This window comes from Idiomarina baltica OS145 (assembly GCF_000152885.1).
Taxonomy (GTDB): Bacteria; Pseudomonadota; Gammaproteobacteria; order Enterobacterales; family Alteromonadaceae; genus Idiomarina; species Idiomarina baltica.
This window is the reverse complement of sequence record NZ_CH672408.1, coordinates 24,572-82,242: the sequence shown is the minus strand read 5'-3', so window position 1 is coordinate 82,242 and position 57,671 is coordinate 24,572. Positions and strand designations below refer to the sequence as shown.

At 47.6% G+C, this 57,671-nt stretch carries 53 protein-coding genes, 1 tRNA gene, 1 rRNA gene, 1 other RNA gene and 2 other annotated features (1 of these 58 cut by a window edge); of the genes, 18 read left to right on the top strand and 38 right to left on the bottom strand.

All coding sequences use genetic code 11. The features are described 5' to 3' along the window. The 6 genes in view from hisC to hisIE are tightly spaced (at most 1 nt apart) and all read left to right on the top strand, a layout consistent with a single transcriptional unit that may run on beyond the window. Positions 1–820 carry the 3' portion of a histidinol-phosphate transaminase gene (gene hisC / locus OS145_RS10940; RefSeq protein ID WP_006956513.1) on the top strand. Its footprint begins 248 nt before the window's first position, so 820 of the gene's 1,068 nt are visible here — the last part of the coding sequence; its start codon lies beyond the left edge, outside the window; the stop codon is at positions 818–820. Further along, positions 817–1,893, top strand: coding sequence for a bifunctional histidinol-phosphatase/imidazoleglycerol-phosphate dehydratase HisB (hisB, locus tag OS145_RS10935; protein WP_006956512.1), 1,077 nt, complete (start codon positions 817–819; stop codon positions 1,891–1,893). The genes hisC and hisB overlap by 4 nt, the downstream gene beginning before the upstream one ends. Next, a complete protein-coding gene (hisH, locus tag OS145_RS10930; RefSeq protein ID WP_006956511.1) occupies positions 1,890–2,480 on the top strand; it encodes an imidazole glycerol phosphate synthase subunit HisH in 591 nt (196 codons plus the stop codon). The genes hisB and hisH overlap by 4 nt, the downstream gene beginning before the upstream one ends. After that, positions 2,477–3,226 carry a 1-(5-phosphoribosyl)-5-[(5-phosphoribosylamino)methylideneamino]imidazole-4-carboxamide isomerase gene (hisA, locus tag OS145_RS10925; protein ID WP_006956510.1) on the top strand — a complete coding sequence of 250 codons (750 nt, stop codon included), beginning with the start codon at positions 2,477–2,479 and terminating at the stop codon, positions 3,224–3,226. Before hisH ends, hisA begins: the two co-directional genes overlap by 4 nt. Continuing rightward, positions 3,196–3,987 (top strand): imidazole glycerol phosphate synthase subunit HisF, encoded by a 792-nt coding sequence (gene hisF, locus OS145_RS10920; protein ID WP_006956509.1) that lies wholly within the window; start codon positions 3,196–3,198, stop codon positions 3,985–3,987. Before hisA ends, hisF begins: the two co-directional genes overlap by 31 nt. A 1-nt stretch (position 3,988) precedes the next feature. Continuing rightward, a complete protein-coding gene (gene hisIE, locus OS145_RS10915) occupies positions 3,989–4,597 on the top strand; it encodes a bifunctional phosphoribosyl-AMP cyclohydrolase/phosphoribosyl-ATP diphosphatase HisIE (RefSeq protein WP_006956508.1) in 609 nt (202 codons plus the stop codon). Here the strand turns inward: hisIE and OS145_RS10910 are convergent. From OS145_RS10910 to OS145_RS10835, 16 genes are all read right to left on the bottom strand, one after another. Then, the gene (locus OS145_RS10910) at positions 4,594–5,973 is read right to left on the bottom strand and encodes an MATE family efflux transporter (RefSeq protein ID WP_006956507.1); all 1,380 of its coding nucleotides are present in this window, start codon (positions 5,971–5,973) and stop codon (positions 4,594–4,596) included. The genes hisIE and OS145_RS10910 overlap by 4 nt on opposite strands. Before the next feature lie 13 nt (positions 5,974–5,986). After that, complete coding sequence (locus OS145_RS10905; protein ID WP_006956506.1) at positions 5,987–6,769, bottom strand: alpha/beta fold hydrolase; 783 nt, start codon at positions 6,767–6,769, stop codon at positions 5,987–5,989. An 11-nt stretch (positions 6,770–6,780) separates the two neighbouring features. Further along, a complete protein-coding gene (locus OS145_RS10900) occupies positions 6,781–7,179 on the bottom strand; it encodes an MAPEG family protein (RefSeq protein ID WP_006956505.1) in 399 nt (132 codons plus the stop codon). Between the two features lie 87 nt (positions 7,180–7,266). After that, complete coding sequence (gene adk / locus OS145_RS10895) at positions 7,267–7,911, bottom strand: adenylate kinase (protein WP_006956504.1); 645 nt, start codon at positions 7,909–7,911, stop codon at positions 7,267–7,269. Between the two features lie 117 nt (positions 7,912–8,028). Continuing rightward, a complete protein-coding gene (gene htpG / locus OS145_RS10890; protein ID WP_006956503.1) occupies positions 8,029–9,945 on the bottom strand; it encodes a molecular chaperone HtpG in 1,917 nt (638 codons plus the stop codon). 68 nt (positions 9,946–10,013) lie between these two features. Further along, a complete protein-coding gene (gene recR, locus OS145_RS10885) occupies positions 10,014–10,622 on the bottom strand; it encodes a recombination mediator RecR (RefSeq protein ID WP_006956502.1) in 609 nt (202 codons plus the stop codon). Positions 10,623–10,631: 9 nt separating this feature from the next. Beyond that, positions 10,632–10,958, bottom strand: coding sequence for a YbaB/EbfC family nucleoid-associated protein (locus OS145_RS10880; RefSeq protein WP_006956501.1), 327 nt, complete (start codon positions 10,956–10,958; stop codon positions 10,632–10,634). A 24-nt stretch (positions 10,959–10,982) separates the two neighbouring features. After that, positions 10,983–12,905 carry a DNA polymerase III subunit gamma/tau gene (dnaX, locus tag OS145_RS10875; RefSeq protein ID WP_006956500.1) on the bottom strand — a complete coding sequence of 641 codons (1,923 nt, stop codon included), beginning with the start codon at positions 12,903–12,905 and terminating at the stop codon, positions 10,983–10,985. Positions 12,906–12,923: 18 nt separating this feature from the next. Next, positions 12,924–13,454, bottom strand: coding sequence for an adenine phosphoribosyltransferase (locus OS145_RS10870; RefSeq protein WP_006956499.1), 531 nt, complete (start codon positions 13,452–13,454; stop codon positions 12,924–12,926). A gap of 8 nt (positions 13,455–13,462) precedes the next feature. Beyond that, the gene (locus OS145_RS10865) at positions 13,463–13,840 is read right to left on the bottom strand and encodes a response regulator (protein WP_006956498.1); all 378 of its coding nucleotides are present in this window, start codon (positions 13,838–13,840) and stop codon (positions 13,463–13,465) included. A 283-nt stretch (positions 13,841–14,123) separates the two neighbouring features. Further along, positions 14,124–15,404 (bottom strand): tetratricopeptide repeat protein, encoded by a 1,281-nt coding sequence (locus tag OS145_RS10860; RefSeq protein WP_006956496.1) that lies wholly within the window; start codon positions 15,402–15,404, stop codon positions 14,124–14,126. A 15-nt stretch (positions 15,405–15,419) separates the two neighbouring features. Continuing rightward, positions 15,420–16,034, bottom strand: coding sequence for an energy transducer TonB (locus OS145_RS10855; RefSeq protein WP_006956495.1), 615 nt, complete (start codon positions 16,032–16,034; stop codon positions 15,420–15,422). A 1-nt stretch (position 16,035) separates the two neighbouring features. Continuing rightward, entirely contained in the window at positions 16,036–16,437 is a 402-nt protein-coding gene (locus OS145_RS10850; protein ID WP_006956494.1) for an ExbD/TolR family protein, read from the bottom strand. A gap of 12 nt (positions 16,438–16,449) precedes the next feature. After that, positions 16,450–16,974 (bottom strand): MotA/TolQ/ExbB proton channel family protein, encoded by a 525-nt coding sequence (locus tag OS145_RS10845; RefSeq protein WP_006956493.1) that lies wholly within the window; start codon positions 16,972–16,974, stop codon positions 16,450–16,452. A 4-nt stretch (positions 16,975–16,978) separates the two neighbouring features. Continuing rightward, positions 16,979–18,349 carry a MotA/TolQ/ExbB proton channel family protein gene (locus OS145_RS10840; protein ID WP_006956492.1) on the bottom strand — a complete coding sequence of 457 codons (1,371 nt, stop codon included), beginning with the start codon at positions 18,347–18,349 and terminating at the stop codon, positions 16,979–16,981. After that, complete coding sequence (locus tag OS145_RS10835; RefSeq protein ID WP_006956491.1) at positions 18,346–19,134, bottom strand: DUF3450 domain-containing protein; 789 nt, start codon at positions 19,132–19,134, stop codon at positions 18,346–18,348. Before OS145_RS10835 ends, OS145_RS10840 begins: the two co-directional genes overlap by 4 nt. A gap of 470 nt (positions 19,135–19,604) precedes the next feature. Between OS145_RS10835 and priC the strand changes: the two genes are divergently transcribed. Beyond that, positions 19,605–20,117 carry a primosomal replication protein PriC gene (gene priC / locus OS145_RS10830; protein WP_006956490.1) on the top strand — a complete coding sequence of 171 codons (513 nt, stop codon included), beginning with the start codon at positions 19,605–19,607 and terminating at the stop codon, positions 20,115–20,117. Further along, the gene (locus tag OS145_RS10825) at positions 20,117–21,025 is read left to right on the top strand and encodes a histone deacetylase family protein (protein WP_006956489.1); all 909 of its coding nucleotides are present in this window, start codon (positions 20,117–20,119) and stop codon (positions 21,023–21,025) included. Before priC ends, OS145_RS10825 begins: the two co-directional genes overlap by 1 nt. Before the next feature lie 22 nt (positions 21,026–21,047). On the opposite strand, the gene ffs is transcribed toward OS145_RS10825, so the two are convergent. From ffs to OS145_RS10815, 3 genes are all read right to left on the bottom strand, one after another. Continuing rightward, positions 21,048–21,144, bottom strand: an RNA gene (gene ffs / locus OS145_RS13245) — signal recognition particle sRNA small type. Between the two features lie 73 nt (positions 21,145–21,217). Further along, positions 21,218–21,967 (bottom strand): enoyl-CoA hydratase-related protein, encoded by a 750-nt coding sequence (locus tag OS145_RS10820; protein ID WP_006956488.1) that lies wholly within the window; start codon positions 21,965–21,967, stop codon positions 21,218–21,220. Between the two features lie 90 nt (positions 21,968–22,057). Continuing rightward, positions 22,058–23,146 (bottom strand): ketoacyl-ACP synthase III, encoded by a 1,089-nt coding sequence (locus OS145_RS10815; RefSeq protein WP_040488151.1) that lies wholly within the window; start codon positions 23,144–23,146, stop codon positions 22,058–22,060. A 144-nt stretch (positions 23,147–23,290) separates the two neighbouring features. On the opposite strand from OS145_RS10815, the gene OS145_RS10810 reads away from it, so the two are divergent. From OS145_RS10810 to OS145_RS13050, 4 genes are read left to right on the top strand one after another with little or no spacing between them, the layout of a single operon-like run. Beyond that, entirely contained in the window at positions 23,291–23,851 is a 561-nt protein-coding gene (locus OS145_RS10810) for a YajG family lipoprotein (protein ID WP_006956486.1), read from the top strand. 1 nt (position 23,852) lies between these two features. Further along, on the top strand, positions 23,853–24,440 hold the full coding sequence (locus OS145_RS10805; RefSeq protein ID WP_006956485.1) for a peptidylprolyl isomerase: 588 nt from the start codon (positions 23,853–23,855) through the stop codon (positions 24,438–24,440). Then, a complete protein-coding gene (locus OS145_RS10800; protein WP_006956484.1) occupies positions 24,437–25,759 on the top strand; it encodes an AmpG family muropeptide MFS transporter in 1,323 nt (440 codons plus the stop codon). Before OS145_RS10805 ends, OS145_RS10800 begins: the two co-directional genes overlap by 4 nt. Beyond that, on the top strand, positions 25,752–26,642 hold the full coding sequence (locus OS145_RS13050; protein ID WP_006956483.1) for a ketopantoate reductase family protein: 891 nt from the start codon (positions 25,752–25,754) through the stop codon (positions 26,640–26,642). Before OS145_RS10800 ends, OS145_RS13050 begins: the two co-directional genes overlap by 8 nt. Here OS145_RS13050 and ribBA read toward each other — a convergent pair. The 4 genes from ribBA to glyA are packed head-to-tail and all read right to left on the bottom strand — an operon-like array spanning position 26,620 to position 30,587. After that, positions 26,620–27,738: a bifunctional 3,4-dihydroxy-2-butanone-4-phosphate synthase/GTP cyclohydrolase II gene (gene ribBA / locus OS145_RS10790; RefSeq protein WP_006956482.1), complete on the bottom strand. Its 1,119-nt coding sequence runs from the start codon at positions 27,736–27,738 to the stop codon at positions 26,620–26,622. The two genes, OS145_RS13050 and ribBA, sit on opposite strands and share 23 nt — an antisense overlap. Before the next feature lie 8 nt (positions 27,739–27,746). Further along, positions 27,747–28,868: a bifunctional diaminohydroxyphosphoribosylaminopyrimidine deaminase/5-amino-6-(5-phosphoribosylamino)uracil reductase RibD gene (ribD, locus tag OS145_RS10785; RefSeq protein WP_006956481.1), complete on the bottom strand. Its 1,122-nt coding sequence runs from the start codon at positions 28,866–28,868 to the stop codon at positions 27,747–27,749. Then, a complete protein-coding gene (nrdR, locus tag OS145_RS10780; RefSeq protein WP_006956480.1) occupies positions 28,861–29,310 on the bottom strand; it encodes a transcriptional regulator NrdR in 450 nt (149 codons plus the stop codon). The genes ribD and nrdR overlap by 8 nt, the downstream gene beginning before the upstream one ends. A 20-nt stretch (positions 29,311–29,330) precedes the next feature. Beyond that, positions 29,331–30,587: a serine hydroxymethyltransferase gene (gene glyA, locus OS145_RS10775; protein ID WP_006956479.1), complete on the bottom strand. Its 1,257-nt coding sequence runs from the start codon at positions 30,585–30,587 to the stop codon at positions 29,331–29,333. 183 nt (positions 30,588–30,770) lie between these two features. On the opposite strand from glyA, the gene ettA reads away from it, so the two are divergent. Beyond that, positions 30,771–32,435, top strand: a complete 1,665-nt coding sequence (ettA, locus tag OS145_RS10770) for an energy-dependent translational throttle protein EttA (RefSeq protein WP_006956478.1) — start codon at positions 30,771–30,773, stop codon at positions 32,433–32,435. Here the strand turns inward: ettA and OS145_RS10765 are convergent. Genes OS145_RS10765 through radA form a run of 4 tightly spaced genes read right to left on the bottom strand, consistent with a single transcriptional unit; the run spans position 32,432 to position 36,260 of the window. Further along, positions 32,432–33,178, bottom strand: coding sequence for an ABC transporter ATP-binding protein (locus OS145_RS10765; RefSeq protein ID WP_006956477.1), 747 nt, complete (start codon positions 33,176–33,178; stop codon positions 32,432–32,434). The two genes, ettA and OS145_RS10765, sit on opposite strands and share 4 nt — an antisense overlap. Beyond that, entirely contained in the window at positions 33,171–34,142 is a 972-nt protein-coding gene (locus tag OS145_RS10760) for a FecCD family ABC transporter permease (protein WP_006956476.1), read from the bottom strand. Before OS145_RS10760 ends, OS145_RS10765 begins: the two co-directional genes overlap by 8 nt. Next, on the bottom strand, positions 34,139–34,906 hold the full coding sequence (locus OS145_RS10755) for an ABC transporter substrate-binding protein (protein ID WP_006956475.1): 768 nt from the start codon (positions 34,904–34,906) through the stop codon (positions 34,139–34,141). The genes OS145_RS10760 and OS145_RS10755 overlap by 4 nt, the downstream gene beginning before the upstream one ends. Continuing rightward, entirely contained in the window at positions 34,896–36,260 is a 1,365-nt protein-coding gene (radA, locus tag OS145_RS10750; protein ID WP_006956474.1) for a DNA repair protein RadA, read from the bottom strand. The genes OS145_RS10755 and radA overlap by 11 nt, the downstream gene beginning before the upstream one ends. A gap of 63 nt (positions 36,261–36,323) precedes the next feature. Between radA and OS145_RS10745 the strand changes: the two genes are divergently transcribed. Further along, positions 36,324–38,798 (top strand): PilZ domain-containing protein, encoded by a 2,475-nt coding sequence (locus tag OS145_RS10745; protein ID WP_006956473.1) that lies wholly within the window; start codon positions 36,324–36,326, stop codon positions 38,796–38,798. Here the strand turns inward: OS145_RS10745 and serB are convergent. Next, a complete protein-coding gene (gene serB / locus OS145_RS10740) occupies positions 38,795–39,436 on the bottom strand; it encodes a phosphoserine phosphatase SerB (RefSeq protein ID WP_006956472.1) in 642 nt (213 codons plus the stop codon). The genes OS145_RS10745 and serB overlap by 4 nt on opposite strands. Before the next feature lie 35 nt (positions 39,437–39,471). On the opposite strand from serB, the gene OS145_RS10735 reads away from it, so the two are divergent. After that, on the top strand, positions 39,472–40,119 hold the full coding sequence (locus OS145_RS10735) for a hypothetical protein (RefSeq protein WP_006956471.1): 648 nt from the start codon (positions 39,472–39,474) through the stop codon (positions 40,117–40,119). On the opposite strand, the gene OS145_RS10730 is transcribed toward OS145_RS10735, so the two are convergent. After that, the gene (locus tag OS145_RS10730; RefSeq protein ID WP_006956470.1) at positions 40,112–40,885 is read right to left on the bottom strand and encodes a TatD family hydrolase; all 774 of its coding nucleotides are present in this window, start codon (positions 40,883–40,885) and stop codon (positions 40,112–40,114) included. The genes OS145_RS10735 and OS145_RS10730 overlap by 8 nt on opposite strands. 5 nt (positions 40,886–40,890) lie before the next feature. Further along, on the bottom strand, positions 40,891–42,489 hold the full coding sequence (gene prfC / locus OS145_RS10725; protein ID WP_006956469.1) for a peptide chain release factor 3: 1,599 nt from the start codon (positions 42,487–42,489) through the stop codon (positions 40,891–40,893). 184 nt (positions 42,490–42,673) lie between these two features. Here prfC and OS145_RS10720 point away from each other — a divergent pair, with 184 nt between their 5' ends. After that, on the top strand, positions 42,674–44,365 hold the full coding sequence (locus OS145_RS10720; protein WP_006956468.1) for a methyl-accepting chemotaxis protein: 1,692 nt from the start codon (positions 42,674–42,676) through the stop codon (positions 44,363–44,365). Here the strand turns inward: OS145_RS10720 and OS145_RS10715 are convergent. The 7 genes from OS145_RS10715 to OS145_RS10685 form a co-directional block, all read right to left on the bottom strand. Then, positions 44,362–45,558 (bottom strand): phosphopentomutase, encoded by a 1,197-nt coding sequence (locus OS145_RS10715; protein ID WP_006956467.1) that lies wholly within the window; start codon positions 45,556–45,558, stop codon positions 44,362–44,364. The genes OS145_RS10720 and OS145_RS10715 overlap by 4 nt on opposite strands. A gap of 5 nt (positions 45,559–45,563) precedes the next feature. Continuing rightward, the gene (gene deoA, locus OS145_RS10710) at positions 45,564–46,886 is read right to left on the bottom strand and encodes a thymidine phosphorylase (RefSeq protein WP_006956466.1); all 1,323 of its coding nucleotides are present in this window, start codon (positions 46,884–46,886) and stop codon (positions 45,564–45,566) included. Between the two features lie 9 nt (positions 46,887–46,895). Further along, on the bottom strand, positions 46,896–47,624 hold the full coding sequence (gene deoC, locus OS145_RS10705) for a deoxyribose-phosphate aldolase (protein ID WP_006956465.1): 729 nt from the start codon (positions 47,622–47,624) through the stop codon (positions 46,896–46,898). Positions 47,625–47,633: 9 nt separating this feature from the next. Continuing rightward, positions 47,634–48,074 (bottom strand): ribosomal protein S18-alanine N-acetyltransferase, encoded by a 441-nt coding sequence (rimI, locus tag OS145_RS10700; RefSeq protein ID WP_006956464.1) that lies wholly within the window; start codon positions 48,072–48,074, stop codon positions 47,634–47,636. After that, the gene (locus OS145_RS10695) at positions 48,062–48,391 is read right to left on the bottom strand and encodes a hypothetical protein (protein WP_006956463.1); all 330 of its coding nucleotides are present in this window, start codon (positions 48,389–48,391) and stop codon (positions 48,062–48,064) included. Before OS145_RS10695 ends, rimI begins: the two co-directional genes overlap by 13 nt. 75 nt (positions 48,392–48,466) lie before the next feature. Continuing rightward, a tRNA-Trp gene (locus OS145_RS10690) sits at positions 48,467–48,543 on the bottom strand. Between the two features lie 78 nt (positions 48,544–48,621). Then, complete coding sequence (locus tag OS145_RS10685) at positions 48,622–49,479, bottom strand: HDOD domain-containing protein (protein ID WP_006956462.1); 858 nt, start codon at positions 49,477–49,479, stop codon at positions 48,622–48,624. 70 nt (positions 49,480–49,549) lie between these two features. Here OS145_RS10685 and OS145_RS10680 point away from each other — a divergent pair, with 70 nt between their 5' ends. After that, entirely contained in the window at positions 49,550–51,307 is a 1,758-nt protein-coding gene (locus OS145_RS10680) for an autotransporter assembly complex protein TamA (RefSeq protein WP_006956461.1), read from the top strand. A gap of 2 nt (positions 51,308–51,309) precedes the next feature. Continuing rightward, positions 51,310–54,858 (top strand): translocation/assembly module TamB domain-containing protein, encoded by a 3,549-nt coding sequence (locus tag OS145_RS10675; RefSeq protein WP_006956460.1) that lies wholly within the window; start codon positions 51,310–51,312, stop codon positions 54,856–54,858. A gap of 864 nt (positions 54,859–55,722) precedes the next feature. On the opposite strand, the gene rrf is transcribed toward OS145_RS10675, so the two are convergent. Then, positions 55,723–55,838 (bottom strand): 5S ribosomal RNA (gene rrf, locus OS145_RS10670). 116 nt (positions 55,839–55,954) lie between these two features. Continuing rightward, positions 55,955–56,827, bottom strand: a sequence feature (23S ribosomal RNA rRNA prediction is too short). A gap of 1 nt (position 56,828) precedes the next feature. Next, positions 56,829–57,580: a sequence feature (23S ribosomal RNA rRNA prediction is too short), on the bottom strand. Between the last annotated feature and the right edge of the window lie 91 nt (positions 57,581–57,671).

The following is a 57,671-nucleotide window of genomic DNA, read 5'->3' as shown; positions in this document are numbered from 1 at the left end:
CGAAGCAATCGAACTGCTTATCAAAGCGTTTTGCGAACCTAAACAAGACCGTGTGCTTATCTGCCCACCGACCTACGGTATGTATGCAATTTCTGCGCAGACGCATGGAGCTGACGTGGTCTCGGTACCCTTAACTTCGTCTTATCAACTCGATTTAGACGCTATCAAGGCGCGTAGCGCAGACGCTCGTCTCATTTTCTTGTGTTCTCCTTCCAACCCTGTCGGTAATCGGCTTGCACAAGAAGATATCGAGGCAGTGCTTAAGTTCGCGACGACCAGTCTCGTGGTCGTTGATGAGGCTTACATCGAGTTTTGTGCCGAGGCGAGTGTCGTCGATTGGTTAGCGAAATATCCTAACTTGGTGGTGTTGCGTACTTTATCAAAAGCGTTTGCGCTCGCCGGCGCACGCTGTGGTTTTGCGCTCGCCAACGAGGACGTCATTACCGTATTGCAGAAAGTACTGGCGCCTTATCCGCTGCCAGACTTGACCATTCAAATTGCTAGCCAGGCGTTATCGCCTGTGGGCATCGAACGCGTTCAAGCCGACGTAACACGCACCGTCAAACAGCGCCAGCGCATCCGCGATGAATTAGCGGAACTACCAATGGCGTTGGTTGCCGAGAGTGAAACGAACTTTTTACTGTATCGTGTTGCCGATGCCGATAGCCTCATGCAGACCATGCAGCAGAACGGTATATTAATACGTAATCAATCAGCCCAGGTTGGACTCGACAACACAGTACGCATCAGCGTCGGTAATGAACGAGAAAACACACTTGTTATTGATGCACTGAAATGCTTTTTTGGAGATACTCAATGAATCAGCAACGTTGGCTATTTATCGATCGTGACGGCACACTGGTGCTCGAACCGCCTGTCGACAAACAATTAGACAGCGTCAGTAAGCTCGAATTTGAGCCGAATGTGATCCCTGCCCTGCTTAAGTTACAGCAGGCGGGTTATCGCCTCGTCATGGTGTCCAACCAAGACGGACTGGGGACAGACAGTTTTCCACAAGCCGACTTCGACGCGCCCCATGACTTAATGATGGCTGTCTTTGCAAGTCAAGGCGTGCGCTTTGACGACGTACTGATTTGCCCACATTTTGAGGAAGACAACTGTAGTTGCCGGAAGCCAAAACTCGGCTTGGTGCAGGATTACCTACAAAAAGGCCTTATCGACTTCACCGATAGTTATGTGATTGGCGATCGCGAAACGGACATTAAACTTGCAGAGAGTATGGGTATACGCGGTATTCGATATGACCGTGCCAACCTAGATTGGAACGCTATCGTGCGCGACCTGACCCAACGCTCACGTTCTGCTAAGGTGATCCGTACCACCCATGAGACCGATATTCGTATTGCAGTTGACCTCGATAATGCAACACCGCGCTCATTTTCGACGGGTATTGGCTTCTTTGATCACATGCTAGAGCAAATTGCCACACACGCTGGCATCAGCTTAACCGTCAATGTGACAGGTGATTTACACATTGACGACCACCACACTATTGAAGATACGGCGCTGGCACTAGGTCAGGCACTACGCCAAGCCTTAGGTGACAAACGCGGTATTGGCCGTTTTGGTTTTGCATTGCCGATGGATGAGTGTCGTGCTGAGTGTCTTATCGATCTTTCAGGTCGACCTCACCTCAAGTGGCAGGCGGATTTCACGCGCGACAAAGTGGGCGAATTATCAACCGAAATGGTTGAGCACTTCTTCCGCTCGCTCACCGATGCAATGGCGATTAGCTTGCACTTGTCAACGACTGAGGGCAACACGCACCACCAGGTTGAAAGCTTGTTTAAAGTCTTTGGTCGCGCGCTGCGTCAAGCGGTAGCAAAAACGGGCGACCAACAGTTACCTTCAAGTAAAGGAATGCTCGCGTGAAAATTGTAATTGTCGATACCGAGTGTGCGAATCTCACCTCGGTAAAGTTTGCCATTGAGCGCTTAGGCTATCAGCCTGTAATTACTGACGATGAGGCGATCATCGGCGCCGCTGATCGCGTCATCTTGCCGGGTGTGGGAACAGCAGCTGCAGCGATGCGCAATCTGCACCGTAAACAGTTAATTGAACCTATTAAAGCGCTCACCCAACCCACATTGGGGATTTGTCTTGGTATGCAACTGATGACAGCGCACTCTGAGGAAGGTGACGTGGAATGCTTAGGCTTAATCCCTGCGCAAACCAAACGTATGCAGGTCGGTGACAGACCTTTGCCACATATGGGCTGGAACAACGTCCGTGCGACCAACGCCAATCCATTGCTCGATAATGACACCGATCCTTACTGTTATTTTGTGCACAGTTATGCCGTTGCAAAAGATGACTACACCATCGCCACCTGTGATTACGGTGATACGTTCGCGGCCATGATCCGCAAAGATAATTTTATCGGTGCTCAATTTCATCCTGAGCGCTCGGGTGCGGTCGGCCGTGCCATGCTTAAACGTTTCTTGGAGAACGCGTTATGATGATTCCTGCATTAGACTTGATTGAAGGCCGGGTTGTGCGCCTCTATCAAGGTGACTTTAGTCAACAAACAACGTTCGACATTGATGCTGTTGAGCAAGCGCAAAGCTACCAAGCCGCGGGGGCACAATGGCTGCACTTGGTCGATTTAGATGGTGCGAAGAATCCGCAAAATCGCCAACTCGAAACACTGCGCACAATTTGCGCGGCGACCAATTTAAACTGTCAGGCCGGCGGTGGTATTCGTAGCACTGAGGATATCGAAGAAATTCTTGCCTGTGGTATTAAACGAGTCGTCATTGGCTCAAAAGCCGTTACCGATCCGGAACAGGTCGAGACTTGGTTTAAACAATTTGGCGCTGAAAAAATCGTGCTCGCACTTGATGTCAACATTGACGCGGATGGCATTGCGCGTGTTGCGACTCATGGTTGGCAGTCATCCAGTGACGTGACGTTAGACGACATACTCAAACGTTTCTCCGCATTGGGTTGCGCCCATGTATTGTGTACCGACATCAGCCGTGACGGCACTATGCAAGGTAGTAATGTGGGACTATACGAAGCTTATAAAAAGCGTTTCCCAGCCATTCAATGGCAGGCGTCGGGCGGTGTTAATAGTCTTGAAGATATACAACGCTTGAAAGCAGCGAACTGTGACCACGTTATCTTAGGTAAGTCATTACTGACCGGTGCATTTAGTTTAGAGGAGGCGATCCAATGCTGGCAAAACGCATCATCCCCTGCTTAGATGTTCGTGACGGTCAAGTCGTCAAGGGCGTTCAATTTCGTAATCACGAACTGATCGGCGACATCTTGCCCCTAGCAAAACGCTATGCGGAAATAGGCGCTGATGAATTGGTTTTCTACGATATTACGGCATCCTCTGATGGCCGCACGGTAGACAAGAGTTGGGTTGAACGCGTCGCGCGCGAAATCGATATTCCGTTTACCGTCGCAGGTGGTATTCGTACCCTGGCTCATGGTCGTGAGCTCCTTTCCATGGGCGCCGATAAGTTATCAATTAACTCGCCTGCGCTGATGAATCCTGAGCTGATCAATGAGATGGTGGATGAGTTCGGTCAGCAATGTGTCGTCATCGGTATTGATAGCTATTTTAATGCAGACAGCGGTGAATACGAGGTGCATCAGTTTACCGGTGACGAGAGCAAATCACGTCGCTCGCAGTGGCAGACCAAAGATTGGGTCAACGAGGTCATCGCGCGAGGTGCCGGTGAGATCGTTCTCAACTGTATGAATCAAGATGGTGTAAGAAAAGGCTATGATGTCGAACAACTGGCATCAATACGCCGTCACTGTTCAGTGCCGCTGATCGCGTCTGGTGGTGCAGGTGCCATTAACCATTTTACCAATGTATTTAAACAAGCCGATGTTGATGGTGCCTTAGCCGCTTCGGTGTTTCATAAGAATATCATCGCCATGGCGGAGCTGAAGCAACAACTGATTGACGAAGGCATCGCTATTCGTCCAATCGAACAAGGAGTTTTGTAACATGCTAATTACTGAAAGCACGGTAGACCAACTTGCTTGGGAGAAAATGAATCAGCTTGTTCCCTGTATTGTACAGCATGTCCTAACCGGCGAAGTACTTATGCAAGGTTACATGAACCGCGATGCATTGCTACAAACTTTGCAAACCAAAGCAGTGACTTTTTACAGCCGCAGCAAACAGCGGCTTTGGCAAAAAGGTGAGCAGTCGGGTCATGTTTTACAGTTCACTGGCGCTTACCGCGACTGTGACAATGATTCGATTCTTGTCCAAGCAATACCGCAAGGACCGACTTGCCACTTAGGTACGCGCTCATGTTTTGCCGAAGCGCCTGCACCCTTTTTAGTGCAGTTAAACAACATCATTAAAGCGCGTCGCAGCGCCTCACCTGACGAAAGCTACACCGCAAAACTATTAAGCCAACCCATTAAGCGTATCGCTCAGAAGGTGGGTGAGGAAGGTGTAGAGGTTGCGCTTGCCGCCACTGTGCAGGATAAAGATGAATTACTTAATGAAAGTGCCGATTTACTTTATCACCTACTGGTGACTTTAGAAGCGAGTGATTTGAGCCTCGAACAAGTGCTTGAGGTACTACACCAACGCCACCGTTAAGTGGCGTTGTTCACTGTTTGCTCGAACTGCTTGCGCTCGTAATGCTTAGATACGAAGCGCAAGCGGATGGTGAGCATCACCGCGGCGACTGTTAAGCCACTAATAAAGCCAATCCAAAAGCCCGCGGCTCCCATGCGAGGCACCCACCAGTCAGTGCGTCCAAGAATGTAGCCGACTGTTAAGCCGAATGGCCAATACGAGATAAACGCCATGATCATCGGCCATTTGGTGTCTTTGTATCCCCGTAAGGTTCCCATAGCAACGGCTTGAAACGTATCCGACATCGTAAAAATCGCCGCCAATCCCATCAGCGTTGCGGCAAGATTAATAATCGCGGTATCAGGCGTATACAAGCTTGCCAGCCAAGCACCACCTAAATACATGATGATACCGTTAACCGCGGCGAATACCATGCCGAATACCATCGCAATTTTAAAACTCAGCATGGCATTTTTGGGCTCACCAGCGCCTAAAGCAAAACCCACTCGAAGTGTCACGGCCATCGAAATGCTCAATGGCACCATATATACCAACGAGCTGATGTTCAATGCAATTTGGTGAGCAGATACCACTGTTGGACCTAGTGGTGCAATCAATAACGCCACTGCGGCAAATAGGCTGACTTCAAAAAACAGTGACATCGCTATCGGAAAGCCTATTTTTATAATATACGCCACGTCATCGAACTTAGGTGGATACCAGCGTCTGAGTAGGTGAAGCTTCTTATAACGACGACTGGTGAATACATAGATCGCCATCGAAATAGCCATGCCCCAAAACACCAAAGCCGATGCTAAACCACACCCTGCACCACCGAGTTCGGGCGCGCCAAAGTGACCGTAAATAAAGATATAGTTTGCCGGAATATTAATGAGTAACCCAATAAAGCCAATCACTAAGGATGGCATAGTATTGGATAATCCCTCACAGAAGTTTCTTAAAATCACATAAATAACAAAACCGGGTACACCCCACGCAATGTAATTAACGTAATCTAGCGTCACTTGCCGGAAGCGATCCTCCACCTCCATCCAGTCAAGAATGTAGGGCGAAAACTGCAAGACCACCAAAGCTAACACGCCAAAAATAGCACACGCATACAACCCTTGCTGTAGCATGTTCGCCATGCGGCGATACTTCTTTGAGCCGTCAAAGTGCGAAACGATAGGCGCCAACGCGAGTGCAATACCAAACATCAACAAAGTGACCGGTACAAAAATACTGCCACCCACCGAAACGGCTGCCAAATCCACCGCATCTTTACGCCCTGCCATCACTGTATCGACTACGCTCATGAGCATCTGCGTCAGTTGCGCGACTAATATCGGGCCGGTCAGTTTAGCGAGCTTTCTAATTTCGTGCGTGTGTTTGGCCATGACTTACAACATCCTAAATAAAGTCAAGAATAAGTGGGTTAACCTCAGCCGGATGCGTAAGAGGTCCCATGTGTCCAGCTAGGACGGATTTTACAGTCACTGATGTCAGCGCCGTGGATAATGCTTTAACCACCGCTCGCGCACTGCGACGTGTGTATTCACCTTGTAAAATCAATACAGGCGCTTCAACCTGCTGATAATCTTTAAGCGTTAGTTCATCATTTAATAGTGCGTCGAAATCCAGCGCAACTTTTGCCGCTTGCGCAACCATACCTTGTTGAACACGCTCTGGCAGAGCATCGAAATAACCGGGTTGGTTCCAGTAATCAATAAAGGTGCGCGTGCATTCTACCTCATCTTTCCCGTGCATCGCATCACTCACCTGCCGAATTTCTTGCATGCCAGGAGAATCTTCCTCCAACACATGAAAACTGACTGGCTCATACACAACCACGCGCTCAATATTAAAATGTTTTTGTTGCGCCATTTTTAGCGCAACCGCCCCACCGTAAGAATGACCAATCAAAATTAGCGACTGATTACCCAAGGTTGGCTTGAGTGCTCTTTCGATGCGCGTAATTTCTTGCTGCAAGCGAAAATGCGGCGCAGACTCTACGTCAGGCGCACGTCCGTAGCCCAATAAATCGATCCCTACAACGTTATAGTCATTGCTTAACGTTTGTTGCAGTATTTTCCATTGCGCGTTAGAACTTTGCGAACTGTGAAGCAATACACAGGTGCCTTTGACTTCGCCCTGCGAGGGCAGATAAGAAATTCCGGGTGCTAACTCCTGCACGTCAATGTCTCCTATAGCTGGCCAACAAAGATGCCGATTAAAATGCCCGCTTGCAGTAACAACACGCTGAATGTGCCGAGGACACCGACCGTACGAGGCCAGGACACACCTGCGTTAGAGGATAGACCCGCAGCGTGAGCAATACGGGCGATGGTCAACGCACCACCTAAGCTATAGATCCATGCACTGCCAACCCCACTAAACTCGATAAGAGCAAGCATCAACAACATCAACGGAACGTATTCTATAAAGTTACCGTGCGCGCGCACAGCGCGTTGTAATTCTTCAACTTTATTGGTCCCAATACCTACACGATGACGCCAACGGAGCTGAATAATGCGAACCGAAAGTACAACGTAGATCAATGCCAGAATGCCTGCAAATAAACTCGTTATGGTGAGGGTGGCCATGATGTTCTCCGATAAAGTGGTAACACATAAAATTAAAAAGGCTCACCAGTGGGGTGAGCCTCTATCAAAACCTTTCAGTGCAACTCTTTACTTAAGCAGTGCACCGAGTTCCTTACTTACAGCTTCGACTGGCTGAGTTCCATCAATACGATGATACTCGGTGTCCGTTTCTTTTGCGAGTGATTGATAATATTCAACCAAAGGCTCTGTTTGTTCATGGTAGACCGCTAAGCGTTTGCGTACGGTCTGCTCTTGGTCGTCTGGACGAATAACCAGCTCTTCACCGGTCTCATCGTCCTTGCCCTCTTCTTTAGGTGGGTTGTGTTTAATATGATAAACACGACCTGAACCTGGGTGTACACGACGTCCACTCATACGCTCAACAATCACGTCGTCAGGTACCGCAAACTCAAGTACGTAGTCAACTTCGATACCGTTTTCACGCATGGCGTCAGCTTGTGGAATCGTGCGCGGGAAGCCGTCGAGCAAGAAACCGTTTTGGCAGTCCGGTTCGGCGATACGTTCTTTGACTAGTTCGATGATGATTTCATCAGAAACCAGTTGTCCTGCATCCATCACTTGCTTTGCTTTCTTACCAAGCTCTGAGCCGGACTTGATTGCGGCTCGTAGCATATCACCCGTTGAAATCTGTGGGATACCAAAGGTATTCATCAAAAATTGAGCTTGAGTGCCCTTTCCCGCACCCGGAGCGCCGAGCAAAATAATGCGCATAAACAGCCTCGTTTATATTTGTATTCAAGTGTCTGAGGGGAACTTTACCCCGATGAGGGCGTTTTTACAAGAAAAGAGGCGCACAGCAAGCGTTTGTTGCTGTGCGCTATAGCGTGATTATGCGTTAAGCATTAACTTATTAAGACGAGTCACGAAAGACGCTGGATCCTTAAGGTTTCCGCGCTCTGCGAGCGTAGCTTGATCAAGCAGTACTTGAGCCCACTCGGCAAATTCCTCATCGTTCTTGCCTTGCATTTTTACGACTAAAGGATGATCCGGGTTAACCTCAAAAATGTATTTTGTTTCAGGTACTTTCTGACCCGCAGCTTCCATCAGCTTAGCCATCTGCGTGCTCATATCATTGTCATCGGTAATGATACACGCAGGCGAATTAGTCAAACGGTGCGTTACACGCACTTTTTTAACGCGCTCACCGAGTGCTTTCTCAAAGCGTTCTAACTGTTCTTTAAACGCTTCTTCTGACTTTTCTTGCTCGGCCTTGTCATTTTCATCATCTAAGTCGCCTAAGTCTAAATCGCCGCGCGTTACCGACTGCAACGACTTCTCTTTAAACTCAGTTAAATGGCTCATCAACCACTCGTCAATGCGTTCAGAGAGCAATAGTACTTCGATGCCTTTCTTACGGAAGATCTCAAGGGCAGGATTATTCTTCGCAGCCTCAAAACTGTCGGCGACGATATAGAAAATCTTGTCTTGGCCTTCTTTCATGCGTTCAACGTAATCATCTAAACTGACATTTTGAGTTTGCTCATCAGTATGTGTCGACGCAAAACGCAACAGCTCAGCGATGCGTTCCCGATTACCACTGTCTTCCGCAGGACCCTCTTTTAACACATTACCAAAAGTATCCCAGAAGCCTTGATATTGCTCGGCGTCGTCTTTTGCCAATTTCTTGAGCATCTGCAACACTTTCTTAGTACTACCATTACGCATTGAGCGAGTAATCTTGTTATCTTGCAAGATTTCACGGGATACGTTCAATGGGAGGTCATTAGTATCAATAAGACCTTTAACAAAGCGTAAGTAGGTCGGCATTAATTGCTCAGCGTCATCCATAATAAAGACACGCTTCACATAGAGTTTTACCCCCTGCTGTTGCTCACGATTCCAAAGGTCCCAAGGAGCTCGTTTTGGAATATAAAGAAGGCTGGTGTATTCGTGTGTACCCTCAACCTTGTTATGGCTCCATAACAGCGGATCGTCAAAGTCATGCGCTACAGTCTTATAAAACTCTTTATATTCTTCGTCGCTGATGTCGGCTTTATCGCGCGTCCATAAGGCTTGACCCGAGTTCACAGTTTCCCATTGAGCCTCTTGGGCAGGCGTAATAACTTCGCCGTCATCATTTTTTTGTTCTTCAACCGCTTCTTTCCACATTTGGACGGGGATACTCAAGTGTTCTGAGTATTTGTTAATCACCCCACGAATACGGAAGTCATCTAAAAACTCATCTGCATCTTCTTTCAAATGCAAAATAATATCTGTTCCGCGCTGCGACTTTTGGGTGTCTGCGACTTCAAATTCTCCTTCACCCTTAGAGTGCCACTCGACACCATGTTCAGGTGACTCATAGGCAGAACGCGTACGCACAGTGACTTCGTCGGCGACGATAAATGCTGAGTAAAAACCAACACCGAACTGACCGATTAACTTACTATCTTTCGCCTCATCACCCGATAACTGACCGAAGAACTCGGCCGTACCCGACTTAGCAATGGTGCCTAAGTTAGTCATCACTTCGTCACGCGTCATGCCAATACCGTTGTCGCTTATTGTTAGCGTACGGTTGTCTTTGTCGATCGCGATTCGCACACGAAGCTCGCCATCTTCACCATACAGCGAGTTATCGCTAAGTGCTTTGAAACGCAACTTATCGGCCGCGTCAGACGCATTCGATACCAGCTCACGTAAGAAGATTTCTTTATTTGAATATAGAGAATGGATCATCAGGTTAAGCAATTGCTTAACTTCTGTCTGAAATCCATGTTTTTCGGTTTGAGCGGCTTCCGCCATAATTGTGTTCTCCTACTTCAACCACCTTTTCATGTAAGAAATGGGGGCGATGTAGGCAATTTCAAGCGTCAACCAAATTTTTTACGTCCAGTGAATGCATGTCCAAGGGTAGCCTGATCAACATAGCCTAATTCGCCGCCAACGGGCACACCATGAGCTATTCGAGACGTGTTTACATTCAAGGATTCGGCAATATCGGCGATATAGTGAGCTGTTGCATCGCCTTCTACGGTAGGATTAGTCGCCAAAATAATCTCTTCAATCACAGCGCTCTTAAGCTGTGCTTCGAGCTCATCAAGACCAATGTCCTCTGGGCCTATACCGTCAAGGGGAGATAGGTGACCCATTAAAACAAAATAACGACCTTTAAATTGCGATGTTTGTTCAATAGCCAATACGTCAGCAGGTGTCTCTACTACACATAACGTACCTTGCTCACTGCGCGCGGGGTTCGCGCAAATACGACATAAAGGCTCTTCGGTCAGTGTGCGGCACTGTTGGCAGTGACCTACGCGCTCAACTGCGTTGTGCAAGGAATCAGCCAAACGTTGCGCCCCCTCTCGGTCACGTTCCAATAAATGGAACGCCATACGTTGCGCCGTTTTTTTACCCACACCTGGTAGACGCTTTAAATCGTCAACCAAGCGATCAATCGCGGGACTGATTCCTTCACTCATAGAATGAACCTAGAACGGCATCTTAAAACCAGGCGGTAGACCCATACCACCAGTGATTTCCGACATGCGTTCTTTGCTCGTCTCCTCTACGCGACGGACTGCATCATTAGTTGCCGCTGCAATCAGATCCTCAAGCATCTCTTTATCATCGTCCATCAGGCTTTCATCAATTTCAACGCGCTTGATGTTGTGGTTGCCTAACATGGTTACTTTAACAAGACCTGCACCGGACTCGCCGGTCACTTCCATTTCAGCGATCTCTTGCTGGGCTTGCTGCATGCGCTCTTGCATTTGCTGCGCCTGTTTCATCATATTTCCCATACCACCTTTAAACATGGTCAAATCCTCTATTGCTAAATTTTATCGTGCGCTGATAGACGTTTCGTCAGTCACCGCGTCAAATGAATTCAATAACTCATTAAATCCCGAGTCATTCTGCAACCATAACTTCGCCTGCTCCAACCGGTAATGATCAATCGCCTGCTGAATCAGCAACGGAGTGCTCATTTGTTGAGAGCCAACCAAAAAGCGATACTCCCCTTGTGCCGACAACACTTCGCATAAGGCCTCTCTGGCAAGGGCTACCGTTTTTTCACTTAATAAACTTTGCTGTTCTTCAGTCACCCAAATACACCACTGCTGATGACCTACTTTTTCCAACACCGAATTTAGCAAGAGTTGTCGAGTCAAGCCTTGTACCGCTGTCGCATCGACCAGCGCAGCCCAGCTGTCTACATCGGCTGCGCGTCGTGTCGACGAATCAAACCGCTGTTGTATGTGACTCAGACTAACTGGAGTCGTTTGCACAGGCTCAGCATGCTGTTTATCGGGCTGTCTACTTGGTAAATGAGGCTGTTCGGACGGCGTTTCAATATCTATTTCAGAATTTTTTTTTTCCGGCTCTTGATGACCAGACAAGTCCTGTCGCATGTTCAACAGTGATGCTAGTCCTTCATCAGGCGCAACCGAGTTATCTTCAGCAACACCCTCTGCTGGTCTCGACATTCTATGTTGAGCGGCTTGCGCTTCAATATCGCGCTGCTGAGCCTCCAGTGCGGACGTATCATCAGCTTCGCTCTGTATCGAAGTATCGCCACTGTGCTGACCTGCGTGAGCTGCTTCTTCAGCCTGCTCCGACTGCGTTATTGTGTCTAAATTCGATTCAGGCGGACGTGTTAAAGCCTCCTCGCCTGATTCGGGATTCTCGAACGTAAAAGATAGCAGTCGCAACAATGTCATTTCGACAGCGCTCTGCGGGTCCACCGCATAAGGCGCCTCTTTTTTGCCCTCTATTACGATCCGATAATATAACTGCAGTACTTCTGCGGGTAACTTTCGCAGTAATGCTTCAGTCGTGTTGGTTTTGTCCTCAGCGCCCATCATGGCAGGAATTTGCTGTATTAACGCGATCCGGTGTATAACACGCTGTAATTCGTTAAGAATCATTAACGGATCAGGTACCAAACTTTTTAATTCATCAAATTTTTCGAACACTGAACCGCTATCACCGCTCGCGAGCGCATCCAAAAGGGGATGTACATGCGCATCAGCGAGGTGTCCAAGCATACGCTGCACAGATTCAACTTGAACTTTACCCTGCCCTTGCGCTATCGCTTGATCAGTGAGGCTTAATGCGTCACGCATACTACCTTTGGCTGATTGCGCCAATAAGGTTAAGGCTTGGGCATCATGAGGTACGTTTTCATTTTCTAGAACATATTCAAGTTGCCCTACAATTTGCTCACGATCGAGCGCACGTAAATTAAATTGCAAACAGCGTGACACCACCGTCACTGGTAGTTTTTGCGGGTCCGTCGTAGCTAAAAGGAACTTAACGTGCTCAGGAGGCTCTTCTAAGGTTTTTAGGAGTGCATTAAAACTATGGCGAGAAAGCATATGTACTTCGTCTATTAAATAGACCTTATACCTTCCACGCGTTGGACGGTATTGTACGTTATCAAGCAACTCTCGCGTATCTTCAACTTTAGTACGCGAAGCTGCATCGACCTCGATAAGATCAACAAACCGACCTTGCTCTATCTCTTCACAACTTGGGCATTCTCCACACGGTCGAGCACTCACCCCACGTTCACAATTCAGGGCCTTCGCTAAAATACGCGCGATGGTGGTTTTACCCACACCACGTGTGCCGGTGAACAGATAGGCGTGATGCAGTCGTTGCTGTTCAAGTGCATGGAATAAGGGCTCGAGCACGTGCTGTTGACCCACTACTTGATCAAACTGCATCGGGCGCCATTTACGAGCAAGCACTTGATAAGCCATTAACCGCCTCTTAATTAATTAGAATCGACACAAGGTATAGCACGATATGCCAAGATCCTGCAATTTTTGTTCGCCTGGAAGATCATCTAATGTTATGACGAATGCAGCCTCTAACAATTCCGCTTGAGTCCGAGATAAAAGCTTTGCCGCGGCCGCGACTGTCCCGCCAGTAGCGAGTAAGTCATCCATCAAAAGAACTCGTTGGGGCTCTTTAAATGCACATTCTTGTATCTCGAGTGCATCCTCGCCATACTCCAACGCATAGGTCTCTTTGACCACAGGCCCAGGTAACTTTCCTGGCTTACGCAACAAAGTCAGCCCACAACCGAGCCGTTGCGCAAGTGCTGCACCAAAAATAAAGCCTCGCGCTTCTACCGCCGCAATTTGGTCAATACCTAGCTCTTGATAGCGTTGTGCAAAAGCCTCGATGGTCGATTTGAACGCATCTTTAGACTGCAACAACGGTGAAATGTCCCTAAAGGTAATTCCTGGCTTAGGGTAATCTGGGATTGCTCGAATACTATCCCGGATAGACTTGATCAAATCCATAGTTATCCTTAAGCAACCGAACGTTTTGTGTAATAGCTCACCACATCACACAAAAACTGTGCCTGTAACGGTTTACTCAAACAGCGCGTAGCACCATGTTTAAGCGCTAAAGGCTCTACCTCTGTCACGTCTTGCGTGGTAACAAACAAAATCGGCGTATGGTGGTATTGGCCAAGCTGACGTAAGTTTTTAAGTAACGTGAGGCCGTCCATTAATGGCATTTTATGATCAATGATCAAGAGGTCAAAACAGCCCTCTTTGGCTTGTTTTAATCCGTCTAAACCATCGTTCGCAAACACCAGGTTGATATCCAAGCTAGACAAACTGCTTCCAATATCAGCTCGTGTATTGGCGTTATCGTCGACCACGAGCGTAGAAATCGTCATAACATTAAGGTCCTTTTCAGGAACGCACGTAGTCTTTACGCACCGATCAATTGAAAAAAGCGCAAAACTAGTGGGAGACATCCTGCGAAAACGAAAAGTAAGACGGCAATCAACAAAAATTTACCGCTTGAAGGATCTTTATAATTGTTACTACCCATGAAAATTCCTCCGAATAAAGTCGGCGCTGATCATACTCTAAATCTAATCGTTATAAAAGTGGCTGACATAGGTGAATATAGGCAAAAAAAACCCCGCGAATGCGGGGTTTCTATCAACTTAAGCTTTATAAATCGACGCCTTTGCGTTTCGCTGTGGATTGGATATAACCTTTCCAACTGCGCGCACTACGACGCTGATTGCTAAACTTAGCCGCTTCGTTCACATAAGTCAGTGCCTGACGATAATCGCCACCATAGAAGAATGCTTCTGCTAGTGACATGTAGATACGACCTTTATCATCACCCTGTGCATAATCTAATGCATTTTTGAGCGGAGTCGTCGCAGCTACATACTGCTCGTTTTGCACTAGCAGGTTACCCTGCTTACGCAAATACTCGCCTTTGTTATCACCGTCATCTGCCAACTCAGCGGCTTTACCGTACCATTTTGCTGCTTGTGCAAGCTCTTTAGCGCGGTGAAAGCTATTCGCTGCGGTAGAGTAGTTCTTAGCTGTACCCTCAATATCGCCTGACTGGATGTGTTTTATCATCGTCGTCGCAGCTTTATAAGGGACGCCCTCGTTATCATAGAGTTGAACCAATAACTTAAATTGGTTTTCCTCTTTCAGATAACCCGCTAAATACGCAATTTCCATTGTCTGCAATGCTTTTGCAAGGTTTTCCTTGAGCATATACATTTGTGCAAGTTGCGGCCACCACGAGATCGTCTCAGGCAACACATTTAAGCCTTCCTCGACCGTCGAAATAGCTTTGTCGTACATCTTACGTTCAAAGTAAGAGGCCATCAGTAGCGTATAATAGTCTTTCTTCGGCTCATCCGCATACTTCAGTGCCGCTTCTGCATAAGGTACGATCTTAGCGAATTCCTTTTGTTGATAATAAGCATTAGCAACATAGAACAAGGACTGAGGATCCATCTCACCAGTGAATTCGAACCATTTCTGTAAGTAAGTCACTGACTGCTCGAATTTTTCCTCTTGCAGACTCAGTTGTCCCACTAACTTCAAAACAGCCGCTTGGTCACTCCATCCGAGTACATCTTCGTCAGCCGCGTTTTTCAACATTGGCAATGCTTCATCGGTACGCTCTGCTTGCGCATAGAGAGTACCTAAGAAACGACTTAGATAAGCTCGATCGTAACCCTCTGTATCTGGCAATTCTTCCTCAAGCATAGTGATAGCTGCTTGTAACTGCTCTTGCTCGTACAACTCGAACGCATCCATGATCGCCCGACCAACGCGCTGTGAGGCGACTTGGTTTTTACGAGCTTTCTTCTGCGCTTCAACGGTTTCTTTACTTGGCAAATCAAGACCGAGGTCTTGAGCGGCTACCGGAGCGGTAGCCACAACCAAGCCAAAAGCAAGGGCAGTAACAAATGTCTTCATTACAGTTTTCATTTCTTATTGCCCATCCATGTTGAAGTCGAGCTGAACAGTCATACCTTCTTGACGAACAGGCTTACCGTCTACGACCTTAGGCTTGTACTTCCAACGCAATAACGCGCGGCGTGCCTCTCGGTCGAACACTCGACGAGGTTCTGAGTCAATTACTTCAACGTCGGTAACACCACCTTGTTCGTCGATAGTGAATCTCAACTGTACCCAACCTTCGGTGCCATTACGCGCCGCAGAAGGTGGATAACGAGGTTCAATTCGAACGATTGGCGTAGCATCACCATCTTGGTTCAACAAGTTGCCGGGGCCTGACAAACCAGTGTCAGCGCCACCCACATCGACGTCGAAGCCCATACTCATGTTCATACCACCCGAATCTGAAGTATCTGGTTCAGACTGCGGTGTCTCAGGCGGAGCCTGAGGCGGCGGTGGTGGCGGCGGAGGTGTTCTCCGGCGCTCTTGAACGTCGGACTCTGGCGGCGACGTTACGATGTCAATGACCGGAGTGGGAGGCGGAGCTTCATTACTCTTAGCCCCCCCACCGATTAAGTAAGCCATAAAAGCAAACAGAGCAAACGTAACGGCCGCACCTAGTATTAAAGATACTAAAAAGCGCACCATATTAGTTAGTCTCCGCTGCTATGGATATCTTATCGATACCCGCTTCCTTAACCTGGTCCATGACTTCTACAACACGACCATGCTCAGCTTTCTTGTCTGCCTGAATAACCACTAAGTCAGTAGGTTGCTCAGCAAGCATACGCTCAAGGTTTGCTGCCACGCGTTCTACGTCAACTTGACGCTTATCCATCCAGACTTCACCTGTGTCGCGAATCGCGATAAAGATGTTAGCTGAAGGCTCCTTGTTGGCCTGGTTTGCTTCAGGTTTATTCACCTGAATACCAGCCTCTTTAACGAAAGAGGTTGTTACGATGAAGAAGATCAACATGATGAATACGATGTCCAGCATCGGCGTCATGTCAATCGCTGCATCTTCCTCTTCACGAATACGATTTCTTGCCATAGTAATACTCTCTTAGTGATGTGGCAGACTGTCGACCAAGTTCTGCTTAGCGCGACGAACACGACTCTCGAGTCGGGTCGCAAAGAACATACCGGATAACGCTGCAACCATACCCGCCATAGTAGGGATAGTTGCCATCGAGATACCCGACGCCATTAGACGAGGGTTACCGGTACCTTGCACTGCCATGATCTCGAATACGGTAATCATACCGGTTACTGTACCGAGCAGCCCCACTAAAGGACAAAGTGCAACACAAGTTTTAATCAACAGAATACGTGCATTCAATTTATCGTTCGCTTCGGAAATCCATGCTTCGCGGATTCTATGTGCGTACCATGAGGTGGTATCTTTACGAGCATCCCAACGTGCGATGATATCTTTTCGCAATTTAGGGAAAGCACTCGTTAAGTACCAATAACGCTCAATCATCAGTACCCACATTAGAAAGAGTACCCCCATGACGACGTACAATACGTCGCCACCGGTCGCAATAAAATCCCTGATAGATTCCCATAGTTCCATCAGGTAAAGCATGAACTTACTCCTTCTCCGAGTGAGCGGCTACGATGCCCGCAGCTTGCTCATCCAACAAGTGAATAATTGATTTACTACGTGATGCCACAATACTGTGAGCCAAAATCAATGGAATCGCTGCGATAAGACCCATAGCTGTTGTTACCAACGCCATAGAGATATCACCCGCCATGATTTTCGGGTCACCTGTACCGAACAATGTGATTGATTGGAACGTACCAATCATACCCACAACGGTACCCAAGAGACCAAGTAATGGTGCGATAGCTGCGAAGATTTTCACTACGTTGATGCCGCTTTCGATCTTCGGCGTTTCACGCATGATTGCTTCGTCAAGTTTTAACTCAAGGTTCTCAGCATCAGCATTTTTGTTCTCATGGTAAACCTTCAATACACGACCCAATGGGTTTTTGTCTGAAGGATTCTCGATGTTTTTAAGCTGCGAACGCATCTTGCCACCTACGACTGTAAGCGTCACAAGCTTGAACAAAGAGATAATCAAACCGATGATTAATACCACGGTGATTACATAACCTACTGTGCCACCTTGGTGATAGCGTTCCATCAACGTCGCTTTCTGAGTCAATAGACCCAAGATTTGGCCTTTTGATGGATCCAAGTAAACACCTGCATAGCCACTGTCAGTGCTAGTGAAGGTATCAGCTTGGCTTGTTACATAACCATCTGGCTGACGACCCAACGGCTGAATTTGTTCAGTCGTGTCGTTATACGTCAGGTATTGGTCATCAGAAATCAGGTTGAAAACACCCACACGAGTTACCGTGCGCTGCTCAGAACCACCCGCTAAGCTGAATACTTCCGCGTCAAACTGAACAACTTTACCTGATTGAACCATTTCGGTTAACAATGCAGTCCAAAGGTCTTCAAGTTCAGACAAAGTAGGAAGCTCTTTAGCTTCAGAAAGGCTCTGAAGAACATCTTCACGACCTGGGTATTGAGCGCTTACGATTGAAGTCGCGATACGACCGATAGTTTCAGTTGCCGCACCACGTACAACACCGAACATCTCACCCAACGTACCTTTAGCATTTTCGAGCTCTTGCTCTTTGTTCGCCAAAGTGATTTCGTTTTCTGAGAATTGGTTTTGTAAACGTTTACCGCGTGCCTGTTCGTCTTTCAGCTGCTGCTTAGCTTTGTTCAACAACGCCTGCTTATCGGCACGCGCTGACATGAACTCTTGCTCACGCTCTTCGCTGATTTGACGAGAAGAAATACGATTTTTTTCAACCAATTGAAGCAATTCGTCTAAGCTCTTTGCTTCTGGCTGATTGTCTTGTGCTTGCGCAGCGAGCGTCGTACCTGCAGAAAGGCTGACTGCTGCTGCAATCATTAACGAACTAACTAATTTTTTCATTCTGCACTCTCCGCTGCGAATACTGGAAGTTTCACCAGATCGTAAGCAGTTTGCTTACGTGACATACGAATCGCTGTGGTAAGAGGATTCAAGAACTCGTCTTCCAACTTAGTCCACTCATTGGTGTCTTTGTTGTATAACCACGCATTTTTCAAGTCTAGTGACTGTGCAGCGAATACAACGCGACCCATGTGGAAAAAGTCTACAGCAACTTCTTCGCCGTCGACGTTCAGGTTACCCTGATAAGCGTTAAGCATTTGACCGTAATCCATCTCCGCTTGGTACGCTTCAATGATTTGACGGAATTGCTCAGAGGTAGATACGTTCGCGTTACCCATGATATCGCGAAGACGTTCAACACGCTCTAGACGCTTCTCTTTGTGGATTGGAATGTCGAGTTTAACGAACTCTTCCAACGCGTCGATCATTTCATACATCAATGGAACCACGCCTTGCTTGGTTTCTTCGATGGTGTCGATCTGACGCTGAAGTGAATCGATGTTGGACTGCTGGTCAGCAACCAAACGAGCCACGTGGTCGTTGTAGACCTTGAGGTTCTCGTATTCAGCAACAACAGAGCGATACTCAATCAACAAATCTTGGCTTTGCTCATACAAAGAATCAATCTTCTTTTGAGATTGCTCTTGCGCATTCAAGATTTGCTGCTCTTCTTTCTGTAGCTTAGCTACATCAACTTGCTGTGCAGCAGCAACGCTGGTGCCAGCAACCGCCATTGCGCCCATTAAGGCTGCGGCGAGTTTGGTTCTCTTGATTACTTTGGTCATAGTTCCCAACCAATTTGAATTAACTTCCGCTCCAACGTTTTACAACGTGAAACACCAGTTTTATTGAGTGACGAAAAGATTAAATTCTATCCGCGTACGCGCCTTAAAAAGTGCGCACATTCACAGGAATAGTCCCACGATGACCATACGCTGTCAACCTGCTGAAACAGCGTTAACTGCGTTATGATAGCCGTGCGACATCAATCCATGTTACCAACGGAATTCATTTCCAACCGCTATTCGCGGTAACTTCCTGTCAATCAAGTGTCCAGTTCTAACTCAACTGCCGAGCAGTTTTGCATAGCTGAACCCTATTTCGCATAGTATCACTTTTTGATCGACGAACAACACTCCGTTACAAATTTCAACGTTATTTAAACAACTGATAACTTAACTATTATCGATTGTTAAAAGGCAAGCTGCTTTTAATTTAGGTAGAATACTCTAAATCCGCAAATTTACGGCAAGCCATGACCCCAACATATTTACAACAATTTAGTCGAGCATTGGCAGTGTTACGTGAGAAAGCGCAGGTTTTCGACCAACAAAAAGCCAATAAACGCTTTGCCGAGCAATGGTTTGCGGAGAATCTGTTTACTACGCGGTCCCAATTTGCGGTTGCTTACGTAAATGAAACTGAGCAGCTTATTAATAAATTAATAACAAGCGATGATAACGAGAGAAAGCAATATCTTGCCGAAAAAATCAGCGAGCAAGTTCTTTCTCTAAGCGCGTTACTGCAAAACAGTCGTCCGCCCGACGCTGATTTCGATCTGCGCGCCCAGCTCCAAGCGCAGCATGGGCAGCTTCATCAAACGCTAGCCAAGTATCGCCAATATGAAATAAGACTCAGAAATAAAGCGGAACTGTTTCAGCAGTCAGGAGATCTTGTTCAGGCGCAGGCTTATCAAAAGCGTCTCAACCGATGCCAACAGGCAATCAGTCAGGTTGAGCGGCAAATTCAAATAATGGACGAAGGCTGATGAAGGTTCCATTTATTTACCATCCAATCTATAGCGAGCTACAGCTACCAGAGCGGCACCGTTATCCAATACATAAATATAAGATGCTATATCAATGGGCATTAGCGCACGGCGCGCGGCCCGATCAGTTTATTCAACCGACACCAATGAACTGGTCCCAAGTAGCGTTAGCTCACAGTTCAAACTACATCAATAAGCTCATCACGAATCAGTTTGACAAAAAGGAATGGCGCAAAGTGGGCTTTCCATGGTCAACGCAACTACTGACCCGCACCCTGACATCGGCTGGAGGTACGTTCGAGACGGTGAAGACAGCACTCGATAAGCGCATTGCTATTCATTTCTCGGGTGGCTACCACCATGCACACCATGATTGGGGCAGCGGTTTCTGCTTGATCAATGACCTCGCGATGAGTGCGGTTTTAGCCACAAAAGCAAAACCCAATTTAAAAATTCTGATATTCGACACCGACGTTCACCAGGGTGACGGTACAGCGACGCTTTTAAGAGACCACGAGAATATCTTCACCTGCTCTATTCATGGTGAACGAAACTTCCCTTTTACTAAAGTGGACTCTGACCTCGATGTCGCCTTACCCAAGGGTACCACCGATGGCGCGTACCTCGATGCCGTGAAACATACATTGCACAAGGTAACCAAAGACTTTAAACCCGACTTGATTTTATATGACGCAGGGGTGGACATATATCGTCGCGACGATCTCGGACATCTTGATGTATCTATCGAGGGCATTTTTTCACGTGACTATTTTGTGCTGGACTACGCGAAGCAAAATAATATTAGTTTAGCTGCGGTAATCGGGGGTGGTTATCAACGCAACCTATCGCGCCTAATTCTTGCTCACGCTCAACTACTGCGTGCAAGTCATCAAGTATGGAGTGATTAGGATATAAAGAGACGGGTGGCGACCCTACCAGCCACACCTCGGCGCCCACATCCCCGACTACGGCTGCTCCCTTCCGGGCCTGACCGGGTTTGCCAGTTAGTGTCGCGAGGGGACCCGCAGGGTCACCATAACTCGTGAAAGCGCATTATCGCGCACTCAGCTAAGGTAAACAAGCCCCAGTGCGCTGACTGCCTAGTTTTTCTTCAGTTTGGCCGCTATTGCTTGCTTAGCAGTATCAGAGCTGAGCGCTTTGGCAAAGTAGCCAGCCTCTAGACTAATGCGTTCAGATACAGTATCCGACTCTGTTTTGATCAATTTCTTCGAGGTTCTTAAAGCACCGCGCGACTGTTTAACCAGATGTTCGACTACCTCATCAACACGGGTATTAAGTTTATCGGCCTCCACCACGTCATTTACCAACCCATACTGCTGTGCCTTGTTCGCAGAGAACGAATCACCTAGTAGCAATAATTCGGATGCACGTTGGTGCCCCATGATGCGCGGTAGCAATAAACTTGAGCCCGCCTCTGGAAGTAACCCTAACTGCACAAAAGGTAAGGCGAATACTGCATTATCAGCCGCATAGACAAGATCGCAATGCAACAGCAAGGTTGTACCAATGCCGATAGCTAAGCCATTGACCTTCGCGACCAACGTCACTTTCACTTTATTGAGTAAATGAAGAAACTTAAAAGGAGGAGCCGTTTCATCCAGTGACTCGATGGATAGGAAGTCGTTAAGATCATTACCCGCAGAAAAACTATCACCGCTCCCTTCGAAAACGACCACTTTAATCGTCTCGTCCTCGTCAGCGGCTTTCAGCGCGGCAGTTGCTTCCGAATACATTTGTTGCGTAAAAGCATTCTTCTTAGCACGCCGATTAAGTCGGATAGTGACTACACTGGCGTTCTTATCAATAATAATGTGCTGTTGTTCTGTCATAAAAAAATCTCGTGAAACTGGTTGTACCACTCTCACGAGATTATCAGCTTTTCACCACAATATCAGTGCTATTTGTACTTTAAAGACGAATTATTTATCTCGCTTTGCCCAAGCCGCGGCCGTCTTCTCGTGCATCGGCACAATCATATCTAAAGCGGTTAAGTCGGTGGGTTCCAATTCATAGATCGGAGGGTTAACCGGTGTGACGCGCTGACCCCAACGGATCAAGCCGGCGCCGCAGGTTAGTCCGCCGCCAAACACTGCCGAGACAATGGTATCTCCTGGCTTAACAGTGCCGTTTTCTACCGCTTCACAAAAAGCGATCGGTAAGGTTGCAGAAGATGTATTACCGTAATTCTGAATATTTATCACGGTTTTCTCAGAAGGCACCTTACATAACTTCGCGAGATAATCGATTAAACGTTTATTCGCTTGATGCGGAATAAGCGCATCAACATCTTCGGTACTTAAGCCAGTTTGCTGAAATACTTTCTCAACCGCTGCGTTCATGCCTTTGACCGCACGCTTAAAAATTTCTTGTCCAACAAAATCAAACTGCATAATGCCATCAAAGCCAAAGCGGTCGAAGCTCAAACCAAAATCAAGACTCAACACGTCACGCGCATCAGCATCACAGCTAATATGACTGGCAAGTAGACCTACCTCTTCATCACTCGCTTCCAAAACCATTGCTCCTGCGCCATCGCCAAATAGCACTGCACTCTCACGTTTGGTCCAGTCGAGAATACGCGTCAGGCGCTCGGCACCAATCAACAACACTTTTTTATGAGCGCCTGTTTGAATAGCTTGGGTTGCAACATGCATGGCGTAAAGAAAGCTACTACACGCCGCATTGAGGTCAAACGCTGCTGCATTCGGTGCGCCAATGTTTTGTTGCACTGCTGAAGCGACATTAGGAATGATCTCATCGGCAGTACAGGTACCGACAATAATCAGGTCGATATCATCTGGGTTCAATCCAGCGGCCGCGAGCGCATTCTGTGCGGCAACCGTCGCAAGTTTAGACGTCCCTACATGACTGACTCGTCGCTCTGAAATTCCGGTTCGCGATACAATCCATTCATCCGAGGTATCTAGAAATGTTGCCAAATCATCATTGGTCATGACTGCTGGCGGTAAGCACTTTCCCCATCCTGTAATTTCTGCGTATTTTTTCACGACAAAACCTTTAACTTCATTGACAACGCGTTGCCTTATCACCGTATCGCTTTGCTAGATATCAGTAAAGCATTTTTGCAAGGCACAATTTTACCGTATGATAGCATGAAACTGTGTTACGTGAATGACTAAAACGAGGAAGCCATGCGTCAACTAGTAAAGCTCACAGCCCTCTCCGCCCTGGCACTGCTGTCAATTAGCAGTTGCTCGACAATTGATTCTGATCTGATCGTCGAACCGCCGACGGTAACATCACAACTTTCAGGCAGTGTTTCTCGCTTGATGGTGCAAGATAAACGACCTCACAGCTACCTCTATCGCCACATCGATACAGAGACCCAAAAAGCTAATCAGTTTTCCGCACCATCACAGCCGCTGACAGCGATCGTCAAACAAGCGTTTCAACAGTCAGGGATTGTCAGCGGTCAGGGCGACCTCAATTGGTATGTGTCTATCAACAAGGCGGTGGTCGAGCACACCGAGACAGCATTAAAATATCAACTCGACTATCAATTAAACATTCGCGTCGAAGCACAAAGAATGAACCGGTCGTATGCACGGACATTCACGGGAACCAGTAAGTCGGAGGGAGTTTCTAACCCCGATGAAGCAACTATCGAGCGTGAGTTTAAGCGTCTGCTACAGCAGGTACTCAACGATATTGCTAACGATCCCCAGCTACGTCTGACGGAAACGCGAGGTTAAAATGAAAACAATTATCGCACTATTAACATGTTTTATTGTCTTAGCAAGCCCATATTCGCAAGCACAAGTGCAGCCCGACAATCCCTTTCCAACCGTCGTTTTTGTCACCTCTGAAGGCAATTTGACTGTCGAGCTTAACCGCGAAGCAGCGCCTATCACCGTCGCTAACTTTCTCCGCTACGTTGCTAAGGCGCAATACAACAACACTATCTTCCATCGTCTAGTACCTGGCTTTGTTATTCAGGGCGGCGGCTACGATGCTGAATTCTCCGATAAGCCGAGCTATGAAACGATCGTAAACGAATCGGGCAACGGCCTGTTAAACACCTACGGCACCATCGCTATGGCTCGGGAACGTGAGCCTCACACAGCGACTCGTCAGTTCTTTTTTAATTTAAACGACAATACCTCACTCAACCCCGACGACGGTGACTGGGGCTACGCCGTATTTGGACGTATCACTAAAGGTTTAGACGTGCTCGAAAAATTAGCAGCGCTTGAATCCTTGCCATTTGACGAAAAAACCGGTTGGCGTGATGTTCCTGCCAACCCGCCCGTGCTTAAACGAATTGAAATCGTGCCGCAATGACAGCGCAGCACACGTTAAAGACCGATCTTAACGTTTACCGTCAACCACGTGTGATAGCGCTCTTTTTCTTAGCGCTTTCCAGCGGTTTTCCTTGGGTGATGATTGGCTCAGCATTGTCGGCATGGTTGCAAGAAGAAGGCTTGAGCCGATCAGTTATCGGTTATTTCGGTGCCGTATTCGCGGTCTACTCAATCAACTTTCTTTGGTCTCCTCTTGTCGATAGCGTTAAACTTCCAGTATTGAATCGCTGGTTGGGACAACGTCGTAGTTGGATCTTACTCTGTCAACTTCTTATAGCCGCGCTCTGTATCTTTATATCGACTTTAACCATCGCTGATAATTTACATCTAGTCGGTATCGCCGCCCTGCTCATTGCCATTAGCTCTGCGACCCAGGATATTGCCATTGACGCTTATCGCATTGAGACATTCTCTGAATCGGAAGGACGCATGCAAAGTGCTGGGGCCGCCATGGCCACATCAGGTTGGTGGAGCGGCTACGCCGGTCTCGGAGCAATTCCGTTTCTGTTAGTCGACGGTACCCATTGGCAATGGCAGGATGCCTATATCGTGCTCGCCGCGCTTATGCTTTCGTTGGCTTTGGTCACTCTATTTATAAAGCCTGCACGTTACACACAGGTCAAAGCAAATACCATAGCGACCCTATCCTTATTAAAACGGATCAGTACTGTCGTCATTGAACCCATTAGTTCTTTCTTCTCACGCAACGGTGCGAAACTGGCAATACAAATTTTGCTGTTTGTGTTTCTTTTTAAAATAGGCGAAGCCTTTTTAGGTCGAATGTCGATTGTATTTTATAAAGAGATCGGCTTTTCAAATGAGCAAATCGGCACTTACTCTAAACTCGTGACTTGGTGGATAACTATCTTCTTTTCACTAGTAGGAGGCGTGGTAACTCTGCGTATTGGTCAATTCAAAGGTCTTCTGATTGCCGGCATCGCTATGGCGGGCTCAAACCTTATGTTCGCTTGGATTGCTAACGTTGGACCCAGTGAGAACCTGTTTCTTGCGGCAGTGCTAGTCGATGGCTTTACGAGTGCTTGGTCAACTGTAGCTTTTGTAGGTTTTATCAGCTTTTTATGTGACCGGACCTTTACCGCGACTCAGTATGCGTTACTCGCGTCACTGAGCACCTTTGGCCGAACCACTTTATCGGCCTACAGCGGTGTGCTGGTTGATAAGCTCGATGGCAATTGGAGTCTGTTCTTTGTGCTTACCAGTTTAGCAATCCTGCCAAGCTTACTATTACTCGGCTATCTAAAACGAAGCTATCAGGCACACTGGGGTTCAAATGAGTGAACATCCTAAACAGTTATTACTCGTCGGCGCGGGTGCAATAGGTCAGCTTATTGCCCATCAATGGCAGTGTGCCAAGCTGCCTATCGTTACATTGCCTCGCTCACCTGGTCGACACGCAGATTTTTTTGATTATCACTTTAGAGATTATCAGTCAGCACGTACTGAGCTTTGCCGAATTCCTATCATCAACGATAGCGACTTCAGCTCAATACAAGCGGTTTTTATAGCCGTTAAGGCCTATGATCTTGAGAGTGTATTTCGACGTCTAGATACACTGGGTGTACCTCACGATCGACCTATTATCTGCGCGCATAACGGCCTTGTAGACTTAACCACATCACGCCCCTGTTATACATGGATAACCACTCATGGCGTGACGCGCAGTAACCGAGTGACCGAGCACAAAGGATTGGGTTCAGACTGGATCGATGCGCGCATACAGCATCATCAACAACTAACCGAACAGTTGCATACCGCCTTTCCAAAACTGCACTTTGATGCAGACATCAAAGCACGACAATGGCAAAAATTTTGCCTTAATTGTGTAATTAATCCATTAACAGCGGTGAACCAGTGTCTCAATGGTGAACTGCTCAAAGAACAATACCATGAACAGCGACGTATGCTGGTTTCTGAGTTGGTCAGTCTGAGTCAAGCGCTTGGCTATCGTTTAAATACTGCGGATTTGCTCGTATTAGTCGAACAGGTATGCGAGGCGACCGCCGAAAACCAGTCTTCAATGCTGTCGGATATAAAAGCTAACCGAAAAACAGAAATTAAGGCCCTGACTGGCTACGCGCTAAAAAAGGCCGCTGAGTTAGGCGTTAATCTACCTACTCATGCGGCTCTATATCATCAATTCAATCAGCTTTATCTTCGATGAAGTCAACAACTTCAAGCCCGAATCCCGACAATGCCGAATAACGCTTCGGTGAACTGAGCAGATGCATTTGGTGAATGCCTAAATCAGCAAGGATTTGCGAACCAACCCCCACATTTCGTGAAGCATTAGATGCCGACGCAGTCGGTTTGTGCTGTCCTTGATCCTGTGCCTCAAATTCTTTCACTTGTGCAATGATATCCTCAGGCGTTTGCTGACGACCAATAAGCACTAGAACACCATCGTTTTCGGCAATATATTGCATCGCCTTGGCAATCGGCCAGCTACGCTTCGCCGCGCGTTCAGTTGATAAAGTATCGTGCAAACTGTCTTGCAAATGCACGCGCACGTTAGTTACCTTTTCGGCATTAATTTCGCCATGCACTAACGCATGATGAACTTGTTGATCGATTGAGTCTTGATACGTGATCATATTGAATTTGCCAAAACTGGTCGGCAACTGACACTGGGCTACACGGCGAATGGTTTTCTCGCGCACTGAGCGATACTCGATCAAGTCAGCAATAGTACCCACTTTAATATCGTGTGCTTCGGCAAACTTTTCTAGGTCCGCCCGGCGCGCCATGGTGCCGTCTTCATTAAGCACTTCGACAATCACTGCAGCAGGTTCATAGCCGGCTAGGCGCGCGAGATCACAACCGGCTTCCGTGTGCCCCGCACGGTTGAGTACACCGCCCTGCTTAGCTTTCAGTGGAAATATATGACCCGGCATTACCAAGTCTTCCGGCTGAGCATTACGTGCTACGGCTGCTTTCACTGTTTGTGCGCGGTCAGCTGCCGAAATACCTGTAGTCACACCCTCGGCGGCCTCAATGGATACCGTAAACGCAGTCGAGTATGGCGCATTGTTGCGATCAACCATCAGCGGCAGGTTAAGTTGCTTACAACGTTCCTCGCTGAGGGTCAGGCAGATCAGTCCCCGACCATAGCGAGCCATGAAATTTATCGCTTCAGGGGTCACGCAGTCTGCTGCAAGAATAAGATCGCCCTCATTCTCGCGGTCCTCGTCATCCATTAGAATGACCATCTTACCTTGCTTGATATCTTCAATAATCTCTTCTGTCGAATGCAATGACATAATAGTTCCTACTTCATTGGCTGAGCGATCACGCGAATATCCTCGCCGACCATTCTGCGCTCAAGCACGTTAAATGAGAGCGCATCATCGAGTTGAGTCAGTTCCTGCAACGCAATCATACTGCGTGCGTCACTGCCTAATACTTTGTTGGCTTGATAATAGACCAGTTCATTCACCACCTGAGCGTTAAAAAGAGCACCCGCTAACTGAGCTCCACACTCGGTCCATACCAAATTAATCTCACGCAATGCGAGTTCTTTCAGTGCGTCATGTAAGTCTACGCGACCCTGGCTATCTGCTTTAGCAATAATCTCGTGGCAATGGCGATGTCGAGAAGCAGGAGCTTCCGTAGTGCGGACGACAAATACAGGCGTTTCAACCTCAAATAGTCGCAAATCATCATGAATGCGGTTTTTCCCGTCAATAATCACACGCACGGGCTGCTTGAAAAATAATGGTTTTTCGATCCCGTTAGGCCACTGTTCAGGGCGTACATTCAGTCTCGGGTTATCCACCAGCACCGTATCCGCGCCAGTTAATATTGCGTCGGCTTGTGCACGCCATACCTGAACGTCAGCACGCGCTGCAGCACCGGTAATCCATTGACTCACTCCATTACTCAACGCCGTACGCCCATCAAGCGAGCTCGCGAGCTTGACGCGCACATAGGGTAATTGAGTCTGCATACGATGAATAAAACCAGGATTAAGCGCTCGCGCTGCAGTTTCAAATAAACCAACACGAACTTCGATATCAGCATCGTGTAATTTATGAATGCCACGACCTGATACAACGGGATTGGGATCTTGCATCGCGATAACGACACGAGCCACTTCCGCATTAATCAATGCATCAACACAGGGCGGTGTGCGACCTTGGTGACTGCATGGCTCAAGCGTAACATAGGCGGTTGCATGTTTGGCTTGTGTGCCAGCCTGGCGTAACGCAAAGACCTCGGCGTGGGGTTCGCCCGCCTTCTGATGCCAACCTTCACCAACGATACTGGCGTCTTTTACGATGACACAACCGACGGCAGGATTAGGTCCAGTCGTAAAGCGCCCTTTTCTTGCCAATTCCAAGGCGCGATGCATATAAAGATGGTCGTGCTTATCTTGTGCCAAACTAATCATTGAGCCGCGCGATCTCCTCGCCGAACTCTTTGATATCCTCAAAAGAGCGATAGACCGAAGCAAAACGAACGTAGGCGACTTTATCGATTTGCTTAAGGTTATCCATCACCAGGTTGCCAATAAAGTTAGAGGTAATCTCTCGCTCGCCGGTTGCACGGATACTGGATTTGATTTTATTGACCGCTTGTTCCATTTTTTCGAGACTGACCGGACGTTTTTCAAGCGCACGTAATAGCCCACTGCGAAGCTTATCTTCATTAAAAGGTTCACGCCCACCGTCTGTTTTAATTACACGGGGCATTACCAGTTCAGCAGTCTCAAATGTTGTAAAGCGCTCGCGACAATGGCTACATTCTCGGCGCCTGCGCACCGATGCACCGTCCCCTACTAACCGCGAATCGATGACCTTGGTATCTTGTGTTCCGCAGAATGGACAGTGCATAGCGCGCTCCTTTTCAAACGTTATTTATAAACTGGAAACTCGGCACATAACGTTTTGACATCGTTACGAACGCGATCAATCGTCTCTTCGTTATTAATGTCATCTAATACATCGCAAATCCAATTAGCTACTTGCTCAGCTTCTGCTTCCTTGAAGCCGCGACGCGTAATTGCAGGTGTACCTAGACGAAGACCGGAAGTAACGAACGGCGAACGCGGGTCATTCGGTACCGCATTTTTGTTGACCGTAATGTATGCACGACCTAATGCAGCATCGGCATCTTTACCCGTGATGTCTTTGTCGATTAAATCAACGAGGAACAAATGGTTCTGCGTGCCATTCGATACGATTTTATAACCACGTGCTTGCAGAGCTTTAACCATCGCATTAGCGTTCTTTAGCACTTGTTCTTGATACGCTTTAAATTCAGGCTCAAGGGCTTCTTTAAACGCCACCGCTTTCGCTGCGATAACGTGCATCAACGGACCACCTTGATTACCTGGGAATACCGCACTATTTAATTTCTTGTGCAGTTTCTCATCATCTTTGCCAGACAAGATCAGACCACTACGCGGACCTGCGAGGGTTTTATGTGTTGTCGTTGTTACTACGTCTGCGTAAGGAATTGGACTTGGGTATACACCTGCAGCAACCAGACCCGCTACGTGCGCCATATCTACCAACAAATAAGCACCCACTTCGTCAGCAATTTGTCTGAAACGCTGCCAATCAACAATACCCGAGTATGCAGAGAAACCAGCAACGATAACCTTCGGCTGATGCTCTTTAGCTAACTCTTCAACTTGGTTGTAATCGATTTCACCGGTTTCTTCTGAAATACCATATTGTACGGCATTGTAAAGCTTGCCCGAGAAGTTAACACCCGCACCGTGAGTCAGATGGCCACCGTGTGCCAAACTCATTCCCAAGAAGGTATCACCGGCTTCCATAAGTGCCATGAATGCAGCGGTGTTGGCTTGTGAGCCTGAATGCGGTTGTACGTTCGCGTATTTAGCACCAAACAATTCTTTAGCACGTGCAATCGCGAGGTCTTCAACTACGTCCACATATTCACAGCCGCCATAGTAACGCTTATGAGGATAACCCTCGGCGTATTTATTAGTTAACTGTGAGCCTTGTGCCTCTAGCACACGTGGGCTGGTATAGTTTTCTGAAGCAATCAGCTCAATGTGTTGTTCTTGACGCTCAACTTCCTGATTCATTGCTTGCCATAACTCCGCGTCAAACGCGGCAATTGTCTGATCTTTTTTCTGCATCTCGGACATCCATCAATTTCATTAGCCAAATTATGACGTGCAGTTTACCGCAAAATACCCCAAACTGCCTAGCAAACCGTCACATGCCGTTAAGAAAAAATTCGGCAACAAATTTGGGCATTTGCTGTATTTACCAGTAAACTAGGTCCTATTTTCAATCCAACAGTAGGAATGTTCGTCGCTATGGCGCAATATATCTATTCAATGTCGCGGGTGAGCAAAGTTGTTCCACCCAAAAAAACTATCTTAAAAGATATCTCATTATCGTTTTTCCCAGGCGCTAAGATCGGTGTTTTAGGTCTTAATGGTGCCGGTAAATCGACCTTGCTTCGCATTATGGCGGGTGTTGATACTGAATATGAGGGAGAAGCGCGTCCCTTAGCAGGAATTAACATTGGCTACCTTCCGCAGGAGCCACAGCTCGATGAAGAAAAGACCGTTAAGGAAACGGTGGAAGAAGCCGTCGCTGACGTTAAAGAGGCCTTTACTCGCTTAGATGAAGTCTATGCGGCCTACGCCGATGAGAATGCTGATTTTGATGCGTTGGCAAAAGAACAAGCTCAACTCGAGGCGCTGATTCAGGCCAAAGATGGTCACAACATCGAAAATATCCTTGACCGCGCCGCTGATGCACTGCGTTTGCCACAGTGGGACGCTAAAATCGGTAACCTATCAGGCGGTGAACGTCGCCGTGTTGCTATTTGTCGTCTGTTACTTTCCAAGCCCGACATGTTGCTGCTCGATGAGCCCACCAACCACTTGGATGCAGAGTCAGTCGCATGGCTAGAGCGCTTCTTACATGATTACACAGGCACCGTCGTTGCTATTACCCACGACCGTTATTTCTTAGACAACGTAGCAGGCTGGATCCTTGAACTTGACCGTGGTTATGGTATTCCATGGGAAGGCAACTACTCTTCTTGGTTGGAGCAAAAAGAGAAGCGTCTTGCACAAGAAGAACGTCAAGAGAAAGCTCGTCAACGCACCATCAAACAAGAACTTGAGTGGGTACGTACTAATCCGAAAGGTCGTCAGGCGAAAAGCAAAGCGCGTATGGCTCGCTTTGAAGAATTACAAAGTAGCGACTATCAAAAACGTAATGAAACCAATGAGCTATTTATTCCACCAGGTCCGCGCTTGGGTGATAAGGTCATTGAGGTTAACGGGATTAGCAAAGCCTACGAAGGGCGCCAGCTTATTGATAACTTGAGCTTTAGTGTCCCTAAAGGTGCTATCGTCGGTATCATTGGTCCGAACGGCGCGGGTAAATCCACCTTATTCCGTATGATCAGTGGCCAAGAACAGCCCGACAGTGGCTCAATTGAACTCGGTGATACCGTTGAATTAGCGAGCGTTGATCAGTTCCGCGACAGCATGGATGATAGCAAAACCGTATTCCAAGAAATTACCGATGGTAACGATATCCTGCGCATTGGTAACTTTGAGGTTCAAGGGCGCGCTTACGTCGGTCGCTTTAACTTTAAAGGCACCGACCAACAAAAACGTATCGGTGAGCTGTCGGGCGGTGAACGCAACCGCGTGCACCTTGCGAAACTGCTTAAAGCGGGCGGCAACGTCTTATTATTAGATGAACCCACCAACGATCTCGATGTTGAGACGTTACGAGCACTGGAAGAAGCCATCCTCGAGTTCCCAGGTTCAGCTTTGGTTATCTCGCACGACCGTTGGTTCTTAGACCGGATCGCCACCCATATTCTTGATTATCGCGATGAAGCTGAAGTGGTCTTCTACGAAGGTAACTACAGCGATTACGAAGCTTATATGAAAGAGAAGTTTGGCGAACAGGCAATGGAGCCACACCGCATTAAATATAAACCGATCGGTTAATCTTTTACTGCTTGCAACGGCGTTGGTATCCAACCAACGCCGTTATCTTTACAAAACCACTCGGCTTGTACACCAAAACAGTGAGCTAAGTTTTTTTCAGTCAACACCTCAAACGGCTCCCCGCTCTGCACTAATTCCCCATTGTGCATTAACAGTAAACTGTCACAAAAACGTGCTGCTAGCGCTAGATCGTGAATCGCCGCCAAAACCAGACCGTGCGTGCGAGCGTGATTATGCAACTGCTGCATAATGGTTAATTGATGCGCCACATCGAGACCACTGACGGGTTCATCACAAATAAGCAATTGTGGCTCCGACAACGTTGCCCGAGCTAGTAATGCGCGCTGTCGTTCCCCTCCCGATACTTGTGAAACTCGACGTTCCTTTAAAGTCAGTAGCGCATACTTTTCTAAATGCTTCATTAATTGTGAATGCGTGACCTGCGCCGACAGATTGACCAGCTCATCAATACGAATATCCCATTCAGGCGCTTCTGTCTGAGGCAAATACCCCAAGTACTTTTGTCGCTGACGATGCGATAAGCGCAACCAGTCCTGATGTTTTAATCGAATATGGCCCTTTAGTTGAGGTTCAACTGCGGCTATTCCGCGCAATAATGAGCTTTTTCCCGCACCATTAGCGCCAATAACACCAATCAGCTGATTGCTTGTTAGCTTCAGATTGATATGTTGCAAGCGTGGCCGAGAAATCCCGGCAAGATAAAGATCGTCAAGCTCAAGCATGGCTGTTTCGCTCTCGAACCAGTAGCACAATAAGCAGTGGCGCGCCGACTAACGCCGCTAATATGCCCACGGGTAATTCACGCGCGGTGCTCATTAGCTGTACTAGCGTATCAAAACTAATGAGTAAAAGAATTGCGGTCACTGGAGACAGCCACAGTACGTACTTCGGATGGTTAAATCCTAACAATCGTACTGCATGAGGTGCTAATAAACCAACAAATCCAATCACACCAACGGCTACGACCGATGCGGTCGTCAGTAGCGCCACAGCTAACAACATCCAATTGCGGTAGCGCGCCACATTGAACCCCATCGTCGCGACGGTCTCTTCAGACAATGTTAGCGCGTATAAAAAGCGACGTCCCAACCATACGATAGGAAACGCGAGCACAATGCCCGGTAGCGCCAGCATCACTGAGTGCCAACTTTTATTTGCCAAGCTTCCCATATGCCAAAAGGCCCATTCTTGGAATGCAAACGGATTCGGTGCGAGATAAAGCAACAATCCCATCGCTGCGCTACTCATGGTTGCAATCGCAACCCCTGCTAAAATCACTCGCGTAGGCGAGGCCCGTCGTCCAGCAAGCACCATCAGCAACGAGACACCGAGCAAACCGCCAACTAAAGCCAATGCCGGCAGCCCAAAGGAAAAGGCGGGTAACCAGCCAAAGTAAAGACACGCAATAGTCACTAAAGCAGCGCACCCGGATACACCCGTGATGCCCGGCTCAGCCAATGGGTTTCTAAGTAATAGCTGCATCACTGCGCCAGCAAGCCCAAGAGCACTAGCAATCAACCAGGTTAACAACATTCGTGGAACACGGATATCCCAGATGATATCTTTCTCTAGTGCATTCGGCATCCACCAATTAATTGAGCTTCCCCCCACGGTGAGCTGTAGAGCGCTAAGTAAAATAACAATGGCAAACAGGATAATAAAACACTGTCTCTGATTCAGTTTCATAATTTTCCTTGAATAGCCTTCAAATAATCATCAGCAAACACCACTGGGCACGAGGAAAGTCGTGGAGGAATTTGTTGAGTCGGTGTTTTTTCTAAGTGTTCTTGCAGTAAGGGGTGGTAGAGCCACTCATTTGCAAGAGCGTAATGAGCCCGGCTAAACCCCTCTAGCAAATAACGATCCGGCGTAAGCTTTATCACTTCTTCTAGGGTTAAGGAGACCAGGTTGTCTCCAAAAGGCGCGGCTAAGTTTTTCCAGTGCATCGCACTAATTAATTCATCAGCCCAACTCGCCGTTCCCCAACTAAACTGATTGGGCATCAATATAATAACCTTCTGTGCAACCTGTTGTGCTTGCTTAATCGCTTGTTCTAACTGCTGTTGATGAGCACGTGCATGAGGGGCTAACTGAGCATATTGGCTCAGTTGTGTCACCCACTCATCATATCGCGCAAGACTGGAAGGCTGGGGCAAAACCTCGACTTCAGTATACTGACGTAATAACCGAATCAATTTAGGATTATTGTACTCTGTTGCAAACACGCGATCGGGCTGTAACCTTAAAATATTCTCTAAACGCCCAAAGTGGGCACGGTGCTTCTCATTGATTAATGTCTCATCGAGCCCCGTAATCCCAACCACCTGCTCGGGTGCCCAGTCGATTAGCAAATAATCGAGGCACTGATTTAAACTGACCCAGCGAGAAGAAGCCTCCGCCGCAACCGAGAACACGAGAAACAGGCATGCGACCAGCCCTTTAAATCGCATCGAGCGCTTCCTGCAGGTTCTTAACGGGTGTCACTTGCATCCCTTCAATCGCCTGCTTAGGGGCATTACCATGTGGGACGATTGCACGTTTAAAACCGTGCTTTGCCGCTTCATTCAAACGCTCTTGTCCGTTCGGCACCGGTCGTATTTCACCGGCGAGCCCAACCTCTCCCAGAATAATTAACTCGCGTGCTAAAGGTTCGCCTTTAAAACTCGATACGATGGCAAGCATCAGCGCCAAGTCAGCCGATGTCTCAGACACTTTTACCCCACCAACCACATTAACAAACACATCTTGATCAGAGACATGCAGTCCGCCGTGCCGGTGTAACACAGCTAATAGCAAAGCAAGTCGAGTCGCTTCTAACCCCACGGCTACGCGGCGCGGGTTAGCTAATGCGGAGTAATCTACCAAAGCTTGAATTTCGACGAGTAATGGTCGAGTCCCTTCCCAAATAACCGTTACTACCGAACCATTGCCTTGCTCTTCACCGCGCTGCAGGAAAATGGCTGACGGGTTAGAAACTTCTTTTAACCCACTGCCTGTCATGGCAAAGACGCCCAACTCATTCACCGCGCCAAAACGATTTTTAGTACCGCGTAACGTACGGTAACGGCTATCTGACGAGCCATCTAAAATGACCGAGCAATCAATACAATGTTCCAGAACCTTAGGTCCTGCCAACGAACCATCTTTGGTAACATGCCCTACCATAATAATGGCAACACCTTTCTGTTTAGCATACCGCGTTAAAAACGCCGCTGACTCGCGTACCTGTGACACGCTGCCCGGCGCAGACGCAATGTCATCTAAATGCATGACCTGTATTGAGTCAATCACCATCAACTGAGGCTTTTCTTGGTCGGCAAGCTGACAAATCGTTTCGACCGACGTTTCGGCAAGCATTCTTAACTTATCCATAGGCAAGCCGAGTCGTTTTGCCCGCATAGCGACCTGCTGCAACGACTCCTCACCGGTGACGTATAGGGCTTTCATTCCCCCCGCCAGGCGGCATAGGGTTTGCAATAGCAAGGTACTCTTTCCCGCTCCCGGAGAACCACCAATCAATATGGCCGATCCCGGTACGACACCACCTCCCAAGACGCGGTCAAACTCCTTAAAAGTAGAACTAAAGCGCGGAACCTCTTCCAAAGAAACTTCATTTAACGTCGTAACCTTAGCTTGAGTGACTCCCGCGAATCCACTGCGTGTTGCAGAGACAACTCCTTTAGTATTGCCCAAACGCACCTCGGATACGGTATTCCATGCTTTACATTCACTGCACTGACCTACCCACCGGGGGAAGTCAGCACCGCATTCGGTACACACGTAAGCTGTTTTTGTCTTTGCCATGTCACTGCTCTCGTTCTATGATGCTCTCAGTTAAGCTCATCATTATAAATATAAAAGAGAAGAATGCCGAACTTACAATTATCACCGCTAATTGACCAACTCAAACTTGTTGCTTTGGATGACGACTTTGAGAAGCACTTTAATTTGCTGACGTCAACGTTGGACGGACCTAGTAAATTCAAAGTAAGAGCGGAAGTACGTCGTTTAACGAGAGCATGCCCACGCACGGTCGATTTACGCAAACGGGTGGATGGCGATTGTAGGCGCATAGAACACCGCGGACGGGTGCATTACTTAGATGAGGTTGCTCGAGACATTTTTGAGCGTGGTCTTAGAGACTACAATGGTGTTTTTACGCAAGACACCTATGAACGAATCATGCAGGCCGAGAATAACTATCGTGTTATGTATGAGCAACAAAAAGCTGCGCAAGCTGAGAGTGCTGAAGACGATACGTTTGACGATGAAAGCGCATTTGAATTATTCAAGTTAGGCTTTTATCCCTACCGCGATGAAGAGCGCATGAATTATACGGTGGAGGTTTATATTGAGCTGGAAGGCGCTTCCTCTTGCCGCGCTATTACCAACAACATCTCTCAAGGTGGCTTAAAAATTCGAGTCGATCGCAGCCAGATGCAATTGCAAGTGGGACAACAGGCAAACATCTATTTCACTGGATTTGCGAAAGAGTTCACCATTGATCCGCAATTACCGATTCGTTACGAAATAGCACGAATAAGCGAAGAAAACCAACGTACGTACATCTCCCTTAAGCGCGCCGACGGCGACTTAAATAAGGACTTTGACGCATTCATCAATCGATTCATTAGTGGCTATAAACGCCGTTATCGGGTTAACACCGACAATACTGAAATTGCGCTTCTCAATAAAGCTCATGAACAGTTCTACTTGCCTCGCATGCGACGTCTAACACTGTATTTGCAACGCCACTCAAAAGAGCTTTCATGTAAGTATGTACTGACAACCTACAATAATGAAAGTACCCTAGCTCATTGGTATAACGAAACCAATGAACTCGCAATTGGACCGATATTCAACAAACGCCGTAGCCAATACATGATTAAAAAGCTCGAGCGCAACGAGTCCTGTGAACTGACGCTACTCACGTTTAATATTGTCGCTAAAGGCAAGGTCTACTTTTATTCTGCGCTGGTCGAAGAACTCAAGAAAATAGAATTGTGGGACACATTTGCTAGTTTTGCCGTACAAAAATCATCTTTTCAGGCGTTTCGGCTTAGTCTTTCCCCAGTCAATCACAAGCAGGCGTGGCGACCTCAGGCTGTGCCACAACATATCAATTTACCCTCAAGAGAGCAGCCATTCACCGAATCCGTGCAACATGCGCTATCAGAAATAGACTATGTCGCAACTCTTGATGATGTCACTGATCTCATCAAGCCCTTTTGCGGACTCAGCTACAATAAAGATGAACTCGCCAAATTACGTGCATTTGTTCATCCTCCATCTCCACCACACCGTTCTCAAGCTATCAAACTAGAGTTCGTTAACCTCCGTAGTGAACAGCGCTACCACTTGCGCAGTCGCTGTCGTGTTCGCAGCGGTTCATTTAGTCGAGACGGGTTGGTGCTAGATATTTCCGAGCACGGTTTACGCATCCAAGTCGACGAGCCTATCCCGGGTTCAAATCGCTCAGAAATGCAGGTGAGTTTTACGCAGCTCTTGCAACACCATAAAAACGAACCACTCACAGACGTTCAGTATCAAATAGTCAATGTTGATAAATCACGAACCGCATTTAATCTAAAGCTGTCCGAGCAACCTGCATCTCGAGCAGCCGCCCAGTTTCTTACTCGATTCATACAGCAAAGAGAACAACGGCTTCCGAAAATATATGAAAATAACTCGTTAAAAGGTTTTGAACTAGGCTTGCGAAATCTTTACTGCGATGCTGCCAGCGCTGTACCTTTATTTTTTTATCAAACGAAAACTAACGAGGACTTTCTTGGACGCATTGGTGTACCACCTGTGATTTCAGACTGGAGTCGCTTGCTGCAGATGCCTAATTCGCTATTACCCAAGGCGACATTGCCCACATTGCTAAACACCAGTGGATTATTAGATAAATGGAAATCATGGTTGATGAGCGCAGATAAAAGCGAACGTCCCATGAACCAGTTGCTACTTTTTCAACTCGGTTGGGATGACCAAAATAAACGCACCGTATCTGTATTAGCCTTCGATGTTGAAACTGTGACACTAGATGATATTGAGCATCACGTGATTCAAGCGTTACTCAACGATACCATCATCGCCGTAAACATCGAATTAAGCCGCACGGGACGTCCCGATCGACAATTCATTGAAGCAGAAATGCAGTATTTATCGGCGTACGCACAATATAAAGTTGATCGCGTCGAGCGCCAGCTAGATAGTGTACTCGGCGTTGCCGATAGCTTTAGCGTTACGCCATTATTGACTCAAAGTTTGGAACTGTCCGAGTCGCTACAAGCCGTCGCTGCTAAGCGGTTAGAACAGTGGTTGTCAGCGACAAATTAAAATCTTTTTTCCAGTTCCGGAATAATGAGTGCTAAATCTGGCTGATTAATGGTGACATCAGCTATCTCTTGAAGTAACGGTTTGGCGCAAAATGCGATACCGAGGTCGGCAGCACGTAACATCCATTGATCGTTTGCGCCGTCACCAACGGCAACCACCGGCACATCTTCTGGCAATTGCTGACGCAACATTTGCAATGTTTCAGCCTTTTTTTGGCCATCGACGATAGCGCCTAATACGCGGCCCGTTAGCCTGTTATCGCTCATTTCAAGTTCATTAGCAATGTGTAAATCCAAACCTAATTCACCGGCAACTTTTGCAGAGAACCAAGTGAAACCGCCTGAGACTACAACACAGTACCAGTTTTTTAGTTTACAGAAATCAATCAGCTGTTGTGCTCCTTGAGTTAAAGGGATCGGATTAAATAGCGAGTCAAACAACGAAACATCCACTCCCTCCAATAGGGAAACACGCTGCTTCAAGCTTGCCGCGAAATCAATCTCACCCCGCATAGCTTGTTCAGTAATTGCCGCAACAGCATCACGCTGCCCTAGCAAATGAGCTATTTCATCGATACACTCAATTGAAATCAGGGTCGAGTCCATATCAAAGACAATCAACCCAGAATGGTTTAGCATAAGGTTTCCTTATCCGCACGCATAGGTAACTCAGAGTGAAGCAAAACGCACTGCCCAAATACACCTTAAACGAGCTAATTAACCGTGTTTCAACGGCTAAATTACAACGTTTAACTCGGGTCGCATTCAAGCGCCTACTGCGCTTTATGGCAGCTGCTGCGCTTCTCACACTCATGTACAGTATCTGGAATATTGCCACGAACCAGGCACAACAACAACTTGAACAAAATACACGAGAGCACTTAAATTGGGTGCTTAGTCAGACCGCGGCTGGCAGTCAAGTTTTTCTAACCAATGGCAATCAGGAAGGTTTGCAGCAACTTATCATTCGTCTCAACGAACAGCCTGGAGTGCTGGCAGTAACGCTACGTGATGCTGCCGGCATCAATCAGTTCAGCGTGGGTCAAACTAGCTCTATTATTGACTACCCGAGCACGCTACCTGAACCCTGGGTACTTGTTCATCCCATCGGCGATGAGTTTGATGATCAAGGTTATTTACAGGTAACTTTTGACAAGAATCAGATCTTAGATGCTAACGAAAAAACGCTATTAGGACTCACCTCACAAGGCAAGACATTACTTTTGCTGGCTCTTATTACGGGCGGATTGATCGTGCTTGGATTTAATCGAATACGCGATAGACGCTGGGTTAAAAAACAGAAACAAAAACACTTCAGTTAAACAGTGCGGTGCTATTTTTCCAGAGCACTGGCGATATCGCCTCAGTGGAGGTTTCTAATAGCTTAGCCAAACTTTGTAGCACCTGCGCGACCCTTTTAGGTTCGTTGCGCCGACCTTGATATCCGCACAAAGGCATATCGGGCGCATCCGTTTCGAGCACTAAATGCTCCACGCCAATACGTTGAATAGCATCTCGAGTCTTCTTGGCTCTCTCATAGGTAATCGTACCGCCGATGCCGAGTTTAAACCCTTGATCCACCCACGCCGCAGCTTGTTCATAACTGCCAGAAAAAGCATGTACCACGCCGTGCTCAACCCGTTTCTCTCGAACGGATTTAAGCAGCTCATCTAAAGTTTTTCGATGATGCAATATAACCGGAAGTTGGTAGTTTTTTGCTAATACGAGCTGCTGATCTAACAACGCTTTTTGTAATTTTGGCTGTTCACAGGTGGCATCTAATCCAATTTCACCAATCGCCTGGCATCGCGCACGAGCGGAGTCTGATAAAGACTCAAAACAACTCGCCAGTGCGTTGATATGAGTCGATTGATGCTGATGGATAAAGTAAGGATGTAACCCAAGTGAGAAACGAAATGCAGGTGAGAAGTCATCACATAGTTTGATTAAGTTCGACCATTGTTGCTCGGTTATACCGAGCAACATAAAACGCTCAACTCCCACCCTTTGAGCCCCAGCGACAACCTGAGAACGATCCTTATCAAAAGCAGAAAAGTCCAAGTGGCAGTGGGTGTCGTACAAACGCATGTTTGTTAATGCTCTCGCGTGTGACTAAAGGTGATATCCGGATAACGCTCTTCCGCTAAGCTCAAGTTGACCATGGTCGGCGCGATGTACGTTAAATTATCACCGCCATCAAGCGCCAAGTTAGCCTCGGCTTTGCGGCGAAATTCGTCTACTTTTCGCTCATCACCTGACACCCAGCGTGCTGTAGCAACATTAATGTTTTCGTACATCGCATCCACTTTGTACTCAGTTTTAAGTCGATGTACAACAACATCAAATTGCAAAACACCCACCGCACCGACGATAAGATCATTGCTGATTAAGGGGCGAAATACCTGTACCGCACCTTCTTCCGATAGTTGTACCAAACCTTTTAACAACTGCTTCTGTTTGAGCGGATCTTTTAATCGAATACGACGGAACAACTCTGGAGCAAAGTTTGGAATACCACTAAATTTAAAATCAGAACCACTCGTGAACGTATCACCGATCTGAATCGTGCCATGGTTATGCAGACCAATGATATCGCCGGGATAAGCCTCCTCGACATGAGCACGGTCACCGGCTAAAAATGTAAGCGCATCACTGATACGCACATCTTTACCTGTACGTACCTGCTTCATCTTCATGCCTTTTTCATACTTACCCGAGACAATTCGCAAGAAAGCGACACGATCTCGATGGCGAGGATCCATATTCGCCTGAATTTTAAATACAAATCCAGAAAAATTCGCGTTATCAGCCGTCACGGCTTCGCCTTCATCTGTTTCGCGAGCCTGTGGTTTGGGAGCCCACTCCACCAACCCATCTAACATATGGTCAACACCAAAATTACCAAGCGCTGTACCAAAGAATACAGGGGTGAGCTCTCCTGCTAAAAACATTTCTTTATCAAACGGGTTCGACGCACCATTCACTAACTCTATTTGCTCGCGTAACTCGTCTGCCCATACACCTAAACGCTTGTCGAGCTCTGGATTATCAATACCTTTAATAATATCAACATCTTGGATGGTATGGCCTTGTCCCGTTTTATATAGGATCGTTTCATCTCGCAATAAATGATAAACGCCTTTAAAGTTCTTACCTGAGCCAATGGGCCATGTAATCGGCGCGCACATAATCTTAAGAACGTCCTCGACCTCATCTAATAATTCCAAGGGATCGCGAATATCACGGTCAAGTTTGTTCATAAAAGTAATAATCGGCGTATCACGTAATCGAGTAACTTCCATTAACTTGATAGTACGATCCTCGACACCTTTAGCCCCGTCTATCACCATCAAGCAGGAATCAACGGCGGTGAGCGTCCGATAAGTATCCTCTGAAAAGTCCTCGTGACCTGGTGTATCCAACAAATTTACCAGTGAGTCGTTGTATGGAAACTGCATAACGGACGTGGTCACGGAAATGCCGCGCTCCTGTTCCATTTCCATCCAGTCAGATTTCGCGTGCTGACCCGATTTCTTACCTTTCACAGTGCCTGCTTTTTGGATCTGTTGACCATGCAAGAGCACTTTTTCTGTGATGGTGGTTTTACCAGCATCCGGGTGAGAAATAATGGCAAAGGTACGACGTTTATCTACCTCTTGCTTAATTTGTTTCGCGACACTCACATCTGACATTTAACTTTCTCGCATATCGGCCGATTTAAAGGGAGTATTTTCGCTGATTTAAGCGTTAGAAACAATGCCGAGAGGCGACTCAGAGTTTACAGTTTTTTCACTAAGCCAAGACAAATGTCTTAGTGAGGCGCTTAATCGTCTGTTATAGAATTTTAAAAGTCATTCCAAATAAAGTGAAACGCCCATGAGATTCAATATTCGCGCTAAAGTATTTATTTTGGCACTCGTACCACCCGCATTGATTGCCATCTTCCTAACTTGGTTTAACTTTCAGCAATCGAATAACATCGGCGACGCTGCGGTTGATCAATTTACCGAACAAATGCAAAAAGACGCGCGTAATTCATTGTCAAACTATCTCGCCTTAGCTCGCTCCTCCATAAAACACTTAGTTAATGATCCATCCCTAGGCACATTGGCAGAACGACAAGCGCGGGCCAAGCAAATTATCGAGCAACTGCGCTTTGATGACTCGGGTGATACCGGGTATCTATTCGTCTATGACTCGGACGGAATCAATGTAGTACACGGCGTTAACCCATCACTGAATGGACGCGATTTGTATGACTTTCAGGATCCAAATGGCGTTTACCTTATTCGTGACTTAATTAAAGCAGCGAAAAACGGAGGAGGCTATGTCGCTTACGATTGGCAGAATAACAGTAAGCGTGTAGCGCCTAAGCTCGGCTACGCGGAGTACATTGAAGCTTGGGATTGGGTTATCGGAACAGGATTCTGGGTTGAAGGTCTACAGCAACGCGCAGCAGCACTCGAGGGTAATGTTCAGAAATCTATCGCTGAGGCGCTTTGGCAAACCTTGTTAGCTAGCATTATTGCACTATTAATTACCGCGTTTATCGCCCTGGCCGTAGTCCGTAGTATCACCCGACCACTCGCCAAAGCATTGGCAGCGATGGATGAAATAGCCACAGGTGATGGTGACTTAACACGTCGCTTAGCAACGGATAGCCATGATGAGCTCGCTGATCTAGGCGCTGCATTTAATCGTTTCGGTGATCAAGTCTCTGATTTAATAGTGCGCGTCCGCGAATCTGCGTCCATGGTGAATGACTCGACACAACAATTATCAAGTGTGCTTCAACAAGCTCAGGACGGTGTTGGCGAACAACAGTTAGAAAGTGAACAGGTGGCGACCGCTATCAATGAGCTCGCCGCCGCCTCTCAGCAAGTTGCGGCAAGCGCATCTGAAGCATCTGGAGCGGCTGAAAACGCAGAAAAACTCGTTTACGACGCCTCAAGCTTGTTAAAGCAAGCCGTCAACGTTATTCACGGATTGGCGGATAAAGTCGAACGCGGCAGTCATTCGGTAGACAATCTTGCAAATCAGTCGGCTCAAATTGGCGGTGTGCTCGATGTGATCCGCTCCATAGCCGATCAAACCAATTTATTGGCACTCAACGCCGCTATCGAATCGGCTCGCGCAGGCGAAGCTGGAAGGGGTTTTGCTGTGGTCGCGGATGAAGTAAGAACACTGGCTAAACGTACCCAAGACAGTACTCACGAAATTGAGCAGATGATTGATCAACTGCAATTAAGCAGTGACGAAGTGTCTGATGTCATGGGGGCGATACGAGAAGGCAGCAGTCAAAGCGTTGAGCGCGCGGGCGAAGTAGAACAATCGCTTAAACAAGTGTTAGACGCGGTGAACACCATCAACTCACAGAACGCTCAAATCGCTACGGCCGCTGAAGAACAAACTTCAGTATCACAAACTATCGACCAAAATATGTCCACGATCGTTGAAATTGCAGAGCGAACCGCAAAAGGTACGCGCGAAGCAGGCGATACCATGGGTGAGCTAACCGATACCGCACAGCGCCTCGAACAATTGGTCAAGCGTTACAAAGTCGATTAAGTAAACATGTTGACGCCACTCTCCGTGGCGTCAACTGCCAACCAATGGGCTAGCGTTTGCCCTAAATCAGCAAAGCTTTGACGCTGACCCAAACAACGGCCCTTCAAACGAGGACTGTAACAGAGCAAAGGCACAAACTCGCGGGTATGATCACTGCCAGGCGATGTCGGATCGCAACCGTGATCCGCTGTCAGTACCAGTAAGTCATCAGGTAGCATCGCCTGTATAAGCTCAGCTAACTTTTTATCAAAATCTTCGAGCTCACGCGCATAGCCTTCAACATCCCGTCGATGACCGTAAAGCGTGTCAAAAGCGACCAGGTTAGTAAAAATTAAGCATTTGTCTTGTTGTTTAGTTTGCATCAATTCCAATGTCTTATCGACTAAACTCGCTGTATCATTGGCTTTATAACTTGCGCTGATACCTCGACCAGCAAAAATATCGCTGATCTTACCCACCCCATGCACTTCACCTCCGTGGGAAATCACGTGATCCAATAAGGTTTTCCCGTGCGGCGGCGTCGCGTAGTCTCTACGATTACTTGTGCGAACGAAACCTTGGTTGGAATCTTCGACAAAGGGGCGCGCTATGACACGACCGATGTTGTATTCATCAACTAAATCGCGAGCAATTTCACACACCTGATATAAACGGTCTAAGCCAAAAAATTCCTCATCAGCTGCGATTTGAAAAACCGAATCAGCTGACGTGTAAACAATCGGCTTTCCAGTGGCCTGATGCGCCTTGCCGAATTGTTCAATGATTTGCGTACCCGAAGCATGGCAATTGCCTAAAACCCCATTCAGTCCAGCGCGTTGACATAATTCAGTTAATAACGTTTCGGGAAAGCTGTGTTCTCGCTTTAAAAAGTAACCCCAGTCATAATTGACAGGTAATCCCATTAGCTCCCAATGACCTGACGGCGTATCTTTCCCAGATGAGCGCTCTGCAGCCCATCCGTAGCAACCCGTGATGTCGCTCTTGAGTTCGACAAGCTGTTTACCTGTTGCACCATAGTGAGCGTGCCAAAGTCCAAGTTTGGCCATATTGGGGACACGCAACGGTCGGTCATTTTTGAAGCAGTGTTCCGCTATATGACCAAGCGTATCCGCGCCCTCATCGCCAAATAGGTGGGCATCAGGAGCCGCACCTAAGCCAAAGGAATCGAGTACCACAACAATTGCTCGTTTCATACAAATTATTCCTGCAAACTCGCATAAATTACCTCGGTCAACTGAGGCTTTTGACTATCAATTTTGATGGTATCTATTACTTGGTTAGCTGCTCGCTGCCAGTCACTTTCATTGGCTGCGTGAATCACAGCTAAAGGCTGTCCCTTTTCAACAGCTGCACCGAGTTCTGCAATTTCTGAAATGCCAACACTATAGTCCAATTTATCAATGGAAGTTAAGCGTCCCCCACCCAGGCTCACTACGGCATTACCTAAGTCCCGTGCATGAATTTGCGTAATATAACCGTTTTGCTGAGCGAGCACCGGTTTTATCACCTCTGCTTGCGGTAAGTAATCCTCCATACGTTCAATCAGATCATGAGGTCCGCCTAACGTATGTACCATTTTCTCGAATACTTCCAGCGCTTTACCTGACTCTAGCACCCTATTGACACTCTCCTTCGCGCTGTCCGAATTATCTGCAAGGCCCCCAGCTAACAACGCCTCTACCGCAAGCGCCACCGTCACTTGGTGCAAACGGTTGGGGCGATTATTACCTGAGAGGTAATCTATCGCACTTTTGACTTCAATCGCGTTACCGGCGCATGGCGCTAACGGCTGATTCATATCAGTGATTACCGCTCGCGTCGGCACACCCAACTGCGAGCCAACGCGGACTAACGTATCAGCTAACTCTCGTGCCTTTTGCTCATTATCCATAAAAGCACCGCTACCCGCTTTTACGTCAAGCACTAAACCATCCAAACCCTCGGCAAGCTTTTTTGATAAAATCGATGCAGTGATAAGGGGAAGCGACTCTACCGTAGACGTAACATCCCGAGTCGCATAAAACCGCTTATCGGCGGGAGCAAGTGACCCTGTTTGACCAATTATGGCGACTCCAACATCGTGGACAGCACGGCGGAAAAGGTCATTGGTCGGATGAGTTTGATAACCAGGTATCGAATCAAACTTATCGAGCGTTCCCCCGGTATGCCCTAACCCGCGCCCCGAAATCATAGGAACATAGCCACCACAAGCGGCGATGATGGGTCCTAACATGAGACTCACGTTGTCACCAACGCCCCCCGTAGAATGCTTATCCAGCACTGGACCATCTAGGTTTAGCGAGTGCCAGTTGAGCACATCCCCAGAATCCCGCATGTAGCGCGTGAGAAGGCGGGTTTCACGCTCAGACATACCATTTAAGAAAATCGCCATTGCCATCGCTGCGATCTGTGACTCGCTCACAGTCTCGTCGGTAATACCTTTAATGAACGCGGCAAGTGAGGCTTCATCGAGCTCACCTCCATCACGCTTAACGCGAATAATTTCTCGTGTAAGCGACATCGTTATCTCCTAGCTGTGTTCGATCAAATCTGTAAGTAGACTACTGGCTCCCAGGCGAAAGAATTTAGGGCATAGATATTCAGAGCCTAAAATACTTTCAGCTAGCGCAAAATATTCAACAGCGTCAGCCAGTGTGCGGATCCGCCCCGCGGCTTTAAATCCACATGCAGGATTATCCGTTGCTATGACGTGAAGCATTTCCTTAGCCGCCATTAGCGTCGCGTTGATAGGCACTTTCCCTGTCGATGTTTTGATAAAATCGGCACCATTAGCAATGCTCAACTGGCTTGCAAGGCGTATTTGCGCTGCGGTTTGTAGTTCACCGCTTTCAATAATAACCTTGAGTAACGCAGTATCACCGCACGCGTCTTTCACGCTACCAACAAGCTGTTCGCACACTTTTTTATCACCCGCCAACAACGCGTGATACGGCAGTACAACATCAATCTCATCAGCACCTGCAGCAAGCGCTCGTTGGGTTTCTTCAACCGCTCGTACAACGTCAGTACTCCCTTGAGGGAAATTGGTTACAGTAGCAACCGGTACGGTCGGTCCGACTTGAGCATTCAACGCTCGTTTTGCAGTCGTGACGTGCTCAGGAAAAACACAAATAGCTGCCACTTGATGCTCGTGATACCGCGCTTTTGCACATAGTGCTTCAATCATTTCAGGCGTATCTTGATTGCCCAATGACGTTAAATCCATGCACCGAAATGCCAACGCTGCCTGCTGATTCATAATAACCTCTTAGCTTATTTCTCTACGCATTACCAAGGCATCCTCTCGCCCCGAATCTGATGCGTAATAATTAGGTCGACGACCTACAATCGAAAAACCCGCCTGCTGATAAACATGTATCGCCGACGCATTCGATTCTCTAACTTCTAAAAACATCAATGCGTTATGTTTATCGGCATAATTTAGAATATCGTTCAGTAAAAACTTACCAAAACCTCTTCCTTGGTACCTCGGATCGATAGCGATGTTATGCAATGTCAGTTCATCTGCGACTAACTGTGTATTTGCAAATCCCACAATGCGCTTGTCCACCGAGATCGACCACCAAAGTGTGCCTGCACTCAAGGGCTGAAAAAATACAATTTCCGACCATGGGTAAGCGTGTGCTCGTTTTTCAATGTCAAACAGCACCGAGGAGGGTTCAGTGAGCGTTACCTCTATTTTTGACATTGTTGAATCGTGCGCCAGAGTGCCTTTTTTGCCGCGGGCGTCCTAATTTTTGAATTGACCTCATCCACGGAAATGACTAAATCAGCTTGTAGCGGAGGCTTTACTGCGGTGGGTCGCGTATCAAATAAAATTATTAGGTCTCGCAGCCATCTTGGCAATTGTACTGGAAGTGGTTGTGCGGAATTCAAGTATAATGAGCCAACGCGATACCAATGTATTCGCTCGTCGCTTGGTACCCGAGCTGACTGTGGCTTCAGCGTCCAGCGAGGGATCCCCATTTTATCGAGCACTTGAGACTGTTGTTTTGATAATTTCATCAGCTTTAGTTCCGCATAATTTACTACGCAGTTTAAAGCAGAGCGCTTAGATATGCTAGGTAAGAAAGGAAGCAGTGGCAGGGGCGGAGGGATTCGAACCCCCAACCGTCGGTTTTGGAGACCGCTGTTCTACCAATTGGAACTACGCCCCTACTGCAAGCGAGAATTATACTGACCTTATTGAAGGTAGCAAGCATAAACTGCCATCATAGCCACCGATCGCTGTTTATTTAATCAGATGACAAATCAAAGACCTTTTCTACCGTGTCCTCGACCAGTCTCGATACGTCGCGCTCAGACAGTTTAAAAGTCATCATTACGTTTTCTCTGAATACTTTCCAGTCTCTATCGCCGGCAATACTGCGGGTTTGCTTATCAATCGCATAACGCGCCAATCGATGAATCGCCATCAACTCGTCAATCGTCGATTTATGGCCGTCAAATTCAGTTAAAGCATCCGGCTCATAATAAAAATAGAACATCTTCACTAAGGTAGCGGGTAGTTGCCAATACTGAGCCAGCACGGCACTGGCAACAGCATGAGAAACATTCAATGATGCTTCTTCCTTTACTGCGATCTCACGCCAACCTAATCGGTCAGATTGTTTAACAAACGCGTCGTAGCCATCAAAATTTAAATATAACAGGGGTACTCCCGCGCCTTGGAATAAGCCAAACTGATAAGCATAATGTGCGAGTGATTCCCGCTTTAATAACCGAGCAACCACCATACATGCTTGCGCAGTCCATTCGTTGTAGCGCCAATAGTCTGCCAAAAAACCATGACTAATTAAGGATGCTTTAAGTGACGCGGCCCTAATCAGTGGCATTAACTGGTTGATGCCGAGTATCATGACGGCATGCTTAATCGACTCCACTTTATGAACGGGTCGATAAGCAGATGAGTTAACGACGCTTAAAACTTGGGCAGAAAGACTAATATCTTTTGTTATCAGCTCTGCCATCTTCTCAATACTAGGTTCGTCTTGCTCAACTTCTCGCTTCAACGCGGCAAGGGTTTCAGAACGCGGCGGAAGCGTCATGCGCATAATTTGCTGTCTTTGCTCAGAACTTAAAGCAACCGGCATTTAATAAATCTCCTCAACAAGAGTTTACTTTGCAGAGATCAACGTGCGATTATTTTTCGTAGTTAACCGCATGAAAAAAAACATTATGTCCACCCGCATCAAGAAACAATTTAAATATCTCTTAGCACTGTGCGCCCTGCTTATTTGTACTCATCTTCAAGCGAAGGTGGATGTGGCGTTCGACGGTGTCGAAGGCAGGCTGCTAGACAATATCAAAAGTTACGTGCAAATTGCCAACTTAAATCAAGATAAAGACTATCGTGCTTTTCAAATTCGCTTTCTGTTTAAGCGGGCAGAAGACGAAATTCGCACCGCTCTTGAGCCATTCGGTTATTATAACGTAGAAATAAAGAGTCAGCTCGACTCAACTGAATCGGGCTGGCAAGCGCGCTACTCGATAGCCTTAAATGATCCTGTTCGTATCGCTAGGGTTAACTGGAAACTTAAAGGGGATGCTGAAGACGATAAAGTATTTCGTTCGGTGTTGTCACAATCACCGTTAAAACAGGGGGCTGTATTTGAACATGCACCTTACGAACAAATAAAGACCCAATTACTCAGTCTCGCGGCACAACGAGGTTATCGCGATGCCGAATGGGAAAAAGCCAATGTACGAGTTGATATCGAGACTAATACGGCTGTCATTGATGCCATTTTTAGCAGCGGCGAACGCTATCACTTTGGCGATATTGAGTTCAATTCGGAGTACATCAGTGAGGACTTACTTCAGCGCTACCCTCGGTTTGAAAAAAGCGAAGCATTCAATACAAGTAGCTTGAGTGATTTACAAGTTAATCTATCTGAAAGCGGCTATTTTGAAACAGTGCAAGTAAATGCATTATGGGATCAAGCTGCCAAAAGCCAGGTTCCAATTCAAGTCGATACGACACCCAACCAACGCAGTCATTATCGCTTTGGTTTAGGGTATGGTACGGATACCGGCGCGCGTATTAGTGCAGGCTTTGATCGTCGCTGGATTAATCCCAGAGGACACCTATTTAAAAGCCAACTACAGCTGTCACAATTTGAAAGTCGGCTTACTGCGTTATATCAGATTCCAGGACCGCGCCCGCAAACGGACTCCTATCAATTCCGCTCTCAGCTCGCTGATAAGACAACAGATAGCCAAGAAAGCCAGCTTATTAAAATTGGCGCAGCAGAAATTCGAGCGTTCAACCACTGGCAATACGATATCGGCGCGTTCTGGTTGAACGAAGATTTTGAGATTGGTGAGCAACGAGGGAATGCTCAGCTCCTTGTTCCTACTGTTGAGTGGCGATTTCTCTCGGCTGATGAACGAATTAATATTAACCGAGGTTGGCGAGCTAATTTCAGTATTCAGACAGCTTCACGTGACTTACTTTCGGAAGCAGATTTGATTCGTGGACGATTTGAACTTAAATCCGTGGTTCCTTTACTCGATAGTTGGCGTTTGTTAGCCCGCGCCGAAGTTGGCGCGATGTACACCGATAGCTTTGAAGCGATTCCCCCTTCCTTACGCTTCTTTGCGGGTGGCGATCAAAGTGTACGAGGTTATGCTTATGAACAACTCGGACCGGAAGACGGTTCTGGCGATGTTATCGGTGGGCGCTACTTAGCCGTAGCCAGTGCTGAGATTGACTATCGCTTTGCAGAAAACTGGCGGATCGCAGCATTTACCGATATTGGTAATGCGATGTTAGAGCCCAATCAACCACTTAAACAAAGTGTGGGTATTGGTTTTCGTTGGATTTCGCCTATCGGCTCAGTTCGTATCGATTTTGCTCAGGCAATTGATGAACCTAATAAGCCGTGGCGCATCCACTTAACCATTGGACCGGATCTATAACTATGTACAAACGACTTGCAAAAGGCTTCTTGTTAGGATTAGCAAGCCTAATTCTGCTTCTGACAGTGTTGATTTACTCCGTATTAGGTACACAAACAGGAAGTCATTACTTGGTTAATAAGTTAAGTGAGTACTTACCAGACCAATTATCTTTCAGCCGTTATAAAGGCACATTACTCAATCAATTCGAATTTCACGGTTTAAAGTTAGATAGTCCAGCCTTTAGTTTGCACAGTGAACAGGTAACGGTTGACTGGTCGCCAAGCGACTTGTTAAGAGGCACAGCACGCATTAATTCGGTGACTTTCAAAAACGCTGAAGCCTGGATCCGCTCGAGCACATCGTCTACCGAAAGCACCAACGAAGGGCCTAAATGGCCGAGAGTCAGCTTACCTATCGACGCAGTATTATCAAATATAACTATCAACGATGTGATACTACATCTACCGAATCAACCTGCACAAGAGCTGTCTGTCACCGGCGGTTTAGCAATGCAACAGAATGGTGAACTGCAGGTTGAAGGCTTGAAGCTAACCCACCGTTACGCTGAAGTACGTGTTGATGCTGGCATTCAATTGAATAGCAGTGAGTCGATTAAAATCGATTCGACGATGAATATGCATGTGCCAGACTTACCTCAGACAAGTATGACACTGAAAACTCAGGGCGATATCCAAACACTTAACGGAAGCATAGTGACAAACGGCTCAATAGAGAGTGTGACTAAATTTACGGTTACCGAGCTTCTGGATCAGTTAAATTTTAAAACGCGTACAGAGGTGGCCGAGACAGATTTGGTGCCATGGGTAAAGAGTTTTGCAATAGCCGGCATTCAGAGCGCGAGTATTGAAGGCGATATTAATACGCAAGGAAGCCTCAATGAAATCGACATAACACCAAGCCTTAACTTATCTGTTAACGACCAAGCAGGTGAATTCGACGGTTACGTTCTATATCAAAAGCAACATATTCGGTTCACGCCACTCAACGTCTCGCTAAACGGTCAAGTAGCTGCTGATCTCGCTATCGAGGGTGCTATCGCACTCGACTCCGTGCCTCAATTTGACCTTGAAGTCACCAGTAAGCAACTTAACACAGAGCGACTTCGAGGTACTTCGATTAGTGACCTCAGGCTACTCGTTGAGGGGACTTTACGTGAGCTTTCTGTCTTACCTGAGTTCAAGATCAAAACAAATGCTCAACCAGAAATAGAGGTCGCTGCTGATATCGACGTCACGGATGAGCAACTGAACGTTACACAGTTGACGGTTGTACAAAACAATAACCAAATAACGGGTACGCTACATGCAAACCTCGCAAACCAACAGTTTGAGACAGACTTGCAAGGCGAGTGGCAAAATGACCCCATACAATTAAACGCGAATGTCCGCTATGACTCACCCTACATTTTTATTAATCGCTTTGCGTTAAATTGGCGCAGCAACACAGTAACCGCTAGTGGTGACTTACGCCCTGGCTCAGCTTTAAAATTTGATGTCGATATAACTGACTTAGCTGCACTACCCGTTCCAAACCTCGATTTGTCAGGAAGCCTAAATGCGAAAGGTAACCTCTCTGGCTCTATCAACGATCCTCAGGTTACCGCGCATGTTCAGTCGCCACACATTAACATCGGCGAAAGACGACTTAACGACATCAATTTAAATTTCGACGGTGATTTGTCTGAACAGACGACAAAGCTCAAACTCAGCTATCAAGATATTGCACTAGCCTTTGCGACAGATACAACAATCACTGAGAAAGAGCTGACAGCAAACATAACAGCGTTCAATATTGAGCAGCCGGATATTGGTCGTTTTGCCTTACGAGAAGTGAGCAAGCTTGAATATCAATTTAACCCCCAACAAGTAAAACTCACTGAACTATGTGTAAGTCAAAAAGACGAGCACGTCTGTATGAGTGCGACGACGAACGACCGTCGACTAACCAGTTCATTATCTGTTTCAGACCTTCCTATAAGCTTAGTTGAGCCATTTTTGCCTCTAAATAATCTTGCATTAAGCGGTTCTCTTTCAGGCGAACTCACGAACGAAGTCGACTTAGTCGATGCTCTCTCGGTAAATCAAATGGATGGTCGATTTAATGTTACCGATATGCGGATCGAACAAAATGAACAACATATTGACTTCGAGAAAGCTGAATTACGGATAGCAAAAGGCGCGGATGAAAAACGCATATCAACACGACTCAATTTACTGAGTGAAGATGCAGGCGCCGAAATTACAGCTGACCTAACACTTCCATCGCTGTTAAAGGCTCCCTCACTAGAGGGAACGATTAAAGCCCAACTGGACGACTTGAGTATCGTACAAACTTTTACCAACCAAGTTGCTCAAGTAAATGGCTCTTTAGATGCCGCAGTCACCATTGAAACTCGGGATGAACAAATACTGCTAACTCCAACGGCACGGGTTAATATCGCCAATGCCTTAGTCACTCGAACAGGTACATCAATTTCCGACACGACCGTCAACGTTTCCGGCAACAAAGGTTCTCCGCAGCTAACGTTGTCTGGTGAAGGAAAAGTAGGTGATGGAGACTTTACCTTGAGCGGTGAATTTAACTTAAATGATTTGACCGGCACCTTAGACCTCAAAGGCACCGACCTTGTTGTGATGGATTCACCAAGAATTCGTATCACTGCCACCCCTAATCTCAAGCTTAATCTGACAAAAGATATTATTGCACTGAACGGTGAAGTAAAGATACCAGAAGCAAACATTACACCTCCTAACCTATCGTCCACGATCACTCCTTCTCCGGACGTGACAGTTATACAACGCGAACGGGTTAAAGAGCAGTCTCGAACAATTAAAACTGACCTAAAGATAACGCTCGGTGACAATGTGCGGGTAGATGCCTATGGCTTTAATGGCCGATTAGAAGGCGCTCTGAATCTCGCGCAAACCGGGCAGTCTGTGCCTATCGGTAATGGCACAATATCGGTGGCCAAGGGCGATTATGAAATTTACGGTCAAGAGCTCTCCATTGACCGTGGCCAATTCATTTTTAACGGCGGTCCACTATCAAATCCCGCGTTAAATTTACGAGTAACACGCTCACTATCGGAAGTTACAGACGGACCCAATACAGTGGGTGCAAGAGTGATGGGTACCCTTAACCGACCCGAGTTAGACTTGTTCTCTGATCCCGCTATGCCAGACGCGAGTGTGCTTTCGTACTTGCTTTTTGGTCGCGGTCCATCCTCTAATAGCGAAAGTCAAAACCTAGAGCTACAAGCTGCTTTATTAGTCGGTGGTAAAACGACTGGCGCGCTTACTCAGTCATTAAAAGACACGTTCAGTCTAGATGAAGTAGCCATCGATTCAGAAACATCAGACGTCAACGACACGTCGCTTTATATTGGAAAATACCTTTCGCCGAACCTATATATCAAATATGGCATAGGGTTAATTGAATCAACTTCAAGCTTTTATCTTCGTTATCGCTTTACCGATAACCTATGGTTCGAATCCACATCATCAACAGAAAGCCAAGGCGCAGATATCATCTACAGCATCGAACGGTAGCGTGCGCCTTGGGCGCACGGGCCGATGTGGATTGTCGCGCACAATGCGCGACGTACGCGGCGCGGACGTAGCGTGCGCCTTGGGCGCACGGGCCGATGTGGATTGTCGCGCACAATGCGCGACTTACGTGGCGCGGTCGTAGCGTGCGCATTCTGCGCACGGCGCGATGTGGATTGTCGCGCAGGATGCGCGACTTACGTGGTGCGGTCGTAGCGCGCGCATTCTGCGCACGGGTCGGTGTGGATGGTCGCGCAGGATGCGCGACGTACGTGGCACGGGCGTAGCGTGCGCCTTGGGCGCACGGGCCGATATGGATTGTCGCGCACAATGCGCGACGTACGCGGCGCGGGCGTAGCGTGCGCATTCTGCGCACGGCACGATGTGGATGGTCGCGCAGGATGCGCGACGTACGTGGCGCGGTCGTAGCGTGCGCCTTGGGCGCACGGGCCGATGTGGATTGTCGCGCACAATGCGCGACCTACGCGGCGCGGGCGTAGCGTGCGCCTTGGGCGCACGGGGCGGTGTGGATTGTCGCGCACAATGCGCGACGTACGTGGTGCGGTGGTAGCGTGCGCATTCTGCGCACGGGGCGATATGGATGGTCGCGCAGGATGCGCGACGTACGTGGCGCGGGGGCGACGCACGTCTGGCGAGCAGGCATAAAAAAACCCCAGCCGCTTGGCTGGGGTCATTCTATTTGAAGTCTGGCGCCGCCACAGGCGCTCGCAGAGCTCGCACCGTTCAAGCGGCGTCTTGCCACATGGGTGGCAAGCCGAATTCCCGCTTTCACCCTACTCTCACGTAGCACACCACCAGAAAATAAAAAATCCCCCGTGCTTGAGCACGAGGGATTGTTTATTTGAAGTCTGGCGGTGTCCTACTCTCACATGGGGAGACCCCACACTACCATCGGCGCTGGTATGTTTCACTTCTGGGTTCGGAATGGAGCCAGGTGGTGCCATACCGCTATGGCCGCCAGACATAAACTGTCACAGCATGGATTCGGCTGATTGTTTCGCCACTCTCTTATTCAATTCGATAAAGCGTCTTACGTGCTCAACAAGCAAACACCTTGGGTGTTGTATGGTTAAGTCTCACGGGCAATTAGTACGGGTTAGCTCAACGCCTTACAACGCTTCCACACCCCGCCTATCAACGTCGTCGTCTGCAACGACCCTTCAGAGCACTTAATGTGCTAGTGAGAGCTTATCTCGAGGCTCGCTTCCCGCTTAGATGCTTTCAGCGGTTATCGATTCCGAACTTAGCTACCCGGCAGTGCCACTGGCGTGACAACCGGAACACCAGAGGTTCGTCCACTCCGGTCCTCTCGTACTAGGAGCAGCTCCTCTCAACTCTCAAACGCCCACGGCAGATAGGGACCGAACTGTCTCACGACGTTCTAAACCCAGCTCGCGTACCACTTTAAATGGCGAACAGCCATACCCTTGGGACCGACTTCAGCCCCAGGATGTGATGAGCCGACATCGAGGTGCCAAACACCGCCGTCGATATGAACTCTTGGGCGGTATCAGCCTGTTATCCCCGGAGTACCTTTTATCCGTTGAGCGATGGCCCTTCCATTCAGAACCACCGGATCACTATGACCTACTTTCGTATCTGCTCGACGTGTCTGTCTCGCAGTTAAGCTGGCTTCTGCCATTACACTAACCGTACGATGTCCGACCGTACTTAGCCAACCTTCGTGCTCCTCCGTTACTCTTTGGGAGGAGACCGCCCCAGTCAAACTACCCACCAGGCACTGTCCCCACACCCGATAAGGGTGCTAGGTTAGAACATCAAACATACAAGGGTGGTATTTCAAGGATGGCTCCACACCAACTAGCGCCAGTGCTTCTAAGCCTCCCACCTATCCTACACATGTAGGTTCAATGTTCAGTGCCAAGCTGTAGTAAAGGTTCACGGGGTCTTTCCGTCTAGCCGCGGGTACACTGCATCTTCACAGCGATTTCAATTTCACTGAGTCTCGGGTGGAGACAGCGTGGCCATGGTTACACCATTCGTGCAGGTCGGAACTTACCCGACAAGGAATTTCGCTACCTTAGGACCGTTATAGTTACGGCCGCCGTTTACCGGGGCTTCGATCAAGAGCTTCGCTTACGCTAACCCCATCAATTAACCTTCCGGCACCGGGCAGGTGTCACACCCTATACGTCCTCTTTCGAGTTAGCAGAGTGCTGTGTTTTTAATAAACAGTCCCAGCCACCTGGTCACTGCGACCACCTTCAGCTTACGACGCGAAGTCTTCACCAAAGGTGGCGTACCTTCTCCCGAAGTTACGGTACTATTTTGCCTAGTTCCTTCACCCGAGTTCTCTCAAGCGCCTTAGTATTCTCTACCTGACCACCTGTGTCGGTTTCGGGTACGGTCAACATGTACCTGAAGCTTAGAGGCTTTTCCCGGAAGCAGGGCATCAATGGCTTCGTACCCGTAGGTACTCGTCTCGTTTCTCGGCCTTAAGGGTCCGGATTTGCCTAAACCCTCAGCCTACTAACTTTCACCAGGACTACCAACGCCTGGCCCACCTAGCCTTCTCCGTCCCCCCATCGCAGTACATGTCGGTACAGGAATATTAACCTGTTTCCCATCGACTACGCGTTTCCGCCTCGCCTTAGGGGCCGACTTACCCTACCCTGATTAGCATGGGATAGGAAACCTTGGTCTTCCGGCGTGCGGGTTTTTCACCCGCATTATCGTTACTCATGTCAGCATTCGCACTTCTGATACGTCCAGCATGCTTCTCAACACACCTTCATCCGCTTACAGAACGCTCCCCTACCCAGTGTATGTATCCC

Excerpts from the sequence above, each read along its gene's own strand:
- hisB (WP_006956512.1), top strand. The coding sequence starts at position 817 with ATGAATCAGCAACGTTGGCTATTTATCGATCGTGACGGCACACTGGTG.
- hisA (WP_006956510.1), top strand. The coding sequence starts at position 2,477 with ATGATGATTCCTGCATTAGACTTGATTGAAGGCCGGGTTGTGCGCCTC.
- hisF (WP_006956509.1), top strand. The coding sequence starts at position 3,196 with ATGCTGGCAAAACGCATCATCCCCTGCTTAGATGTTCGTGACGGTCAA.
- hisIE (WP_006956508.1), top strand. The coding sequence starts at position 3,989 with ATGCTAATTACTGAAAGCACGGTAGACCAACTTGCTTGGGAGAAAATG.
- OS145_RS10910 (WP_006956507.1), bottom strand. The coding sequence starts at position 5,973 with ATGGCCAAACACACGCACGAAATTAGAAAGCTCGCTAAACTGACCGGC.
- OS145_RS10900 (WP_006956505.1), bottom strand. The coding sequence starts at position 7,179 with ATGGCCACCCTCACCATAACGAGTTTATTTGCAGGCATTCTGGCATTG.
- adk (WP_006956504.1), bottom strand. The coding sequence starts at position 7,911 with ATGCGCATTATTTTGCTCGGCGCTCCGGGTGCGGGAAAGGGCACTCAA.
- htpG (WP_006956503.1), bottom strand. The coding sequence starts at position 9,945 with ATGGCGGAAGCCGCTCAAACCGAAAAACATGGATTTCAGACAGAAGTT.
- recR (WP_006956502.1), bottom strand. The coding sequence starts at position 10,622 with ATGAGTGAAGGAATCAGTCCCGCGATTGATCGCTTGGTTGACGATTTA.
- OS145_RS10880 (WP_006956501.1), bottom strand. The coding sequence starts at position 10,958 with ATGTTTAAAGGTGGTATGGGAAATATGATGAAACAGGCGCAGCAAATG.
- dnaX (WP_006956500.1), bottom strand. The coding sequence starts at position 12,905 with ATGGCTTATCAAGTGCTTGCTCGTAAATGGCGCCCGATGCAGTTTGAT.
- OS145_RS10870 (WP_006956499.1), bottom strand. The coding sequence starts at position 13,454 with ATGGATTTGATCAAGTCTATCCGGGATAGTATTCGAGCAATCCCAGAT.
- OS145_RS10865 (WP_006956498.1), bottom strand. The coding sequence starts at position 13,840 with ATGACGATTTCTACGCTCGTGGTCGACGATAACGCCAATACACGAGCT.
- OS145_RS10860 (WP_006956496.1), bottom strand. The coding sequence starts at position 15,404 with ATGAAGACATTTGTTACTGCCCTTGCTTTTGGCTTGGTTGTGGCTACC.
- OS145_RS10855 (WP_006956495.1), bottom strand. The coding sequence starts at position 16,034 with ATGGTGCGCTTTTTAGTATCTTTAATACTAGGTGCGGCCGTTACGTTT.
- OS145_RS10850 (WP_006956494.1), bottom strand. The coding sequence starts at position 16,437 with ATGGCAAGAAATCGTATTCGTGAAGAGGAAGATGCAGCGATTGACATG.
- OS145_RS10845 (WP_006956493.1), bottom strand. The coding sequence starts at position 16,974 with ATGCTTTACCTGATGGAACTATGGGAATCTATCAGGGATTTTATTGCG.
- OS145_RS10840 (WP_006956492.1), bottom strand. The coding sequence starts at position 18,349 with ATGAAAAAATTAGTTAGTTCGTTAATGATTGCAGCAGCAGTCAGCCTT.
- OS145_RS10835 (WP_006956491.1), bottom strand. The coding sequence starts at position 19,134 with ATGACCAAAGTAATCAAGAGAACCAAACTCGCCGCAGCCTTAATGGGC.
- priC (WP_006956490.1), top strand. The coding sequence starts at position 19,605 with ATGACCCCAACATATTTACAACAATTTAGTCGAGCATTGGCAGTGTTA.
- OS145_RS10825 (WP_006956489.1), top strand. The coding sequence starts at position 20,117 with ATGAAGGTTCCATTTATTTACCATCCAATCTATAGCGAGCTACAGCTA.
- OS145_RS10820 (WP_006956488.1), bottom strand. The coding sequence starts at position 21,967 with ATGACAGAACAACAGCACATTATTATTGATAAGAACGCCAGTGTAGTC.
- OS145_RS10810 (WP_006956486.1), top strand. The coding sequence starts at position 23,291 with ATGCGTCAACTAGTAAAGCTCACAGCCCTCTCCGCCCTGGCACTGCTG.
- OS145_RS10805 (WP_006956485.1), top strand. The coding sequence starts at position 23,853 with ATGAAAACAATTATCGCACTATTAACATGTTTTATTGTCTTAGCAAGC.
- OS145_RS10800 (WP_006956484.1), top strand. The coding sequence starts at position 24,437 with ATGACAGCGCAGCACACGTTAAAGACCGATCTTAACGTTTACCGTCAA.
- OS145_RS13050 (WP_006956483.1), top strand. The coding sequence starts at position 25,752 with ATGAGTGAACATCCTAAACAGTTATTACTCGTCGGCGCGGGTGCAATA.
- ribBA (WP_006956482.1), bottom strand. The coding sequence starts at position 27,738 with ATGTCATTGCATTCGACAGAAGAGATTATTGAAGATATCAAGCAAGGT.
- ribD (WP_006956481.1), bottom strand. The coding sequence starts at position 28,868 with ATGATTAGTTTGGCACAAGATAAGCACGACCATCTTTATATGCATCGC.
- nrdR (WP_006956480.1), bottom strand. The coding sequence starts at position 29,310 with ATGCACTGTCCATTCTGCGGAACACAAGATACCAAGGTCATCGATTCG.
- glyA (WP_006956479.1), bottom strand. The coding sequence starts at position 30,587 with ATGCAGAAAAAAGATCAGACAATTGCCGCGTTTGACGCGGAGTTATGG.
- ettA (WP_006956478.1), top strand. The coding sequence starts at position 30,771 with ATGGCGCAATATATCTATTCAATGTCGCGGGTGAGCAAAGTTGTTCCA.
- OS145_RS10765 (WP_006956477.1), bottom strand. The coding sequence starts at position 33,178 with ATGCTTGAGCTTGACGATCTTTATCTTGCCGGGATTTCTCGGCCACGC.
- OS145_RS10760 (WP_006956476.1), bottom strand. The coding sequence starts at position 34,142 with ATGAAACTGAATCAGAGACAGTGTTTTATTATCCTGTTTGCCATTGTT.
- OS145_RS10755 (WP_006956475.1), bottom strand. The coding sequence starts at position 34,906 with ATGCGATTTAAAGGGCTGGTCGCATGCCTGTTTCTCGTGTTCTCGGTT.
- radA (WP_006956474.1), bottom strand. The coding sequence starts at position 36,260 with ATGGCAAAGACAAAAACAGCTTACGTGTGTACCGAATGCGGTGCTGAC.
- OS145_RS10745 (WP_006956473.1), top strand. The coding sequence starts at position 36,324 with ATGCCGAACTTACAATTATCACCGCTAATTGACCAACTCAAACTTGTT.
- serB (WP_006956472.1), bottom strand. The coding sequence starts at position 39,436 with ATGCTAAACCATTCTGGGTTGATTGTCTTTGATATGGACTCGACCCTG.
- OS145_RS10730 (WP_006956470.1), bottom strand. The coding sequence starts at position 40,885 with ATGCGTTTGTACGACACCCACTGCCACTTGGACTTTTCTGCTTTTGAT.
- prfC (WP_006956469.1), bottom strand. The coding sequence starts at position 42,489 with ATGTCAGATGTGAGTGTCGCGAAACAAATTAAGCAAGAGGTAGATAAA.
- OS145_RS10720 (WP_006956468.1), top strand. The coding sequence starts at position 42,674 with ATGAGATTCAATATTCGCGCTAAAGTATTTATTTTGGCACTCGTACCA.
- OS145_RS10715 (WP_006956467.1), bottom strand. The coding sequence starts at position 45,558 with ATGAAACGAGCAATTGTTGTGGTACTCGATTCCTTTGGCTTAGGTGCG.
- deoA (WP_006956466.1), bottom strand. The coding sequence starts at position 46,886 with ATGTCGCTTACACGAGAAATTATTCGCGTTAAGCGTGATGGAGGTGAG.
- deoC (WP_006956465.1), bottom strand. The coding sequence starts at position 47,624 with ATGAATCAGCAGGCAGCGTTGGCATTTCGGTGCATGGATTTAACGTCA.
- rimI (WP_006956464.1), bottom strand. The coding sequence starts at position 48,074 with ATGTCAAAAATAGAGGTAACGCTCACTGAACCCTCCTCGGTGCTGTTT.
- OS145_RS10695 (WP_006956463.1), bottom strand. The coding sequence starts at position 48,391 with ATGAAATTATCAAAACAACAGTCTCAAGTGCTCGATAAAATGGGGATC.
- OS145_RS10685 (WP_006956462.1), bottom strand. The coding sequence starts at position 49,479 with ATGCCGGTTGCTTTAAGTTCTGAGCAAAGACAGCAAATTATGCGCATG.
- OS145_RS10680 (WP_006956461.1), top strand. The coding sequence starts at position 49,550 with ATGAAAAAAAACATTATGTCCACCCGCATCAAGAAACAATTTAAATAT.
- OS145_RS10675 (WP_006956460.1), top strand. The coding sequence starts at position 51,310 with ATGTACAAACGACTTGCAAAAGGCTTCTTGTTAGGATTAGCAAGCCTA.